General features: G+C 56.7%; 54 protein-coding genes, 2 pseudogenes and 1 riboswitch (2 of these 57 running past the window's edge). Of the genes and pseudogenes, 25 read left to right on the top strand and 31 right to left on the bottom strand.

The features are described 5' to 3' along the window. Nucleotides 1-33: riboswitch (yybP-ykoY riboswitch) on the top strand; it begins 123 nt to the left of the window's first position. Nucleotides 34-103: 70 nt separating this feature from the next. Further along, on the top strand, nt 104-670 hold the full coding sequence (gene mntP, locus CDA56_RS08970; protein WP_014229818.1) for a manganese efflux pump MntP: 567 nt from the start codon (nt 104-106) through the stop codon (nt 668-670). A gap of 3 nt (nt 671-673) precedes the next feature. Here mntP and rlmA read toward each other — a convergent pair whose 3' ends face one another. From rlmA to mgrB, 6 genes and pseudogenes are all read right to left on the bottom strand, one after another. After that, on the bottom strand, nt 674-1,468 hold the full coding sequence (rlmA, locus tag CDA56_RS08975; protein ID WP_102802996.1) for a 23S rRNA (guanine(745)-N(1))-methyltransferase: 795 nt from the start codon (nt 1,466-1,468) through the stop codon (nt 674-676). A gap of 60 nt (nt 1,469-1,528) precedes the next feature. Continuing rightward, nucleotides 1,529-3,274 carry a peptidoglycan glycosyltransferase FtsI gene (gene ftsI / locus CDA56_RS08980; RefSeq protein WP_102802997.1) on the bottom strand — a complete coding sequence of 582 codons (1,746 nt, stop codon included), beginning with the start codon at nt 3,272-3,274 and terminating at the stop codon, nt 1,529-1,531. A gap of 189 nt (nt 3,275-3,463) precedes the next feature. After that, the gene (cspE, locus tag CDA56_RS08985) at nt 3,464-3,673 is read right to left on the bottom strand and encodes a transcription antiterminator/RNA stability regulator CspE (protein ID WP_001062678.1); all 210 of its coding nucleotides are present in this window, start codon (nt 3,671-3,673) and stop codon (nt 3,464-3,466) included. A 12-nt stretch (nt 3,674-3,685) separates the two neighbouring features. After that, nucleotides 3,686-3,831: pseudogene (locus CDA56_RS08990) on the bottom strand (DUF2627 domain-containing protein). Nucleotides 3,832-4,441: 610 nt separating this feature from the next. After that, on the bottom strand, nt 4,442-4,732 hold the full coding sequence (locus CDA56_RS09000) for a YebO family protein (protein WP_004103312.1): 291 nt from the start codon (nt 4,730-4,732) through the stop codon (nt 4,442-4,444). A 74-nt stretch (nt 4,733-4,806) separates the two neighbouring features. Continuing rightward, nucleotides 4,807-4,950, bottom strand: coding sequence for a PhoP/PhoQ regulatory lipoprotein MgrB (gene mgrB, locus CDA56_RS09005; RefSeq protein ID WP_002911375.1), 144 nt, complete (start codon nt 4,948-4,950; stop codon nt 4,807-4,809). 159 nt (nt 4,951-5,109) lie between these two features. Here mgrB and CDA56_RS09010 point away from each other — a divergent pair, with 159 nt between their 5' ends. After that, a complete protein-coding gene (locus CDA56_RS09010) occupies nt 5,110-5,349 on the top strand; it encodes a YobH family protein (RefSeq protein WP_004122000.1) in 240 nt (79 codons plus the stop codon). Between the two features lie 44 nt (nt 5,350-5,393). Here the strand turns inward: CDA56_RS09010 and kdgR are convergent, their stop codons facing one another. After that, nucleotides 5,394-6,185: a DNA-binding transcriptional regulator KdgR gene (gene kdgR / locus CDA56_RS09015; RefSeq protein WP_004103314.1), complete on the bottom strand. Its 792-nt coding sequence runs from the start codon at nt 6,183-6,185 to the stop codon at nt 5,394-5,396. A gap of 177 nt (nt 6,186-6,362) precedes the next feature. Here kdgR and CDA56_RS09025 point away from each other — a divergent pair, with 177 nt between their 5' ends. Continuing rightward, nucleotides 6,363-7,736 carry an MFS transporter gene (locus tag CDA56_RS09025; RefSeq protein WP_048261011.1) on the top strand — a complete coding sequence of 458 codons (1,374 nt, stop codon included), beginning with the start codon at nt 6,363-6,365 and terminating at the stop codon, nt 7,734-7,736. Between the two features lie 72 nt (nt 7,737-7,808). On the opposite strand, the gene htpX is transcribed toward CDA56_RS09025, so the two are convergent. From htpX to CDA56_RS09045, 4 genes are all read right to left on the bottom strand, one after another. After that, a complete protein-coding gene (gene htpX, locus CDA56_RS09030) occupies nt 7,809-8,690 on the bottom strand; it encodes a protease HtpX (protein ID WP_014229823.1) in 882 nt (293 codons plus the stop codon). Between the two features lie 236 nt (nt 8,691-8,926). After that, the gene (gene prc / locus CDA56_RS09035; protein ID WP_047723566.1) at nt 8,927-10,975 is read right to left on the bottom strand and encodes a carboxy terminal-processing peptidase; all 2,049 of its coding nucleotides are present in this window, start codon (nt 10,973-10,975) and stop codon (nt 8,927-8,929) included. A 19-nt stretch (nt 10,976-10,994) separates the two neighbouring features. After that, a complete protein-coding gene (gene proQ, locus CDA56_RS09040) occupies nt 10,995-11,678 on the bottom strand; it encodes an RNA chaperone ProQ (RefSeq protein ID WP_004852059.1) in 684 nt (227 codons plus the stop codon). A 97-nt stretch (nt 11,679-11,775) separates the two neighbouring features. Further along, complete coding sequence (locus CDA56_RS09045) at nt 11,776-12,273, bottom strand: GAF domain-containing protein (RefSeq protein WP_014229825.1); 498 nt, start codon at nt 12,271-12,273, stop codon at nt 11,776-11,778. 132 nt (nt 12,274-12,405) lie between these two features. Between CDA56_RS09045 and yebS the strand changes: the two genes are divergently transcribed. The 5 genes from yebS to CDA56_RS09070 all read left to right on the top strand — a co-directional run bounded on the left by yebS (nt 12,406) and on the right by CDA56_RS09070 (nt 18,447). Beyond that, nucleotides 12,406-13,689 (top strand): membrane integrity lipid transport subunit YebS, encoded by a 1,284-nt coding sequence (gene yebS, locus CDA56_RS09050; protein WP_025106140.1) that lies wholly within the window; start codon nt 12,406-12,408, stop codon nt 13,687-13,689. Further along, nucleotides 13,658-16,291 carry a PqiB family protein gene (locus CDA56_RS09055; protein WP_025106139.1) on the top strand — a complete coding sequence of 878 codons (2,634 nt, stop codon included), beginning with the start codon at nt 13,658-13,660 and terminating at the stop codon, nt 16,289-16,291. The genes yebS and CDA56_RS09055 overlap by 32 nt, the downstream gene beginning before the upstream one ends. A 78-nt stretch (nt 16,292-16,369) precedes the next feature. After that, nucleotides 16,370-17,803 carry a 16S rRNA (cytosine(1407)-C(5))-methyltransferase RsmF gene (rsmF, locus tag CDA56_RS09060; RefSeq protein ID WP_042934115.1) on the top strand — a complete coding sequence of 478 codons (1,434 nt, stop codon included), beginning with the start codon at nt 16,370-16,372 and terminating at the stop codon, nt 17,801-17,803. A gap of 115 nt (nt 17,804-17,918) precedes the next feature. Next, nucleotides 17,919-18,158, top strand: a complete 240-nt coding sequence (locus CDA56_RS09065) for a YebV family protein (protein ID WP_004852069.1) — start codon at nt 17,919-17,921, stop codon at nt 18,156-18,158. Between the two features lie 97 nt (nt 18,159-18,255). Beyond that, nucleotides 18,256-18,447 (top strand): YdfD/YebW family protein, encoded by a 192-nt coding sequence (locus CDA56_RS09070; RefSeq protein WP_004122014.1) that lies wholly within the window; start codon nt 18,256-18,258, stop codon nt 18,445-18,447. Here CDA56_RS09070 and pphA read toward each other — a convergent pair. Beyond that, complete coding sequence (gene pphA, locus CDA56_RS09075) at nt 18,444-19,097, bottom strand: protein-serine/threonine phosphatase (protein WP_025106137.1); 654 nt, start codon at nt 19,095-19,097, stop codon at nt 18,444-18,446. The two genes, CDA56_RS09070 and pphA, sit on opposite strands and share 4 nt — an antisense overlap. Before the next feature lie 164 nt (nt 19,098-19,261). Here pphA and CDA56_RS09080 point away from each other — a divergent pair, with 164 nt between their 5' ends. From CDA56_RS09080 to CDA56_RS09105, 7 genes and pseudogenes are all read left to right on the top strand, one after another. Beyond that, on the top strand, nt 19,262-20,206 hold the full coding sequence (locus tag CDA56_RS09080) for a VirK/YbjX family protein (protein ID WP_004852075.1): 945 nt from the start codon (nt 19,262-19,264) through the stop codon (nt 20,204-20,206). A 111-nt stretch (nt 20,207-20,317) separates the two neighbouring features. Continuing rightward, the gene (locus tag CDA56_RS30880) at nt 20,318-20,461 is read left to right on the top strand and encodes an Ecr family regulatory small membrane protein (RefSeq protein WP_009651986.1); all 144 of its coding nucleotides are present in this window, start codon (nt 20,318-20,320) and stop codon (nt 20,459-20,461) included. A 579-nt stretch (nt 20,462-21,040) separates the two neighbouring features. Then, nucleotides 21,041-21,592: a Csu type fimbrial protein gene (locus tag CDA56_RS09085; RefSeq protein WP_046878047.1), complete on the top strand. Its 552-nt coding sequence runs from the start codon at nt 21,041-21,043 to the stop codon at nt 21,590-21,592. A gap of 22 nt (nt 21,593-21,614) precedes the next feature. Further along, on the top strand, nt 21,615-22,133 hold the full coding sequence (locus tag CDA56_RS09090; protein ID WP_004852079.1) for a Csu type fimbrial protein: 519 nt from the start codon (nt 21,615-21,617) through the stop codon (nt 22,131-22,133). A gap of 18 nt (nt 22,134-22,151) precedes the next feature. Beyond that, nucleotides 22,152-22,916 (top strand): fimbrial biogenesis chaperone, encoded by a 765-nt coding sequence (locus CDA56_RS09095; RefSeq protein ID WP_049102470.1) that lies wholly within the window; start codon nt 22,152-22,154, stop codon nt 22,914-22,916. Nucleotides 22,917-22,918: 2 nt separating this feature from the next. Further along, nucleotides 22,919-25,247: pseudogene (locus CDA56_RS09100) on the top strand (fimbria/pilus outer membrane usher protein). A 14-nt stretch (nt 25,248-25,261) separates the two neighbouring features. After that, the gene (locus CDA56_RS09105; protein WP_046878049.1) at nt 25,262-26,221 is read left to right on the top strand and encodes a Csu type fimbrial protein; all 960 of its coding nucleotides are present in this window, start codon (nt 25,262-25,264) and stop codon (nt 26,219-26,221) included. Nucleotides 26,222-26,605: 384 nt separating this feature from the next. On the opposite strand, the gene CDA56_RS09110 is transcribed toward CDA56_RS09105, so the two are convergent. From CDA56_RS09110 to yobA, 3 genes are read right to left on the bottom strand one after another with little or no spacing between them, the layout of a single operon-like run. Then, complete coding sequence (locus CDA56_RS09110; RefSeq protein ID WP_004103344.1) at nt 26,606-26,944, bottom strand: YebY family protein; 339 nt, start codon at nt 26,942-26,944, stop codon at nt 26,606-26,608. Nucleotides 26,945-26,960: 16 nt separating this feature from the next. Next, nucleotides 26,961-27,830, bottom strand: a complete 870-nt coding sequence (copD, locus tag CDA56_RS09115; protein WP_103814899.1) for a copper homeostasis membrane protein CopD — start codon at nt 27,828-27,830, stop codon at nt 26,961-26,963. A gap of 4 nt (nt 27,831-27,834) precedes the next feature. Further along, nucleotides 27,835-28,209 (bottom strand): CopC domain-containing protein YobA, encoded by a 375-nt coding sequence (gene yobA, locus CDA56_RS09120; protein ID WP_103814901.1) that lies wholly within the window; start codon nt 28,207-28,209, stop codon nt 27,835-27,837. A gap of 135 nt (nt 28,210-28,344) precedes the next feature. Between yobA and CDA56_RS09125 the strand changes: the two genes are divergently transcribed. Continuing rightward, complete coding sequence (locus CDA56_RS09125) at nt 28,345-28,575, top strand: DNA polymerase III subunit theta (RefSeq protein ID WP_004103351.1); 231 nt, start codon at nt 28,345-28,347, stop codon at nt 28,573-28,575. A gap of 78 nt (nt 28,576-28,653) precedes the next feature. Then, entirely contained in the window at nt 28,654-29,313 is a 660-nt protein-coding gene (gene exoX / locus CDA56_RS09130; RefSeq protein ID WP_014229839.1) for an exodeoxyribonuclease X, read from the top strand. Nucleotides 29,314-29,319: 6 nt separating this feature from the next. Here exoX and ptrB read toward each other — a convergent pair whose 3' ends face one another. The 3 genes from ptrB to CDA56_RS09145 form a co-directional block, all read right to left on the bottom strand. After that, a complete protein-coding gene (gene ptrB / locus CDA56_RS09135; RefSeq protein WP_033836507.1) occupies nt 29,320-31,380 on the bottom strand; it encodes an oligopeptidase B in 2,061 nt (686 codons plus the stop codon). Between the two features lie 133 nt (nt 31,381-31,513). Continuing rightward, nucleotides 31,514-32,194: a tellurite resistance TerB family protein gene (locus CDA56_RS09140; protein ID WP_025106128.1), complete on the bottom strand. Its 681-nt coding sequence runs from the start codon at nt 32,192-32,194 to the stop codon at nt 31,514-31,516. 144 nt (nt 32,195-32,338) lie between these two features. Further along, complete coding sequence (locus tag CDA56_RS09145; RefSeq protein ID WP_104011306.1) at nt 32,339-32,698, bottom strand: YebG family protein; 360 nt, start codon at nt 32,696-32,698, stop codon at nt 32,339-32,341. Between the two features lie 135 nt (nt 32,699-32,833). Here CDA56_RS09145 and purT point away from each other — a divergent pair, with 135 nt between their 5' ends. Continuing rightward, the gene (purT, locus tag CDA56_RS09150) at nt 32,834-34,012 is read left to right on the top strand and encodes a formate-dependent phosphoribosylglycinamide formyltransferase (RefSeq protein ID WP_004852102.1); all 1,179 of its coding nucleotides are present in this window, start codon (nt 32,834-32,836) and stop codon (nt 34,010-34,012) included. Nucleotides 34,013-34,057: 45 nt separating this feature from the next. Here purT and CDA56_RS09155 read toward each other — a convergent pair whose 3' ends face one another. The 3 genes from CDA56_RS09155 to zwf form a co-directional block, all read right to left on the bottom strand. Then, the gene (locus CDA56_RS09155; RefSeq protein WP_004103368.1) at nt 34,058-34,699 is read right to left on the bottom strand and encodes a bifunctional 4-hydroxy-2-oxoglutarate aldolase/2-dehydro-3-deoxy-phosphogluconate aldolase; all 642 of its coding nucleotides are present in this window, start codon (nt 34,697-34,699) and stop codon (nt 34,058-34,060) included. A gap of 37 nt (nt 34,700-34,736) precedes the next feature. Next, nucleotides 34,737-36,548 carry a phosphogluconate dehydratase gene (edd, locus tag CDA56_RS09160; RefSeq protein WP_025106126.1) on the bottom strand — a complete coding sequence of 604 codons (1,812 nt, stop codon included), beginning with the start codon at nt 36,546-36,548 and terminating at the stop codon, nt 34,737-34,739. 220 nt (nt 36,549-36,768) lie between these two features. Next, on the bottom strand, nt 36,769-38,244 hold the full coding sequence (gene zwf, locus CDA56_RS09165; protein WP_004122041.1) for a glucose-6-phosphate dehydrogenase: 1,476 nt from the start codon (nt 38,242-38,244) through the stop codon (nt 36,769-36,771). 325 nt (nt 38,245-38,569) lie between these two features. On the opposite strand from zwf, the gene CDA56_RS09170 reads away from it, so the two are divergent. Together CDA56_RS09170 and pyk are read left to right on the top strand one after the other, a co-directional pair. After that, nucleotides 38,570-39,475 carry a MurR/RpiR family transcriptional regulator gene (locus tag CDA56_RS09170; protein WP_161505349.1) on the top strand — a complete coding sequence of 302 codons (906 nt, stop codon included), beginning with the start codon at nt 38,570-38,572 and terminating at the stop codon, nt 39,473-39,475. A gap of 125 nt (nt 39,476-39,600) precedes the next feature. Beyond that, entirely contained in the window at nt 39,601-41,043 is a 1,443-nt protein-coding gene (gene pyk / locus CDA56_RS09175) for a pyruvate kinase (protein WP_004852109.1), read from the top strand. A 64-nt stretch (nt 41,044-41,107) separates the two neighbouring features. On the opposite strand, the gene CDA56_RS09180 is transcribed toward pyk, so the two are convergent. Continuing rightward, the gene (locus CDA56_RS09180) at nt 41,108-42,442 is read right to left on the bottom strand and encodes a 2-hydroxycarboxylate transporter family protein (protein ID WP_025106125.1); all 1,335 of its coding nucleotides are present in this window, start codon (nt 42,440-42,442) and stop codon (nt 41,108-41,110) included. A gap of 417 nt (nt 42,443-42,859) precedes the next feature. Here CDA56_RS09180 and CDA56_RS09185 point away from each other — a divergent pair, with 417 nt between their 5' ends. The 3 genes from CDA56_RS09185 (at nt 42,860) to dcuR (ending at nt 46,335) form a co-directional block, all read left to right on the top strand. Continuing rightward, complete coding sequence (locus CDA56_RS09185; RefSeq protein WP_025106124.1) at nt 42,860-43,807, top strand: AEC family transporter; 948 nt, start codon at nt 42,860-42,862, stop codon at nt 43,805-43,807. Between the two features lie 62 nt (nt 43,808-43,869). Then, nucleotides 43,870-45,555, top strand: coding sequence for an NAD-dependent malic enzyme (locus CDA56_RS09190; RefSeq protein WP_048260997.1), 1,686 nt, complete (start codon nt 43,870-43,872; stop codon nt 45,553-45,555). Nucleotides 45,556-45,618: 63 nt separating this feature from the next. After that, on the top strand, nt 45,619-46,335 hold the full coding sequence (dcuR, locus tag CDA56_RS09195) for a two-component system response regulator DcuR (protein WP_103814903.1): 717 nt from the start codon (nt 45,619-45,621) through the stop codon (nt 46,333-46,335). Between the two features lie 27 nt (nt 46,336-46,362). Here the strand turns inward: dcuR and lpxM are convergent, their stop codons facing one another. From lpxM to znuA, 3 genes are all read right to left on the bottom strand, one after another. Further along, on the bottom strand, nt 46,363-47,349 hold the full coding sequence (lpxM, locus tag CDA56_RS09200) for a lauroyl-Kdo(2)-lipid IV(A) myristoyltransferase (RefSeq protein ID WP_064375493.1): 987 nt from the start codon (nt 47,347-47,349) through the stop codon (nt 46,363-46,365). Nucleotides 47,350-47,466: 117 nt separating this feature from the next. After that, nucleotides 47,467-48,789 carry a murein DD-endopeptidase MepM gene (gene mepM / locus CDA56_RS09205; RefSeq protein WP_004852121.1) on the bottom strand — a complete coding sequence of 441 codons (1,323 nt, stop codon included), beginning with the start codon at nt 48,787-48,789 and terminating at the stop codon, nt 47,467-47,469. A 15-nt stretch (nt 48,790-48,804) separates the two neighbouring features. Next, on the bottom strand, nt 48,805-49,749 hold the full coding sequence (znuA, locus tag CDA56_RS09210) for a zinc ABC transporter substrate-binding protein ZnuA (protein ID WP_103814905.1): 945 nt from the start codon (nt 49,747-49,749) through the stop codon (nt 48,805-48,807). A 78-nt stretch (nt 49,750-49,827) separates the two neighbouring features. Here znuA and znuC point away from each other — a divergent pair, with 78 nt between their 5' ends. Beyond that, nucleotides 49,828-50,580 carry a zinc ABC transporter ATP-binding protein ZnuC gene (gene znuC / locus CDA56_RS09215; RefSeq protein WP_014229853.1) on the top strand — a complete coding sequence of 251 codons (753 nt, stop codon included), beginning with the start codon at nt 49,828-49,830 and terminating at the stop codon, nt 50,578-50,580. Further along, the gene (znuB, locus tag CDA56_RS09220) at nt 50,580-51,365 is read left to right on the top strand and encodes a zinc ABC transporter permease subunit ZnuB (RefSeq protein ID WP_014229854.1); all 786 of its coding nucleotides are present in this window, start codon (nt 50,580-50,582) and stop codon (nt 51,363-51,365) included. Before znuC ends, znuB begins: the two co-directional genes overlap by 1 nt. 182 nt (nt 51,366-51,547) lie before the next feature. Here the strand turns inward: znuB and ruvB are convergent, their stop codons facing one another. The 6 genes from ruvB to aspS all read right to left on the bottom strand — a co-directional run. Continuing rightward, nucleotides 51,548-52,558 carry a Holliday junction branch migration DNA helicase RuvB gene (ruvB, locus tag CDA56_RS09225; protein WP_004852130.1) on the bottom strand — a complete coding sequence of 337 codons (1,011 nt, stop codon included), beginning with the start codon at nt 52,556-52,558 and terminating at the stop codon, nt 51,548-51,550. A gap of 8 nt (nt 52,559-52,566) precedes the next feature. Next, complete coding sequence (ruvA, locus tag CDA56_RS09230) at nt 52,567-53,178, bottom strand: Holliday junction branch migration protein RuvA (RefSeq protein WP_004103390.1); 612 nt, start codon at nt 53,176-53,178, stop codon at nt 52,567-52,569. 81 nt (nt 53,179-53,259) lie between these two features. Then, nucleotides 53,260-53,781 carry a crossover junction endodeoxyribonuclease RuvC gene (gene ruvC / locus CDA56_RS09235; RefSeq protein WP_004852133.1) on the bottom strand — a complete coding sequence of 174 codons (522 nt, stop codon included), beginning with the start codon at nt 53,779-53,781 and terminating at the stop codon, nt 53,260-53,262. Nucleotides 53,782-53,935: 154 nt separating this feature from the next. Beyond that, nucleotides 53,936-54,676, bottom strand: a complete 741-nt coding sequence (locus tag CDA56_RS09240; RefSeq protein ID WP_004122063.1) for a YebC/PmpR family DNA-binding transcriptional regulator — start codon at nt 54,674-54,676, stop codon at nt 53,936-53,938. A gap of 30 nt (nt 54,677-54,706) precedes the next feature. Continuing rightward, a complete protein-coding gene (gene nudB / locus CDA56_RS09245) occupies nt 54,707-55,150 on the bottom strand; it encodes a dihydroneopterin triphosphate diphosphatase (protein WP_004852138.1) in 444 nt (147 codons plus the stop codon). A 1-nt stretch (nt 55,151) separates the two neighbouring features. Beyond that, a protein-coding gene (aspS, locus tag CDA56_RS09250; protein WP_103814907.1) for an aspartate--tRNA ligase crosses the window boundary here: on the bottom strand, nt 55,152-56,916 show its 3' portion. 23 nt of this gene lie beyond the right edge of the window; only the last 1,765 of its 1,788 coding nucleotides appear in the window; its start codon lies beyond the right edge, outside the window; the stop codon is at nt 55,152-55,154.

Below are 56,916 nucleotides of genomic sequence, written 5' to 3' on the forward strand. Positions count from 1 at the left end.
ACGCATCGCTGCTGTACGCGGCGCCTCATCTTCAGGATGGGCTGCGTATTTTTACTGGGGGCGGCGATGTGTCATATGGATTATCCCCGGTCAGGACGCTCTCATGAATGTATCCGCTACAATTCTTCTTGCCTTCGGCATGTCCATGGACGCCTTCGCGGCCTCTATTGGCAAAGGCGCCACTCTCCATAAACCTAAATTTTCTGAAGCCCTGCGCACGGGTCTTATCTTTGGCGCTATCGAAACGCTCACGCCGCTGGTCGGTTGGGGAATGGGGATGCTTGCCAGCCAGTTTGTTCTTGAGTGGAACCACTGGATTGCCTTTGTGCTGCTGGTGTTTCTCGGCGGTCGAATGGTTATCGAAGGGTTTCGCGGCGGCAACGACGACGACTGCGAAACTCCGCGACGCCACGGTTTCTGGCTGCTGGTGACCACCGCATTCGCTACCAGCCTTGACGCCATGGCCGTCGGCGTTGGCCTGGCGTTTCTGCAGGTCAACATTATCGCCACCGCGCTGGCTATCGGCTGCGCCACGCTGATAATGTCGACGCTCGGTATGATGGTGGGACGTTTTATCGGCCCGCTGCTCGGCAAACGGGCGGAAATCCTCGGCGGTATCGTGCTGATTGGCATCGGCGCCCAGATCCTCTGGAGCCATTTCGCCGGCTGATCCTCAGGCGTCGCGCTGCCAGCAGTGAATGGCAAAATCGGTCTGGCAGTCAAATCCCACCTGTTGACGCAGCGCTTCCCGAACCGGCGGCTTAGCCCGCCACGCAAACGGCGTCATTTGCAGTAAAGCTTCCGCCTCGCTGCCGTTAAGCTGCATCGGATAGGCCAGCTGCTGCTGGTGACGTAGCGTAAACCCTGCCATCTCTTCCGCGTTCTGCTCGTGCAAACGCACTTCGTCGTATATCAACCCTTTCAGCTCCATCAGGTGACGAGGCCCCGGCGTCGCGGTGATGACCCAGCCGCCGGGGCGGACAACGCGCGCCAGCTCAACGGCATTGCAGGGGGCGTAAATACGTACTATCGCATCCAGGCTTGCATCCTCAAACGGTAAACGCTGGCTGGAGGCGACGCAAAAGTTGACCTGCGGGTACCGTTTTGCCGCCGCGCGGATAGCGGATTTCGACACGTCCAGACCCCAGCTGCGGCTGGCGATGGCGGCAAAAGCGTGGGTGTAGTAGCCTTCCCCGCAGCCGATGTCCAGTAAATCGGTCGGAGCGAAAGTGTGCAGATAAGCGCAGATCGCGTCGCGAAGCGGCTGATAATGACCCGCATCGAGAAACGCCCGCCGGGCCTGCATCATTTCAGCGCTGTCGCCCGGATCGCGGGAGCGCTTAAACTGCACCGGCAGTAAATTGACGTACCCTTCATTCGCCAGATCGAACTGATGCCGCTGCGGGCAGATAAAGCTATTATCGCGGCGCTCAAGCGGCGCGTGGCAAAGTGGGCAACTGTAAGACATGGCAACTCCGGTGTGCTGAAAGGGCGAAAGTGTAGCGCTATTCGCCCCTCCAGGCCACCGTTACAGCGCAGGCGGCAGCACGCCGTCATGATGCATGACGATCAGGTTTTCAGAACCCTGCGGCATCCCATCTGGCATCACGTTTTCCAGGCGCAGGACATCGCCCATGATCTGGCTGAATACCGGCGCCGACACTGCCCCACCGTAATACGAACCGTTGCTGGGGTCGTTCATCACCACTACCAGCGCAAATTTTGGGTTACTGGCGGGCGCCACCCCTGCGGTGTAGGCCACGTATTTGTCGATATATTTCCCGTCAGGGCCAATTTTCTTGGCGGTACCGGTTTTTACCGCCACCCGATAGTCGCGCACCGCCGCTTTTGTGCCCCCGCCGCCCGGCAAGGCAACGCTCTCCATCATATGTTCGACTTCATGCACAATCTGCTCCGGCATCACTCGGGTGCCCATGACCGGCGGATCGATACGCGTGATCGATAGCGGACGCTCAATACCGTAGCTGCCAATAGTTGCGTAAACGTGCGCCAGCTGGAGCGGCGTAACCATCAGGCCGTAGCCGAAGGCGAATGTCGCCCGGTCCAGCTGTCCCCAGTAGCGACGCTGCGGCATCAGCCCGGCGCTTTCACCGGTTAATCCCAGACCGGTAGAGTCGCCGAAACCGAACGCTTTATAGGTATCGATAAGATGTTGAATCGGCATGGCCAGCGACAAATGTGAAACGCCGGTATCGCTGGATTTTTGCAGAATGCCGGTGAGGGACAGCTCAGAGTAGTAACCGACGTCGCGAATACGATGACCGTCGAGGGTAAACGGATGGGTATCCACCACGCTATCCGGCTGAACAATGCCCTGCTGGAGCGCGGTCATCAGCACCAGCGGCTTAACCGTCGACCCCGGCTCGAAAGTATCGCTAATCGCGCGATTGCGGAAATCATCCAGCTTCGCGTCATCGCGATTGTTAGGGTTGAAATCGGGGTAGCTGGCCATCGACAGGATTTCCCCGGTATCAATTTTAATTAATACCGCCGCCCCTGATTCCGCTTTGTTCCAGCGCACGGCGTTATCCAGCGCGTCCTCGGTCACCGTTTGCAGACGCTCATCGATACTGAGCTGCAAATTGTGGGCCGGGACCGCCGGGACTTCGGTGATATTTTCGATGACGTTGCCGTGCCGGTCTTTGCGCACCAGGCGACGCCCGGGCTGACCGGTTAGCTGGGCATTAAAGCTTTTCTCTACCCCCTCGATTCCTTGATTATCGATATTGGTAAAGCCCAGCAGATTAGCCGCAACGTGCCCCGCGGGATAAAAACGACGCGACTCATCGCGCAGATTAATCCCCGGCAGGTGCAGCTTGTCGATCCACTCCGCCTGCTCCGGGTTTATCTGGCGCGCCAGATAGAGAAAACGCGCATGAGGATGCGCCTGCACGCGATGGGCAAGCTCGCTAAGGTTGAGGTGTAAAGCTTGCGCCATCGCCTGCCAGCGCGGGCCATATCCGACGCCGCCTTTTGCGAGAGTTGTTTGCGGATCGATCCAGATGGCGCTCACCGGCACGCTAACCGCCAGCGGGCGGCCCTCGCGATCGCTAATCATGCCGCGCTGCACGTCGATAGGCTCTTCGCGCAAGGAGCGCATATCTTCTTGTTTAACCAAATTGTCGGGAGAGACAATTTGCAGCCAGCCTACCCGGGCCAGCAGCAGACCCATACAGCAAAGAATGGCCACGCATAACAACCCAAACCGCAGAGGGGTAAAGTTGGCGGCTGACTTAAGTTTGTTCTTTTGCACCTTAGCTCCATCATTATTTTGCAACCACCTGATTTAACAGATATATACAAAACAGGTTGCTAAACAGTGCTAATAAGGATGTTGTTTTGCAACAAAGCGCAACAGAGGGAGGAAAAATGACATGATTTGCAATAAAGACTAAAAAGCCCCGCGGCTGCGAGGCTTTCTTACAAGATTCAGTGGTCTAAATCAGATAGCAGTTACGTTAACTGCAGCTGGACCTTTCTGGCCGTCCTGAATTTCGAACTCAACGTTCTGGCCTTCAGCCAGAGTTTTGAAGCCGTTACCCTGGATAGCGGAGAAGTGTACGAACACATCTTTGCTGCCATCAGCCGGAGTAATGAAGCCAAAACCTTTAGACTCGTTGAACCACTTAACTTGACCTTTAATCTTTGCCATTTGCAAAATTCCTTAGACTGTTTTCTTCGCCCGTGGGGCACTTACATAGATAAAACTGACACATGACTGCATGAGGCACTAATATAAGGTTCGGCAGAGAAGCGGTATTCAACGACAACGTGTTTACTCAGGACTTCTTTACTGAAAATGCCACACATAAACAGAACTGTACCTCGTTTAACCCGAAACGTGTTATCACATACTACGTAAATAATGGCAAGCCATTTTTAGACGGCTCTCGATCGCTCGCACAAATTATAAGGGAATCATTTGATCACCTGCACATTTATGCGACTTTGCTTCCTCTGGCTTATCCTTCTCCCTCCGCGCTGGCGCCGCTGAGACGGCCCCCTGCCTGGGAGTTTATCCGCCATTGCTCAATGACTTCAGCTTGCCGGGCCCCGCGTAGAGCCAAGCTGCCAATTTTAGGGGGAGTCAGAAAGCATTGCATAAAGATGCATTTAAAAGCTCATATCGATAGTTGAAAAATTGCTTTACAGGCCCATGGCATAATATCGAAGCGCGTTAATTGAAGTACTTAAAATATTGTCTATACTTCATCGCAATAATGAACGCCTGATGACAGTCGGGTCTTTCCTGTTCTTTTATTTGATGAATTAAACAAACTAATTAAAGAGAGCATAAACGCGCCGCCTCCGCTTGCCGGTGGGCAGGTTTACGTTCGGAAGAGAATTTATCGATAAGGATACGTTATACACCGGGGGAGATACAGGCGCACACCGTCACGATGTACACCTGACAATCAGATTAGCGCTCTGCGACCAGACGAATGAAGTCGTCGTCGCCTTTCCCCTTCTCGGCGATGGAAGGTTCTGCGGCACTCTCCTTCTCTGGCTCATTGGCCTCGCAGAGACGGCGCAGCAGCGCGTTTTGCCGCTTTTGCTGATCCAGCAGCGCCTGCAGCAGCGCTATCTGCTCATTAGCGCGCGAGCTGGCGCGATTAACAAAAAACCATAACAACAGGCCGACAAGCAACAGCACAACTGAAAGCGCCACGGATGCCAGGCTTACAATCCCAGGATTTAGTAACTCACTCATTTCACCACCTCAAAGAGAAGGCGTTTATTCTACCACCCGCGCGGCAGAAGAAAATCAGTCATATTAAAAATGTCTTACCAGGGAATAAATTTATTGATAGTGCAGATGCCGCTGAAGAACTGTACATCCTGATCGCACATTACGTTAAGCATCTGAGTCCATAGCAGTAAACAACCTGCGATGATGACTATCAGCAAAACCCAGCGTAATTTTTTCACTCCACACTCCGCATCAGTACCAGATGTCGCCAGGATAACATGACCTTCTTAAACCGCGGCTAACTGTAATACGAAAGGCAAGTTTAGGAATCATAGACTTGTTTCAAACGATGTTCATGCCAGAATGGACGCAAGGATAATACAAATAATGAGGCAACAATGCGATTGATCATTCGTACCATTGTGGTGCTGGCTATCTTGTGGATTGGCGTATTATTAAGCGGCTACGGCGTATTAATGGGCAGCAGTGAGAATGCCGGGGGGCTGGGATTGCAGTGTAAATATCTCACGGCTCGCGGCATCAGTACCGCACAATATGTTCATTCCAGCAGCGGTATTATCGGCATTACCGATTGCCCTATCCTGCGAAAAAGCGCCACGGTTGTTGATAACGGCTAGTCACGATCGGGCTACAGACGCTGTAGCCCGATTTACGCACAAGGTCAGAACGGATAATCGTTGTAGCCCATCTGTTCTGAAATTTTACGCGCCGCCGTGTGCAGCATCGCCACGTACTCGTTCAGGCGCTCTTCCGAGAAACGCAGCGTCGGGAAAGAGATACTCAGGCCCGCGATAACCACGCCGAAGCGGTCGAAAACCGGAACCCCGATGCAGCGCAGTCCCTCTTCCTGCTCTTCGTTATCTTCGCCATACCCCTGCTCGCGGACCTTATCGAGAACCGCCAGCAGCTCTTCGGTGCTGGTGATAGTTCGGTCGGTGCTGCGTTTGTACTCCACCCCTTCCAGAATCTGCTCAACCTCGGCACGATCGCGCCAGGCCAGCAGCACTTTACCGATCGCGGTGCTGTACAGCGGGTTACGACGCCCGATGCGCGAATACATGCGCAAATTGTACATTGAGTCGATTTTGTGGATGTAAACAATGCTGTCTTCATCCAGGGCGCCCAGGTGGACGGTCTCTTTCGTCAGGCGTGAAAGCTCGCGCATCTGAATATCAGCGCTGCGCACCAAATCAACGTTCTGCAAAGCCCGCGCGCCAAGTTCGAAGAGTTTCAGGGTCAGAGAATATTTCTCGGACTCACCTTCCTGAGCTACGTATCCCAGCGATTTCATGGTCTGCAAAAAGCGATAAACGGTGCTTTTTGACATCATGACGCGCTGGGACAGTTCGGTAATGCCAATTTCACGCTCTTCGCCAAGCGCCTGCAGAATGCCAAAAACCTTCAATACCGAAGAGACAGAATCTGGCTGTTTATCCAAATCTGCAACTGCCATTTATCACCTCATCGCAACTGTTTTATAAAAATTAGAACCGGTTTTTATTATAAATTCGCATCCCGTTACCCGCAATCGTTCTTCTGCCGATTCGTTACAAATCTGCGACATGCCGCTGAATAATCAATGCTAAAATTATTAACCAGTTAATAGTTCCCGATAAGATACAGACTTCACATGGATAAAAACATCTCCGATGGGCTGCCTTTACCGCAGCGTTACGGCGCCATTCTGACCATTGTATTAGGCCTGGCGATGGCGGTGCTGGACGGCGCTATCGCCAACGTCGCCCTGCCGACCATCGCCAGCGATTTAAACGCATCCCCGGCCTCTTCAATCTGGATAGTTAATGCCTACCAAATTGCTATCGTTATCGCGCTGCTGCCGCTCTCTTTCCTCGGCGATATGGTCGGCTACCGGCGTATTTATAAAATCGGCCTGGTGCTTTTTACCTTCACGTCACTGGCCTGCGCGCTCTCCAGAAGCCTGGAAATGCTGACCCTGGCGCGCGTGGCGCAGGGGCTCGGCGGCGCGGCGCTGATGAGCGTTAACACCGCGCTGATTCGCCTGATTTATCCTCAGCGCTTTCTCGGCCGCGGGATGGGGATCAACTCTTTCGTGGTGGCCGTCTCCTCCGCGGCGGGGCCGACCATCGCCGCCGCGATTCTCTCAATGGCTTCATGGCAATGGCTGTTTCTGATTAACGTTCCGCTGGGGATTATTTCACTGCTTCTCGCGATGCGCTATCTGCCAGCTAACACCGGCCGCAGCAAGGTTACCCGCTTCGACCTGCCGAGCGCCATCATGAATGCCCTCACTTTTGGCTTACTGATTACCGCCCTCGGCGGGTTCGCTCAGGGCCAGTCAGGCGCGCTGGTTGCGGCGGAGGTTATGGCCATGCTGGTCGTCGGGTTCTTTTTTGTCCGCCGCCAGCTCAAAATGCCGGTCCCCCTGCTGCCGGTTGACCTGCTGCGCATTCCGCTATTCTCTCTGTCAATTTGTACGTCGATATGCTCTTTTTGCGCCCAGATGCTGGCGATGGTTTCGCTGCCGTTCTTCCTGCAGTCAATGATGGGGCGTAGCGAAGTGGAAACCGGTCTGCTCCTGACGCCGTGGCCGCTGGCCACTATGGTCATGGCGCCGCTGGCGGGATATTTGATTGAGAAAGTTCACGCCGGGCTGCTGGGCGCGATGGGTCTAATCATCATGGCCTGCGGCCTGTTCGGCCTGGCTTTACTGCCCTCCGCGCCGTCGGACCTGGATATTATCTGGCGAATGGCGCTCTGCGGCGCGGGCTTTGGCCTGTTCCAGTCCCCCAACAATCACACCATCGTCTCGTCAGCGCCGGCTCATCGCAGCGGCGGCGCAAGCGGCATGCTGGGGACCGCGCGCCTGCTTGGACAGAGCACTGGCGCCGCGCTGGTGGCGCTGCTGTTTAACCTGCTGGGCAATAGCGGAACCCACACCGCCCTTTTGCTGGCCGGAACGTTTGCCGTCGTCGCGGCCGCGGTCAGCGGGCTACGCGTCACGCAGCCGCGCGTCAGGCTGTAACGCAAAAACCGGCGTAAAAAAATCCGCAGCCCGAAGGTTGCGGATTTTTGTTTTCAGGGCCAGGCGCGACGGTTATTTCAGGTATTCGCCGCTGCGCAGGGCTTCAATACGTTTATCCAGCGGCGGGTGAGTCATAAACAGCTCGCTCATGGATTTCGCTTTGCCGTTAATGCAGAACGCCATCATGCTGCTGGCCTCCTGCGGCTCATAGCTGGTTTTCAGACGCTGCAGCGCGGCGATCATTTTCTCACGCCCTACCAGCTTCGCTGAACCGGCGTCCGCATGGAACTCGCGGTAGCGGGAGAACCACATGGTGATGATGCTGGCCAGAATACCAAATACCAGCTCCAGCACCGTGGCGACCGCAAAGTAGATCAGCGGGTTGCCGTTGCTGCTTTCACCTTCATCGCGGTTGCCGCCGAGGAAGCCCGCCGCAATCTGCGCGATAACGCGCGAGATAAAGATAACGAAGGTGTTCACTACCCCCTGGATCAGCGTCATGGTGACCATATCACCGTTGGCGATGTGGCTAATCTCATGGGCGATAACCGCTTCCGCTTCATCACGGCTCATGTTCTGCAGCAGCCCGGTACTGACCGCCACCAGCGACGCATCGCGGCGCGCGCCGGTCGCGAAGGCGTTAATATCCGGCGCATGGTAGATAGCGACCTGCGGCATAGCGATACCCGCCTGGCGCGCCTGCTGCGCGACGGTATTCATCAGCCAGCGCTCGGTTTCGTTACGCGGCTGCTCAATGACTTCCCCACCCACCGATTTCAGCGCCATCCATTTCGACATCAGCAGCGAAACGATTGAGCCGCCGAAACCAAACAACAGGGCCATGATCAGCAGCCCGGTCATGCTGCTTGACTGAATTCCCGTCAGGCTCAGCACCAGCCCGAACACCACCATCACTGCCAGGTTGGTCAGCAGGAAAAGCGCGATTCGCATCATAATTTTCTTTTAACCTCGATTTAACAAAACGCACTATGCGATTACCCACATGGTATGGGTAGAACACCAATTTTCAACCATCAGGCCCCGCTAAGTCACGAGAAAGACACAACTTTACATTTTGTAGCATATTGCTGACGCTGGGCAAAAGCGTTGACATTTTGTTGAAATCAGGCAATGAACGTTGGGAAAGGCGAGAAAGAAAACGGGCACAACTTAGTGTGCCCGTTGGGGGATTATTTACTGGCCGGAGGCTCGACCGCTGGCCGATCCTTTTCCTCATGGGCCAGGTCGAGCGCAATATGAACCGTTTCATCAAGATACGGGTCAGGCTCCTGGTAATCCTTCGGCAGATCTTCCAGCTTTTTCAGTAGCGGCTTGCCTTCGCGTTTCAGGCGATCGTTAACGCGGGCCAGACGAATTGCATCATCTTCTTCATTCTCCTTTTCACGCTGCGCGTAATTCAGGGAGACGATGTTGCGTTTGTCTTTCATCGCGTTATAGCGAGCAATGTCCTTCATGATGTACTGGAACTCAGGATCCTTGGCGATACGCGCATCGTGGCGCTTCAGCAGCTCGGCTCCGAACGGCGTCAGGTCACCATACTTCACGAAGGTTGCCGCATTGACGCTATCCCACGGCAGCGCGTTATCTTCATACTGCTCGCCGGTTTCACGCTCTTCGGTTCCGGTCGGCATCATGATGTCCGGCGTCACACCCTTGCGCTGAGTACTCCCGCCGTTAATACGGTAGAATTTCTGGATGGTGTACTGTACGGACCCCAGCGCCGGCCAGTCAGGGCGCAGCATCTGATCGTAAATGCGGTTCAGCGAACGATACTGCTGGACGGTCCCCTTGCCAAAGGTCGGCTCACCGACGATCAGTGCGCGGCCATAATCCTGCATCGCGGCGGCGAAAATTTCAGAAGCCGAGGCGCTGAAACGGTCGACCAGCACCACCAGCGGGCCTTTGTAGTACACCACGCCGTCGGTATCGCTGTCTTCACGCACCTTACCGTTATTATCGCGAACCTGGACAACCGGGCCGGATGGAATAAACAGGCCAGAAAGCGAAACCGCTTCGGTCAGCGCCCCGCCGCCGTTGCTGCGCAGATCGATAACGATGCTGCTAACGTTCTGTTTCTCCAGTTTCTGCAGCTGAACCTTGACGTCGTCCGTCAGGCCAACATAGAAACCCGGAATATCCAGCACGCCAACCTTCTCTTTGCCGACGGTTTTGACTGACATCTTAACCGCGCGGTCTTCAAGACGAATGCGTTCGCGCGTAAGGGTCACAATCCGCGTTTTCGCGCCTTTACCCGCCGGGAGAATTTCCAGACGAACCTTGCTGCCCTTGGGACCTTTGATCAGCGCCACGACATCATCAAGACGCCAGCCGATGACATCAACCATGCCTTTACCCGGCTGGCCAACGCCAACGATACGGTCGCCCACGCTGATGGATTTACTCTTCGCCGCAGGACCACCGGCCACAAGTGAGTTGATCACCGTGTAGTCGTCATCCATCTGCAGTACCGCGCCGATACCTTCGAGAGACAGGCTCATTTCGGTGTTGAACTGTTCGGTATTGCGCGGAGAGAGATAGTTCGTATGCGGGTCGATTTCACGCGCAAAGGCGGTCATCGCCAGCGAGAAAACGTCTTCGCTATTGGTTTGCGCCAGACGGCGAATGGCAAACTTGTAGCGACGGGTTAGGGTCTCGCGAATCTCTTTATCATCTTTGCCAGCCAGCTTGAGGCTGAGCTGATCAAACTTCACCTTGGCGTCCCACAGCGCATTCAGCTCGGCCTCATCTTTCGGCCAGGGAGACTTGCTGCGGTCAAGGTTGAAGTTGTCATTGCCGGTAAAGTCCATCGGACGTTCCAGCACTTTCAATGCATATTGATAACGCTCAAATCGACGCTTCTGCGCCAGGTTATACAGGTCGTAAAAAACGTCCAGCTTCCCGCTGCGCAGCTCATCGCCGATTTGATTCTTTTTCGCGGCAAACTGGGCCACGTCGCTGGCTAACAGCACGTTATGGCTGTAGTCGAGCAGGTTCAGGTAGCGATCGAAAATTTTTGCCGAAAAGGCATTATCAAGATCGAACTGCCGGTAGTGAGAGCGGGTAAAGCGCGATGTGACGCGCTCGCTCACCGTCGCGTGCTGCGGCTCTTCTTTCAGCACGGGGATTTGATCGATCCGGGTGATATCGTCCACGGCGAACGACTGGCCTGCGATTACCAGCAGGCCCGCCAACGCGGTGAGCTTAAAGAATTTGTTCATGCCTGGCCCGGCCTCCGTTTCAGAACACCAGGTGTTCTGCGCGTACAATCATTGACATACCAGAAGTCAGCTGTACACGAACGCCATCTTTGGTGATTTCCAGGACGGTGGCGTCCATTGCATTATTGCCTGCTTTCACCTTCAGTGCCTGGCCAACGGTCAATACAGACACATCTGATACAGGGGTATGACGCTCTTCGCGCGGCGCTTTGGCTGCTGCTGCCGGGCGAGGTTTACGCTGCTCAGCGCCGTCTTTACGACGCGCCTGAGGCTGAGGACGCGGTTTACGCTCGCGACGTGCCCCCTCTTCCGGCTGGCCTGCTGCGGCAGCGGCTTCGCGTTTTTTGGCCTGCTGCGCTTCGCGCTGCGCCTGGACGCGGGCTTTTGCTTCTTCAAGCTGCTGACGGGCATGAGCGACGTGCTGCTCTTCCAGTTCGCCGCACGGGTTGCCATCAAGGTCAACGCGGACTGCGCCAGGCTTAACGCCGTACAGGTAGCGCCAGCTCGAAGTATAAAGACGCAAAGCAGCGCGAAGTTGGGTTTTGCTGAGATTCATCTCTCCGCCAACGCGCTCAACGAGATCCTGAAAAATACCGACTTTCAGGGGGCGAGCTTCGCCTTCAGCGCTAAAACACTGAGGGAAACGTTCGGCCAGAAACGCAATGACTTCTTTACTGCTATTCAACTTAGGTTGATTTTCCATGAAATTTCCTGATTACAACGGACGTAGCCAACAAGCCGCAGGCATGAACAGGCGTCATTATAATGACGTCATCGGTAAATGCTACGTTATCCGTTGATTATCCTGCGACGCGGGTGAATATTTTTTGATAATCAGTCGCAGAAATGAGTTTTTCCAGATGCGCGACCAGTTCTGCCAGTCCCTGCTCATCTTCAGCGGTGAAGCGGGAATGCGCCGTGCTATCGATATCCAGGACGCCGATAGTTTGATTGTTCACCCGTAACGGGAAGACAATTTCCGAATTACTGGCGGCGTCACAGGCGATGTGCCCATCAAACGCGTGAACATCCTCTACCCGCTGCACGCGATTCTGCGCGACGGCAGTCCCGCATACGCCGCGTCCGACCGGAATCCGCACGCAGGCCAGCTTGCCCTGGAACGGGCCAAGCACCAGCGTGTCACCTTCCAGAAGATAGAAACCGGCCCAGTTCACGTCGGTCAGCCGCTCGAACAGCAGCGCGCTGGTATTTGAAATCATCGCCAGAAAACTGGTTTCGCCTGCCATTAACGCCTGAAAATCGCGGTTCAAATCCGCGTAGAATTCTGATTTGTTCATTATTTGGTCGCTTAGTTGTCTTACTACCTTACACTTACAGCCTAATAAAATAAGCTTTAAATGCATTCATGCTCAAGATGAATTCATTCCTGAGTTAAGATAGAGAGATACACTCATTTCTGTAAGCTATAAATGCCACTAAAAACACCCAGGATTACGCCAGCAAAAAAAATGGTCGTCTACTCGGTCAGCGCCCCCGTTGAGCACGCTCACTATCAGCGCTGTCCGCAGTGCGACCTGCTGTTTCGTTTACCGGTCCTTAAAAAGAATCAAAGCGCCTGGTGTCCCCGCTGCAACGCCAAAGTGCGCGATGGCCGCGACTGGTCGCTTACCCGGCTGGGCAGCATGGCAATCGCGATGCTGCTGCTGATGCCTTTTGCCTGGAGCGAACCGCTGCTGCGTTTACATCTGCTGGGCGTGCGTATCGACGCTAACGTCCTTCAGGGCATCTGGCAAATGACCGGCCAGGGCGATCCGCTCACGGCGGCGATGGTGCTGTTTTGCGCGGTCGTGGCGCCGGTGCTGCTGGTGGTCTCAATCGCCTATCTGTGGCTGGGCAACGTGCTGGGCATGAATCTGCGCCCGATACTGCTGATGCTGGAGCGGCTCAAGGAGTGGGTGATGCTGGATATTTACCTGGTCGGCATCGGCGTCGCCTCCATTAAGGTGCAGGATTACGCCTTCCTGCAGCCGGGCATCGGGCTTATCGCCTATATCTCCCTCACCCTGCTCAGTATCCTGACGCTTATCCATATGAACGTTGAGGAGCTCTGGGAGCGTTTTTACCCCCAGCGCCCGGCGCTGCGGCCGGATGAAAACCTGCAGGTTTGCCTCGGCTGCCATTATACCGGCCATCGCGATTCGCGCGGCCGCTGCCGTCGCTGCCACACTCCCCTGCGCCACAGACGCCGCCAGAGCCTGCAAAAGAGCTGGGCTGCGCTGATTGCGTCAATGGTTTTCCTGCTGCCTGCCAACCTGCTGCCGATCTCGATTATCTACGTCAACGGCGCGCGTCAGGATGACACCATCCTTTCCGGCATTATGTCGCTGGCCAGCAGCAACGTCGCTATCGCCGGCGTCGTGTTCATCGCCAGTATTCTGGTCCCATTCACCAAAGTAATTGTATTGTTTACGCTGCTGGTCAGCATACAATTCAAGTGTGAACAGGGATTACGTACCCGCATCCTGCTACTGCGGCTGATTACCTGGATCGGCCGCTGGTCTATGTTGGATCTTTTTGTCATCGCATTAACCATGTCGCTGATCAACCGCGATCAGCTCCTCGCGTTTACGATGGGGCCCGCCGCGGTCTATTTTGGCGCCGCGGTAATATTAACTATCCTTGCTGTTGAATGGCTGGACAGCCGCTTACTTTGGGACGCACATGAGTCAGGAAACGCCCGCTTCGCCGACTGAAGCCAAAATTAAAACTAAACGCCGTATCTCGCCATTTTGGCTGCTGCCGGTCATCGCGCTGCTGATTGCCGGCTGGCTGATATGGACCAGCTACCAGGATCGCGGTACGACGATCGTTATCGACTTCCAGTCCGCTAACGGTATCGTTCCTGGCCGCACACCTATCCGCTATCAGGGGGTAGAAGTCGGTACGGTGGAGAACATCTCGCTGAGTAAAGATCTGAGCAAAATTGAGGTTTCCGCCAGCGTCAAGGGCGATATGAAAGATGCGCTGCGCAAGGAGACGCAGTTCTGGCTGGTGACGCCGAAAGCCTCGCTTGCTGGCGTGTCCGGCCTGGATGCGCTGGTGGGCGGTAACTATATCGGCATGATGCCCGGCCAGGGCGAGCCCGAGGATCACTTTGTCGCCCTCGATACCCAGCCGAAGTACCACATCAATAACGGCGAGCTGATGATTCATCTCAAGTCAGCGGATTTGGGTTCGTTAACCAGCGGCTCGCTGGTCTACTTCCGTAAGATTCCGGTCGGCCGGGTATATGACTACGCCATTAATCCGAACAATCAGGGCGTCACCATTGATGTGCTGATCGAGCGGCGTTTCACCAACCTGGTGAAAAAAGAGAGCCGTTTCTGGAACGTATCCGGCGTGAAGGCGGACGTCAGCCTGAGCGGAGCGAAAGTCCAGCTGGACAGCCTCTCGGCGCTGGTGAACGGCGCTATCGCCTTTGATTCCCCGGATGATTCTCCACAGGCTCAGCAAAACACGGACTATCACTTATACGAAGACCTGGCGCACAGCCAGCGCGGCGTGGTGGTTAAACTGGATCTCCCGGATGGCGCAGGCTTAAAAGCGGGCTCTACGCCGCTGATGTACCAGGGCCTGGAGGTCGGCCAGCTCAGTAAGCTGAATCTCAATGGCGACGGGAAAGTGACCGGCGAAATGACCGTCGACCCGAGCGTCGTCAGCCTGCTGCGCGAGAAGACGCTGATTCAGATGAAGAAGCCAAAAATCTCGCTGGATAACCCCAGCGTCAGCGCCCTGCTGACCGGCACCACCTTCGAGCTGGTCCCCGGCGAGGGTGAACCCCGCAACCAGTTTGCGGTGCTGCCTGCCGATAAATCCATTCTGGAAGAACCGGATGTCGCGACCGTCACGCTCACCGCGCCGGAAAGCTACGGCATCGACGCCGGGCAGCCGCTGATTCTGCACGGCGTGCAGATTGGCCAGGTTCTGGAGCGCAAGCTGAACGCCGATGGCGTCACGTTCCAGGTGGCGGTGATGCCGGAGTACCGTTCTCTGGTACGCGGCGATAGCAAATTCGTGGTCAACAGCCGCATCGACGTTAAAGTCGGCATCGATGGCGTGGAGTTCCTCGGGGCCAGCGCCAGCGAATGGGTCAGCGGCGGGATCCGCGTTATCCCGGGCGACAAAGGGGCGATGCAAAGCCGCTATCCGCTGTACGCGAACCAGGAAAAGGCGCTGGAAAACAGTATGAGCGATCTGCCGACCACCACGCTTACGCTCTCAGCCGAGACGCTGCCGGACGTGCAGGCAGGCTCCGTGGTGCTGTACCGTAAATTTGCGGTCGGGGAAATCATCACCGTGCAGCCGCGCAAGAACGCCTTTGAGATCAATATCCATATCAAGCCGGAATATCGCCATCTGCTGACCAGCAACAGCGTGTTCTGGGCCGAAGGCGGCGCGAAAGTGCAGCTTAACGGCAGCGGCCTGACGGTGCAGGCATCCCCGCTCTCCCGCGCGCTGAAGGGCGCGATTAGCTTTGATAACCTCAGCGGCGCCAGCGCCAGCGCGCGGATCGATAACAAACGCGTGCTGTATGCGTCAGAAACCGCCGCCCGCGCGGTGGGTGGGCAGATAACCCTGCACGCCTTCGACGCCGGTAAAATCGCCGAAGGGATGCCAATTCGCTACCTGGGGATTGATATTGGCCAGATCCAGTCGCTGAATTTAATTACCGCGAAAAACGAAGTGCAGGCGAAAGCGGTTCTCTACCCGGAATACGTCAATACCTTTGCCCGCGCCGGGACGCGTTTCTCGGTGATTACGCCGCAGATATCTGCGGCGGGCGTTGAACATCTGGATACCCTTTTCCAGGCCTATATCAACGTCGAGCCGGGACGCGGTGCGCCGCGCCGTGATTTCGAAATACAGGAAACCACGATCAGCGATTCACGTTATATCGACGGCCTGAGCATTATCGTCGAAGTACCGGAAGCGGGTTCGCTGGGTATCGGCACGCCGGTGCTGTTCCGCGGGCTCGAAGTCGGCACGGTGACCGGTCTGATGCTCGGTTCGATGTCGGATCGCGTGATGGTACAGCTGCGTATCAGCAAGCGTTATCAGTATCTGGTGCGCAACAACTCGGTGTTCTGGCTGGCTTCCGGCTATAGCCTCGACTTTGGCCTGATTGGCGGGGTGGTGAAAACCGGTACCTTTAATCAGTTCATTCGCGGCGGCATCGCGTTTGCGACGCCTCCGGGTACGCCGCTGGCGCCGAAAGCGCAGGATGGCAAACACTTCCTGCTGCTGGAGAGCGAACCGAAAGAGTGGCGTGAATGGGGCACCGCCCTGCCGCGCTAAGCATAACAGGCTCCGGTGTCCGCCGCCGGAGCCTTTATGGTAAACTACGCCCCCTTTTTTCGTTGTGGTGCGCTCCCCGTGGCTCAAAACGCTGTCTATCTTCCTGAAGAATTCCTCGCTCAAATGCGTGCGGCAATGCCGACGCATCTCTCTTTTGACGACTTTATCGCCGCCTGCCAGCGCCCGCTGCGGCGAAGCATTCGCGTCAATACGCTGAAAATCACGGTGGCTGATTTTTTGCAGCTGGTCGCCCCCTACCGCTGGCAGCTCACGCCGGTTCCGTGGTGCGAAGAGGGTTTCTGGATCGAGCGTGAAGATGAAGACGACCTGCCGCTGGGCAGCACGGCCGAGCACCTTAGCGGGCTGTTTTACATTCAGGAAGCCAGCTCCATGCTGCCGGTCGCCGCGCTGTTTGCCGACGGACAGATGCCGAAGCGGGTGATGGACGTCGCCGCCGCGCCGGGTTCTAAAACCACGCAAATCGCCGCCCGCATGGGTAACGAAGGCGGCATTCTGGCCAATGAATATTCCGCCAGCCGGGTTAAAGTCCTGCACGCCAACATCAGCCGCTGTGGAATCAGCAACGTGGCGCTGACCCATTTCGATGGTCGGGTATTCGGCGCCGCGCTGCCGGAATGCTTTGACGCGATCCTGCTCGACGCCCCCTGCTCCGGCGAAGGGGTAGTACGTAAAGATCCCGATGCGCTGAAAAACTGGTCGCCGGAAAGCAACGCGGAAATTGCGGTGACCCAGCGCGAGCTGATTGACAGCGCGTTTCACGCCCTTCGCCCCGGCGGGACGCTGGTTTACTCCACCTGTACCCTGAACCGGCAAGAAAACGAAGAGGTGGTCAACGGGCTGCTGGCGCGCTATCCGCAGGCGGTAGAAGTCGTGCCGCTCGGCTCACTGTTCCCGCAGGCCAGCGAAGCCCTCACCGAGGAGGGCTTTCTGCACGTCTTCCCGCAAATTTTTGACTGCGAAGGGTTCTTCGTCGCCCGTTTACGTAAAACCGCGGCCATCGACCCGCTCCCGGCGCCGGGTTATAAAGTGGGGAAATTCCCCTTCACGCCGCTTAAAACCCGCGAATCCGCCGCCGTGATTGCCGCCGCCGCCGCCGTCGGTTTGCAGTGGACCGCCGACCATACGCTCTGGCAGCGCGATAAAGAAATCTGGTTATTCCCACAGGCGCTCGAAGCGTTATTCGGCAAAGTGCGCTTTTCCCGCATCGGCATCCGGCTCGCCGAAACCCATAACAAAGGCTACCGCTGGCAGCACGAAGCGGTGATTGCGCTTGCTGCGCCGGCCGCTCCCCTGGCGCTGACGGAGGCCGAAGCGGAAGAGTGGTATCGCGGTCGCGATATCTATCCTGAAACGCTCCCGCAGAAGGATGATGCGATTGTCACCTATCAGGGCGCGCCGATCGGGCTGGCGAAAAAAGTCGGGTCGCGTTTAAAAAATAGCTATCCCCGCGAACTGGTGCGTGACGGTAAGCTTTTTAGCAAAAAAGCGTGATGGCGCGTCGAAAAACAGCATTTTTTCACTGGCGCTTTACGCCCGTTTGTCTACGCTGAAAAATGGCGGCCTTAACTGGTCGTACCACAACTCAGCAGACAAACGGGGTGAATTTATGGCCAAAACTAACGTACGTATCGGCGCGTTTGAGATAGACGACGCCGAACTGCACGGCGAACAGCAGGGAGAGCGAACGTTAAGCATCCCCTGTAAATCCGATCCGGATTTATGCATGCAGCTTGATGCATGGGACGCGGATACCAGCGTACCCGCCATACTTGATGGTGAACATTCCGTCCTCTACCGTAAGCACTACGATCGCCAGTCCGATGCCTGGGTCATGCGCCTCGCCTGACTCAATTGAACCCGTCGCCTGAGACGGGTTATTTATTTCCCCGCTTCTCCGTCATCTCCTACACTTAACGCTATGTTTTTCAGGATATGAGGCTCGGATGTTTGCCTTAGTGCTGTTTATTTGTTACCTGGACGGCGGCTGTGAAGATATCGTTGTCGATGTTTACGATAACGAGCGGCAGTGCACAACGGCCATGGACGATCAGCGGATACGCCACGGCGGCTGCTTTCCGGTAGAAGATTTTATCGATAGTTTCTGGCTTCCCGCCCGAGAATACAGCGATTTTTAGCCTGCCAGCTGTAGCGCCACCAGGGTTAGCTCTCCACCAAACACGGCCCCCGTATCGATATAGTGCTGGTTATCGCTGTCGTAGCGTCGTTTCAGCGGCGTATGGCCGAACCAGAAATGGTCAGCGCCGGCAATCGCCCCGTGACGCCCGGCGAGATGGTCAGTGAGACGCTGCCGACGCCACAGCACCTGGTGCTCATCAACAACGCGCTGCCAGCGATAAACCGCGGCGGGGTAATCAGCGTGGGCAATCACGTGCACCTGCTCACCGCTGTGGAGTTCAATAATCAGCGGCAGTCGGCGGCAGCGGGCAATAAGCGCCGTAAGGCGTTGCTTTTGGCTCGCCGCACGCTGCGTATACCAGTCGCCTCCGTTCATCTCCCAGAGCCTCATATCGCCGTCGGCAAGCGCCTCCAGCGCCATCTGTTCATGGTTTCCACGCACCGCGTAAACCCAGCGATAGCGCAGTAAATCGAGACACTCCGCGCTTTGTGGCCCACGATCGATCAGATCGCCCACCGAAAGAAGCAGATCCTGGTAAGGGTCAAACTTGCGCTCACGAAGGGCCGCCATCAGGCGTGCGAAACAGCCGTGCAGGTCGCCCACCAGCCAGATATTACGCCAGTCGCAACCGTAAATACGCTGATACATATTTCGTCCTCCTCGCATAATTATAGGAAAACCCTGCGGCTTCACCGCCCGTAAATTGGCACCTCAATCGATTTTAAACGAAAGCCAAATATAGTCCGGCCGGGCATTAAGCTCCCCACGATATATCCATAGAATAGAGGCTAAATAACACCGAGGTATTCATCGTGACGGATAACAGCCTGCATTCAGCCAGCGTAGTTGAGCGACGCCCAAATCTCATTGCCGATCTGGTGATGGGCCGGATCACCCCCGCCCCCATCTGGCAACAACGTCATTACCGGCTTAAGTTTTTACTGCGCACGGCATTATTTTATGCGCCAACGCGCAGCATGCTGGAGAGCCTGTCGGCGCGTGCGGATTTCAATCAGCTGCTCGCCGCTCAGGTGACGCTGCCGGGCAAAGTCCATCGCCAGTATTTAACCCGCGGGTTAAACGCCAGCCAGCGCGCTCAGGCCATTATCAGCCACTATCAGTTCGTTGATTCCCTGGGCGCCTCGCGCCTCGCCGGGGCCATGACCGCCGCGAAAGATGTGCCGCTGCTTGAGCTGACAGGCAAAGACGACAGCCGGTTTACGCTCTCCGCGTCCTCGGCGGGCAAAGCCGAACGCGAGGGCGAAACGACGCTGTGGCTGCGCGATAGCGATGAGATTGTGCTTGCCAGCGCGACCTTTAGCGTCACCCGCCAGCAGGAGCAATGGCAGTTGACTATCGGCGGCCTGCAGGGGCCGCGCAGCACCGTTCCGCACGAAGTGATTAAACGGGCGACCCGCGCCTGTTACGGCCTGTTCCCGAAACGCCTGCTGATGGAATTTATCTGGTTAATGGCGGCGCGTTGCAACATTCATCACATTTACGGGGTCAGCGACAGCGGCCACGTCTTCCGCGCGCTGCGCTATCGGCTGAGTAAAGGGCGCCATTTTCACGCCAGCTATAACGAGTTCTGGCACTCTATCGATGGGGTCGCCGACGGCGCCTGGCGCTGGCGCCTGCCGCTGCAGCTGGAAAGAAAGACGCTTGAGAGCATCGCCAGTAAGAAACGCGCCGAATATCGTCGCCGCTTCCAGCTGCTGGATGATATGGCCGCTCAGATGGCGATACTCATGGATTAGCTCTCCCGCCGCTTCGCCAACGCCGTTTAGCACAACGGCGTTTGCATCTTCAACGGCGCTTTAGTTACTATCATAACTTCGTTGTACTCCTTGCGGACGGCTAGTGAAGTTATGAGCAAAACAGAATTACTCCTGCTGGCTATCCTGTTGATTATTTTGACCGCTGCTCTGTGGTTTATTTTTAGCGGACAAATATGGTTTCTGGTGAGCTTTCTGGAAACATGGCTGTACCCCTCTTTTGTGGCGCCAGAATAAATCGTTGCCCATTATTTTCACGCCCTCGTTCGCCCCCTTCGCCTCCCTGACAATAACCCATAGCGCGGTCAGAAGAATAACCGCCAAAAAAGTGAAAAACCGTCTCTTATCTATTATTTCATTTGTCATACAAATGTGTATACTGGGTCACTTCCGATGTTGGCCCGTAAAGTTCACCTGCACTATGGGCCTGATTTTGTGCAGGTGTTTTCTCCTCGCCCTTGCTCAACGGCGCCTCCAGTGTCTATACCCGCCTTTTTGTCCAGATTTTTTGTTGCAAACTTTGCGCCAGATTGTGATTTAAGAAAAAATCGCCCTATTTTCACGCCCCTTCAAAACACAATTAAAAAACATAACACCAACAATTAATTAACAAAAAGAGTTTGCATCCACATAAAAGGCATAAATACAGAACAACAATCCAATAAAAAACACATAACCAGCCATAAATACAAAATTACACATATCTTGCAGGAGTAGTTATACGTTAACCAACAAAACCGCAGCACTTAATCGGTGACCAACGTCTATCGCTACATTGTTGTTTTTCTTCAGCGGCTTTCCACTAAGAGGTTCTCTATGAACGTCACAACGATCTCGCGCAGTCTCCTGGGCGGCTTACTGAGCGCCATAGTTATTCTTCAACCGGCTTCTGCAGCGGGAACCTTAAGCGGCCAGATTGGCGTCCAGGTGACGCTCGGCAGCGGATGCAGCGTATCGAATGTCCGCAATGGCGAAAACAACCGCTGGGGCAACATTAATTTCGGCTCCTATGGCGATTTAGCCAACTCCATTGATGCGGAGATCACCGGCAGCGGCGGCGGAAGCGCCCTAACCGTGACCTGCACCGAGGATCTTGCCTCGACCCTGACGCTTGACGGCGGCCAGTCTGGCGATGCTGCGCTGCGCTATATGAAAAACGCCGGTGGCACCCAGCAGATTGCCTATCGGCTCTATTCGGATGCCGCCCGCAATAACGAAATCCTGCCTGGCGGCACGATACCTATCGTTGGCACAGGGAATCCACAGGCGATTCCTGTTTTTGCCCGCATTCGCCCCGAAGACCAGAGCGTCAACGCGCCGACAGCCGATGTGTATGACGACATTGTCACCGCGACCTTAGCCTGGTAACCGCATAAGGAAAATGGGCTTCATGCTTCGACCAGAGTGGCTTACATTACTTCTGCTTTTTACCTCGGGCGCCCATGCCGCCGTTGCCCAAAAGACGTTCAAAGTCTCCGCGCAGATAACCGCAGGCTGCGCGCTGGGCGCCGGGGACGGCTCCCAAACGACGGACTTCGGCACGCTGAATTTTGGCACCCTGTCATCGCTTTACAGCAACGTGGATGTCGCGAGTACCGCCGGCGCAGGTTCCATCATCGTGACCTGCACGCCCGGCACCGCTATTTCAATCGCCCTCGACTATGGCGTCAACGGCGGCTCAGCCACTCAGCGCTACATGTCGAACGGCAACAGCAGCACGCTGGCGTACCAGCTTTATCAGGACGCCAACCGCGCTAACGTTTGGGGCAGCAGTACGCTGGCCCTGAGCGTCGCATCCTTTCCGAGCACCACGCAAACCTACACGGTTTATGGCCGCCTTTTTGCCACGAATGGCTTCCCGGCGGTGGGCTCCTATACCGACACGGTCACCGTCACGCTGACCTATTAGATAATTCACAGGTTAACTATGATTCGCTGTAGATTTGCGCCGTTTATATTCGCTTTATTGCTTCCCTCATCCGTGCTGGCCGCCAGCTCCGTTCTGGTATGGCCGATATTTCAAACGATCGAAAGCCACGAAACAGGGTCTGAACTGTGGCTGGAGAATCGCGGCAGCGCGCCGGTTAATTTGCAGCTGCGCGTGTTTGCCTGGGATCAAAAAGCGTCAGCGGACGTCTACGCCGATCAGCGGGATGTTGTCGCCAGCCCGCCTTTTACCACGGTAGCGCCGGGGCAGCGCCAGCTGGTGCGGCTCATGCGCGTCGCCCCCATCGCAAACGGCAAAGAGCAGTCCTATCGCATTGTTATCGATGAGATCCCTGCCGCGCAACCCGCGGCGCAGACGGAACAGAACGCCGCCGGGCTGAAAATGCGCATGCGCTATGTCCTGCCGCTGTTTACCTATGGGCAGGGCGTCACGCCGCTAAAGAACGCGGGTTCAGTCGAACCGGTAAGGGCCACGCTGCGCTGGTCGCTCTCGCAGCAAAATAACCGCCAGACGCTGTGCATCGAAAACAGAGGCAATCAGCACGCGCGCCTCAGCGCGGTTTACTGGGCGAACGCGAGCGGCAAGGGGCGCATTCCCCAGGCTAATGGTCTTCTCGGCTACGTTCTGGCGCAGAAAAAGAGCTGTTTCCCGAGCGCCGGAAACGCTTCCGTGCCGTCAGGAATGCATCTGTTCGCGAAATTAACGGATAACGGTCAGGCGGTGGAAATTCCGGCGAATCGTTAAAAATGAGAGATCTGAAAAGGACGGCGTCCGGGGGGCTGCTGGCGATGGCGTCGGTAACGGCCTGCGCCGCGACCTATGATTCCCTGCCTGCACCTGCGGCATCCTACGGCGAAAAGCAGGAGTACGAGCTGTACCTCAGCGTATCGGTCAACGGCAATATTCTTGCCGGCGCCGTTCCGGTAAAGGTCAACGCTGGCCACTACTGGATCGCGGCCAGCGTGTTGCAGCAAGCGCATATTCCCCTGCAGACCGGCGACGCGCTGGTTGATGTGACGACGCTCCCCTCGGTGAAAGTGGAATATGACCAGCCGGATCAGATCCTCAAGCTCCAGGTTCCGGACAAATGGCTCCCCGAGCAGCACATCGGGGGACCACGGAACAACCTGGCCAGACCGCGATAAGCAGCCCGGGAATTTTATTTAACTACGACGCTTACAGCCTCTTTTCATCCGGCGGTTCGCAAACCACCAGCACCTTCACCGAAACGCGCCTTTTCGGCCCGCCGGGCGTCCTTTCCAATAACGCCGTGATTCGGCAAAACTGGTCTTCGACGGGCTACGAGCAGCAGGGCTATATGCGCTACGACACCCTGTGGAAGTACAGCGATAGCGACCAAATGATTAGCTACCAGGCCGGGGACGTGGTCAGTAACGCCCTGACGTGGAGCAGTTCCGTGCGCATGGGGGGCTACGCCTGAGCCGCAACTTCAGCGTTCGCCCGGATCTGGTGACATATCCGCTGCTTAACTTATCCGGCAGCGCGGCGGTTCCTTCAAGCGTCGATCTGTTTATTAACGGCTATAAGAGCAGCTCTGCGCAAATCAATGGCGGCCCCTATACGCTGACCAACGTTCCCTGGATCAGCGGCGCCGGCGAAGCCACCGTGGTGACCACCGACGCTCTGGGTCGCCAGGTCTCCACCAGCATCCCTTTTTATGTCTCCAATACCCTGCTGCGGGAAGGACTGAGCGATTTTGATTTCACCCTCGGCGCCCTGCGCAACAACTACGGTATCAGGAGTGCCGATTATGGCGCCGGCGCGGTAAGCGCTATTTATCGCTACGGATTCAACAACTGGCTCACGCTTTCGACGCATACCGAAGACCGCGAAGGGTTAACCAATGCCGGCATTGGCAGCGATATCGGCGTGGGGAATCTGGGCACCCTCAGCCTGTCGGGCAGCGCCAGCCGTGGCGAGGGAGACGGAAACCAGTTCACCTCGGGTTACTCTTACTATGGCAGTAGCTGGGGAGTGAGCTATCAACATATCCGCCGCAGCGCCGGCTACGACAACCTCAGCACCTATGGGTCTACCGCCACGCTCAGCCGTCAGTCAGACCAGGCCACGCTGAGCCTGAGTCCGTGGGGACGAACCCTCGGTTCTTTTAGCATTGGCTACTTTGATATCAAAGCCGAGGATAATTCGCGCACCCGGCTGCTGAACCTCTCCTGGAGCCGCGGCCTGTGGCTCAGCAGCAGCCTCAGCCTGAGCGTCAACCGCGATCTGCAGGAAGGTAGCTACGCCAGCATGCTGCAGGTCATCATCCCTTTCGATTCGCAAACCTCTGTCCAGCTAAGCGGCCAGCGCGCCAGCGCCGGACAATGGGGAGAAAATATCAGCGTCAGCCGCTCTGCTCCGGCAGAAGGCGGGCTGGGCTGGAACCTCGCCCATTCGATCGGCGGCGATAACTATAGTCAGGCGGATCTGACCTGGATCAACCGCGTGTCAACGCTGAGCGGAGGCTACTACGGGTCGCGCGACGATCGTCACAGCTGGTTTGAGGCCGCGGGCTCGGTGGTGCTGATGGATAACAGTCTGTTTTTCGCCCGGCAAATTAACGACGCCTTTATCGTCGTCTCCACCGGCAACTACCCGAATATTGCGGTGAATTATGAAAATCGCAAAGTCGGCGTGACCGATAAAAATGGTCATCTGCTGATCCCGTGGGCGACGGCGTGGTATCCGGGGAAAGTCACCCTCGATACGCTACCGCTGCCAACGGACACCGAAGCTCTGATGGTGGAGAAACGCATCGCCGTGCGCGAAGGCAGCGGAGCGCTGGTCGATTTCCCGGTGAACCGCGTGCGCTCGGCAACCCTCGTCTTCGTCGATGCCAGGGGGCAACCGCTGCCGGTCGGTACGCCGGTCGAGGAGGTTAACAGCAAGCAGCGCGGCCTGGTGGGCTATGACGGCGTGGTCTGGTTCTCGCACCTTGGACGCCACAACGAAGTCAAAATAAACGCCGGAGAGCTTCGATGCAGCGTCCAGTTCGAACTTCCGTCCTCAACGCCGGTTCCGCAGCGGATAGGTCCAGTCAGCTGCCCCTCTTAACAACGGAGATAACGTTGAAAAGTATTATCCTCGTATTCGCGATGCTCTTAGCGCTCGGGCAAGCCAGCACCGCGCTGGCCGCCTGCAGTATCAAAACCAGTGCGCCAGCGATCGGCCCGGTCGATTCCTTTGCGCTCAACAGCGCGCCTCAGGGCGTGATGGCCGGCGCGGGGTTTTACTGCACCCCGGAACTGGTGGCGCTGAACTCAACCAATACGTTAAGCGCCACTCTGGCGTCGGCCAACAAGAGCAACGGCGTTCCGCGGCTGCTTAATGGCGCGGGCGATGCCATCCCTTATAGCGTCTGTTCTGACGCCTCGTGCTCGCCGGCCTATCAGGACGGCGGCGTGATTAGCTGGTCCAGAACAACGCTGCTCGAACTGCTGGGTTTATTTAACTCAAGCGATGGCACCATGCCGCTTTACTTCAGAACCACGCCGGGAGCCAACGTCCCCGCCGGTACCTATACCGATGTGTTAACCATCACCTGGGTGTACCGATTCTGCTACGTCGGGCTCGATCTGCTGGGCATTAAGATATGTATTCCGAATAACGGAACCCTGACCTCGACGGTCAACGTGTCGGTGAAGGTGACCAATGTTTGCTATATCGACAGCGCGCCGGACGTCGAATTTGCCTCTGCCGCCCTTCCGTCCGGTTTTAGCCAGTACAGCGGCCAGCTTGCCATCCGCTGCACTAAAAACGCGGCCTACACCGTCAACCTCGCCAGCACTAACGCCAGCGTCGGCGACTGGCGGCAGATGAGCCAGCCCATTGCGAACCAACCAACCGCCTGGCTGCAGTATCAGTTTTACCAGCCCAACGGCAGCGCCTGGACGGAAAGCAACAATCTCAGCGTAACCGGCTCCGGCGCCGCGCAGTCCGCGAACTACACCCTCAAGATTAACCCGACCCAGAGCAACCAGCCTGCGGGAACCTACAGCGATACCGTACTGGTGACCGTGAGCTACTAAAACGTTAGCAGACGATTTTTTGTAAAAGAAATGTTTAGGAAATTATTGTTGTGGTATAAGAAAAAAGCCCCGAAAAAAGCGACTGGGGTTTTGCACTGGAATCTGCGGTTTGTGAAAAACAGATAAAAAGAGACCGAACACGATTCCTGTATTCGGTCCAGGGAAATGGCTCTTGGGAGAGAGCCGTGCGCTAAAAGTTGGCATTAATGCAGGCTAAGTCGCCTTGCCTTATAAGAATAGTTTACCGTGTCAGGTTTTCCAGTCCGCGACAAAAGTGGACGAATAATTCGTATCAAAATTGCTGATGCCAACAAAAAACCGCCACGCCCGGTATCGGGGGATGGCGGTTTTTTTCATGTAAATACAGCGGGATGCAGGCGGCGATCAGCAGAGCTTCTGCGCGCGCTCAATAAAGGGCGCCAGGCTCATTTTTTGTCCCGGCTGCTGCGGATCGTCAATCTGGATCACAGAAATCGGCTGCGCGTTGGTTTTACCGTCTTTCATCTGCTGTTCGGCGATGTCGTTTAGCGGGTACTGCACCAGGGTACTGGGATTGATGGCGAACAGCGCGTTGCCCGGACGGCAGGTCAGCATCACCTCTTCGCGGTTAAACGCCCAGCTCTCCTTACCCACCTCAAAGCGGCTTACGGTAATCACCTGCGGTGCCGCCAGCGCAGCGCCAGAACTTGCCAGTAACAACATTGTCAGAACGATTTTTTTCATGATTTAACCAGTTTATTCAGAAAGGTTCCCAGGTGGCAAACAGGCTGACGGCAAATAGCGCCAGCGCCCCCAGCGCAATTTCTATCTGCGTGGTGCGCACGATGAGCTGCTCCGCTCGCGTTCCGCCTGCCGACATGCGTGGCACCAGAACATACCGGTTCACCAGCGCAATTGCCACCATTGCCGCCACCAGCGCACATTTGAACAACAGCATACGCCCCCAGGGCGAGGTGCTGCTAAGTCCACCCTGGATCAGCAGCGCATTTACCACGCCGCTGGCGATGGCGCCGGCAACCGCCAGATGCCCGTAGCGCGAAAAACGCATCATGGTGCAGATGGCCGCCTGCCGCCAGCGACCGTGCGCCAGGCGAAGACAGTAGATAAACGGCAGCAGACCGCCAAACCAGCTGGCCACGCAAAACAGATGAAGCGCATGGTTGGTTCGCTGCACTATCCCCAGCCAGCCATCGTTCATTGCGGCATGCCCGACGCCGGCCAGCAGCAGCAGCTGAGCGCAAAACAGCACCAGCAGCAAACGTCCCGGTCGCCGGGGCTTCAGCCAGACCACCGCCAGCGCCACAAAGGCGAGTAAAATTTGCCATACCCACACGCCGCCAAACTGCGTCCCGGCCACCGCCTGCCAGATAGCCGGCTGCCAGACGTCCGGCCAGCCGTTGCCCATCAAGCCGCCCTGCGCCATCAGCATCAGCAGCGCCGACAGCGCGCTTGCGGATAATAAATAGCGCATCAGCGGATAGAAGCGCTGCATCATCAAACGACGTAAGGGCACCGGCGCCCACCATGCGCCGTAGAGGACGCAGCCGAAAGCGACGATCAGCGAAATGAAATGGATAAAGCGTAAGCTGACATAGACTCCACTCAGCATCGGCTTACTTCACGATAAAGGTGTATTGCCCTTTCGTCTTGTGGCCATCTACGGAGACCACGTGCCAGTTAACGGTATATTCGCCCGGCGTCAACGCCTGCTCAACCGGTACCGTCAGCTGGGCCTTATTGCTGTCGCTGCGAACGGGTTTACCGAGGGTGATGGTCTTCTGCTGCGGCCCGGTGAGGGTTACGCCGCTAAACTGCGTTTCGATGCCTTCGGAGAAGTTCAGGGTCAGCGCCTGCGGTGAAGCGTTCACCACGGTATTGGCCGCCGGAAGCTGTTGTTGTAGATGGGCGTGGGCCGATGCGCCTGCTGCGGTCAGGCAACCGGCGAGAAACAGAGACAGACGCAGCGCGCGCCCGGCGATGATTGGCATAGTTGTCATTCCTTTTTGTTATGTATGTAGCACAGAGAATAACCCTGTATAATGGCGCAGTCGAGCTAAGCGTCTGAGACTTGCCTTTTTGCCGCGTGCTTAGTACTTTTTGCGGCGTTATCAGAGGAGAAACCGATGGAAAAGAACCTGGCTAAACTATCCCAGGAGGAGATGGACAAAGTGAATGTCGATCTCGCCGCGGCGGGCGTCGCGTTTAAAGAACGCTACAATATGCCGGTGGTGGCTGATTTAGTCGAAAGAGAACAGCCCGAGCATCTGCGCGGCTGGTTTCGCGAACGTCTGATCGCCCATCGACTGGCCTCCGTTTCGCTCTCTCGCCTGCCCTATGAACCGAAACAGAAATAATTCCCGTCCCCTGCGGACATCCACGTTGGCAAGACCCGCGCATTCTATTACGCTGGTTTCTTTGGCCTGGAGCGAGCCATGCTGCGCGTAATCGATACAGAAACCTGCGGATTGCAGGGAGGCATTGTTGAAATCGCCTCGGTAGATATTGTCGACGGACACATCACCAATCCCATGAGCCACCTGGTTCGCCCCGACCGGCCTATCAGCCCGCAGGCGATGGCGATTCACCATATCACCGAAGAGATGGTCGCCGATAAGCCGTGGATCGAGGAGATTGTGCCGCTGTATATGGGCAGTCCGTGGTATGTCGCCCATAACGCCAGCTTTGACCGCCGGGTGTTGCCGGAAATGCAGGGCGAGTGGATCTGCACGATGAAGCTGGCGCGCCGCCTGTGGCCAGGCATCAAGTACAGCAATATGGGGCTGTATAAATCGCGCAAGCTCAGCGTCGCGACGCCACCGGGACTGCATCATCACCGGGCGCTGTACGATTGCTATATCACCGCGGCCCTGCTGCTCGATATCATCAACACCTCCGGCTGGACGCCTGAGGAGATGGCGACCATTACCGGCCGCCCGGCGCTGCTCTCCACCTTTACCTTCGGCAAATACCGCGGCAAGCCGGTCTCGGAAGTGGCGGAAAACGATCCTGGCTATTTACGCTGGCTGTTTAATAACCTGGATCGCATGAGCCCCGAGCTGCGCCTGACGCTGAAGCATTATCTCGGGGAGTAATCGGCGCTATACCTCCGCCTGGCCCGGCAGCGTCCCCTGCGCCAGGCCAATCAGAAACGCATACTCCAGCGCCACGCCTTCATAGCTTTTGAAGCGGCCGGATTTACCGCCGTGGCCGGAATCCATATCGGTACACAGCAGCAGCAGGTTATCGTCGGTTTTCAGCTCGCGCAGTTTTGCCACCCATTTTGCCGGCTCCCAGTATTGTACCTGCGAATCATGCAGGCCCGTGGTGACCAGCAAATGCGGATACGCCTGAGCCTGCACGCCGTCGTACGGGCTGTAGCTTTTCATATAGCGGTAATAGGCTTCATCCTGCGGATTCCCCCACTCTTCAAACTCGCCGGTGGTCAGCGGAATCGACTCATCGAGCATGGTGGTGAGGACATCGACAAAGGGAACCTGGGCCACCACGCCGTGGAAGAGCTCCGGCCGCTGGTTCACTGCAACGCCCATCAGCATACCGCCGGCGCTGCCGCCCATGCCGTAGCAAAAACGCGGATCGCCGTAGCCCTGCGCCAGCAGCGCATCGCAGACGTCGAGATAATCGTTGAAGGTATTTTTCTTGCACAAAAACTTACCGTCTTCGTACCACTGCTGTCCCAGCTCGCCGCCGCCGCGAATATGGGCGATAGCGAACACAAAGCCGCGGTCGAGCAGGCTCAGGCGGCTGGCGCTGAAATCCGCATCCATGCTTGCGCCGTAGGAGCCGTAGCCGTACACCAGCAGAGGGCTGGCGCCCTTGCGGAAATGTTCATGACGGTAGACCAGCGAGACCGGGACTTCGACGCCGTCGCGGGCGTTGATCCACAGATGCTCGCTGCGGTAGTGGCTGGCATCGAACCCTTTGACTTCCTGCTGTTTCAGCACCCGCCGCTCGCCGGTATTCATATCCAGCTCAAACAGCGTATCCGGCGTCGTCATGGAGGAGTAGCCGTAGCGCAGGCGGGCGGTTTCCGGCTCCGGATTATAGGCAAGCCAGGTCACATAGGCCGGATCGTCAAAGGCAATGCCCTGGGACTCTCTTGTCTTACGATTGATCTGACGCAGGCTGGTCAGCCCGCGCTGGCGCTCTTCCACAACCAGCCAGTCGGTAAACAGGGTAAATCCTTCCAGCATGACTTCGTGACGCGGCGCGATCAGGGTCTCCCACTGCTGCTCATCGCGCAGGGTAGTACGATAAAGGCCGAAGTTCTTACCCTCACGGTTAGAGCGCAGATAGAAAGCGTGCTGATAGTGATCGAGGCTATATTCATGATCTTTACGCCGCGGTAGAAAACAGACCGGCTCGGCGTCGGTCATTTCCGCATTGAGCAGCAGCACTTCGCTGGTGGTCGCGCTGGCCAGATAGATCACCACAAACTGCTGGGAAGTCGTCTTGTGTACGCTGACGTAAAAAGTATCGTCCTGCTCTTCATACACCAGAACATCCGCACTGGCCGGCGTCCCCAGACGGTGGCGCCAGACCTGATACGGCAGCAGCGTGGTGGGATGTTTACGCACGTACCACAGGGTCTGCGAATCGTTACTCCAGGCAAAATCAGGCGAGACGTTCTCCAGCACTTCCGCAAATTGCCGGTCGTCGTTTAAGGGAAAGAAGCGCAGGCTATACTGGCGTCGGGAGAGATAGTCTTCCGCCACCGCCATCAGGCTGTTGTCGGGCGAAACGCCTAATCCGCCGAGGGTATAGAATTCGCTGCCGGCCGCACGCTGGTTGCCGTCAAGCAGGACGTCCCATTCATCCCACTCCTCTTTGACTACCGGCTGGCGTTGATAAATCGCGTACTCGCAGCCCGGCTCGTAGACCTGACGGTAACGATAGCCATTTTTGCTGTAGGGGGCTGACACTTCGCGCTGCGGAATACGGTCGATAATCTCCTTGAGTACCCTGTCCTGCAGGCTACTTTGCGAAGACATCACTTTTTTGCCGTACTCATTTTCCTGGCGCAGATAATCCAGCACTTCCGCCTGCGAGCGATCGTCATCGCGCAGCCAGTAGTAATTATCGATTCGCGTGTCGCCATGTAATGTCATGGCATGGGGGATCCGTTTCGCTTTTGGTGGCATCTGCTTATTCTTCTGCGGCTTGTATTGAGTACTAAAATTTTCAGGCTGCTTCAAAGCAGCCTGAAGGGTGACGTGACTACACAATATATAAGGGTGGCAAAAGTCGCCAGCGATGCAAGCGAAACGTGCGGATTTAGAGCGTTACGGCCTGTTTTTGCGCCTGAATATCCCGTTCGATATCCTCACGCACTTCCTGCGGGAGCTTCAGCGCTTCGCCGAGGGCGTTCAGATAGCTGCGTTCCATAAAGTGGTCAATATCAATGACCGCGCAGCTGATATAGTAAACTTCAAGCGCCTCTTGCTCGCTGCAGATGCCCTGCGCCAGGCTCTGCGGGTCGAGGGGCTGCGCCAGCGCCCGGTCAATTAACACCCGGCCCTGGACGTCGACGTTTGCCGCACGCAGCTGCTCTTCGATATTTGCCCGCTCGCGTTCGTCAATATGTCCATCGCTTTTAGCGGCGAAGACCAGCGCCATAATCAGCCGTTCGCTGCGGGCGTCGAGTTCGGCCGGTGCGGGAGATGGCGCCTGTGCGGGCGCGACATCAGCCGATGCCTGCTGCGCGCTGGCGCGCATCTTCTGCTGATATTTATTCCATAAAACGCTGCCCGCAACCGCGCCGCCGCCGACCAGCAGCGCGCCGGTGCCGTATTTGGCTAACAGCTTGCGCGATGATTTGCTGGCGACCAGCAGCCCGGCCAGCCCGCCAAGCGCGCCCGGCAGGAGTAAATTTTTGCCGCTTGATTGATCGTCAGATGAAGAAGACCGCCCCTGCTGACCCAGCAGAGACTGCAGTTGATTAAGCCAGTTAGCCATACATTTCCTCGTTGCGCGATAAGCGATACCACCAGCCTAAACGACGCGACGTCAGGAAACGTTATCGGCAGCTAAAGATGAGCAAATGTCGCGCCGGGAAGCGCGGGAGCCTGCCGCCAGAAGCGCTGGCGGCGGCAGCGTAGCTCAGGCCGCTTTCGCTTTGCGCGGCTTCGCCGGCGCCGGGGCTTCAGATTCGACGACGTCGTCGGTCTTGTCGCCCTCTTCTGCTTCTGCGCGATCGGCTGGCGCCTCGGCGGCGCCCTCGGCTTCCGGCAGCTTACCGGAGCGCAAAATATGGTTGAGGGTGTCTTTACGTTCGGCCAGCCACATCGCCAAGCTATCGCGCTGCTCTTCATCGAGCGTTAGCGGGCATTCAACCAGCCAGTCGTTCAGTACTTCCGCCAGATCGAGCATTTTGTCATAAGCATCGGCCTCTTTTTTGCTGGCAAAAGACATTTTTTCCTCACCTTCGCGAATCACTACATATTTAATTTCAACCGCCATGATGCAGCCTCTCAGTACTGTATTTTTATACAGTATATCAAATTTCTTCCCCGAACTCAAATGACGCGCATAAAGACATGCGCAAACGTTTTCGTTTATAATGCGGCGCATGTTTTTTTACTGCGGAAGAGAGTTATGACTGTATTAGGTACGGCGCTGCGCCCTGCGGCAACAAAGGTAATGCTGTTAGGTTCCGGTGAACTGGGTAAAGAAGTGGCCATTGAATGCCAGCGCCTGGGAATTGAGACCATCGCCGTCGATCGTTACCCTGACGCTCCGGCCATGCAGGTCGCACACCGTTCGCACGTCATCAATATGCTGCACGGCGAAACGTTGCAGGCGCTGATTGAGCAGGAAAAGCCTGACTTTATCGTGCCGGAAATCGAGGCCATCGCCACCGATACACTGGTCGCGCTGGAGCAGGCCGGGCAGAAAGTCGTCCCCACCGCGCGCGCGGCAAAGCTCACCATGAATCGCGAAGGGATCCGCCGCCTGGCCGCTGAAGAGCTGAAGCTGCCGACCTCCGCCTACCGTTTTGCCGACAGCGAACCCGCCTTCCGCGAAGCCGTCGCCGGGATAGGCCTGCCGTGCATCGTCAAGCCGGTAATGAGCTCATCGGGTAAAGGCCAGAGCTTTATTCGTTCCAGCGAACAGCTGGCTGACGCCTGGCAGTATGCGCAGCAGGGCGGCCGCGCCGGAGCCGGACGCGTTATCGTTGAAGGCGTGGTGAATTTTGATTTCGAGATTACCCTTCTCACCGTCAGCGCCGCGGATGGCGTACACTTCTGCGCGCCGGTCGGTCATCGCCAGGAAGATGGCGACTATCGTGAATCCTGGCAGCCGCAGCAGATGAGCGCGCTGGCGCTGGAACGCGCGCAGGAAATCGCCCGTCAAGTGGTGCTGGCGCTGGGCGGCTACGGCCTGTTCGGCGTCGAACTGTTCGTCTGCGGTGATGAGGTGATTTTTAGCGAAGTCTCGCCGCGCCCGCACGACACCGGTATGGTCACGCTGATTTCACAGGACTTATCCGAGTTCGCCCTGCACGTTCGCGCCTTCCTCGGCCTGCCGATTGGCGCGATTCGCCAGTACGGCCCGGCGGCCTCGGCGGTGATCCTGCCGCAGCTAACCAGCCAGAACGTCACTTTCAGCAATATTCAGGCCGCGGTCGGCGCGGGACTGCAGCTGCGTCTGTTCGGCAAGCCGGAAATTGACGGTTCGCGTCGTCTGGGCGTGACGCTGGCGATAGCCGATAACGTTGAGGAAGCTGTTGCGCGCGCCAAAGCGGCGGCGTCAGCGGTCGTGGTCGCAGGATAAAAAAAAGCCCGGTCGCAGACCGGGCCTCTGGTGAGTGCGCGAAGATTACTTCGCGCCTTCTACCGCCTCACGAGCCAGTTTGGTGATACGGTCGTAATCACCGGCTTCCAGCGCATCCGCCGGCACCAGCCAGGAGCCGCCGATGCACAGTACGCTGTTCAGCGCCAGATAGTCGCGATAGTTCGCCGGAGAGATGCCGCCAGTCGGGCAGAAGCGAATGTGCGCGAACGGGCCGCCAATCGCCTGCAGCGCTTTCACGCCGCCGTTTGCTTCCGCCGGGAAGAATTTGAACTCTTTCAGGCCATACTGCATACCCAGCATCAGCTCGGATACGGTGCTGATCCCCGGGATCAGCGGAATGGTGCCTTCGCCGGTCGCCGCTTTCAGCAGGGATTCGGTCAGGCCAGGGCTGATAGCAAACTGCGCGCCCGCTTCGGTCACTTCTTTCAGCTGCTCAACGTTAGTGACGGTACCGGCACCGACAATCGCTTCCGGGACTTCTTTGGCGATCGCGCGGATAGCGTCCATCGCGCACTCGGTACGCAGGGTCACTTCCAGTACGCGTACGCCGCCTGCAACCAGCGCTTTCGCCATTGGCACAGCGTGTTCCAGCTTTTTCACCACGATTACCGGTACTACCGGACCGGAGGTGAGGATTGCTTCTGCAGTTGTTTTCCAGTTTTTCATCAGATTTTCTCTCGCCAGATCTATAAATCGAATCGTCTTAAAAATTGATGCAGGTTGCGCCCTGTTCTGCTCCGGAGAGTTTCTCACGCAGCGCACCGAACATTTCCCGGCCGGTTCCCACGCGCGAACCGCTCAGGTCAGGAATATGCGCCTGACGCGCGGCCAGCTCTGCGTCATCGACCAGCAGCGTTAGCTCGCCCGTCTGGCCGTTGACGCGGATGATATCGCCATCGCGTACCTTCGCCAGCAGGCCCCCATCGTACGCTTCTGGCGTCACGTGGATCGCCGATGGCACTTTGCCTGATGCGCCGGAGAGACGACCATCGGTTACCAGCGCAATTTTGAAACGGCGGTCCAATAATACACCAAGTGGCGGCATAAGTTTATGTAATTCTGGCATGCCGTTCGCTTTTGGCCCCTGATGACGGACGACAACCACGCAATCTTTGTCGAGCAGCCCCGCTTCAAAGGCGGGCAGTACGTCATGCTGGCTCTCGAAAACCACCGCAGGAGCTTCAATAATCTGGTTTTCAACCGGCACGGCGGAGGTTTTCATGACCGCGCGTCCGAGGTTACCGCTCAGCACTTTGGTGCCGCCGTGGCGAGAGAACGGTTTGTCAAACGTGGCGATAACCTGTTCGTCCAGCGGCGCGGTCGCCCCTTCGCGCCAGTCAAGTTCGCCGTTATTAAGCCAGGGTTCCATGGTGTAGCGAGAGAGGCCGAAGCCGGCCACGGTGTGAACATCTTCATGCAGCAGGCCGCCTTTCAGCAGCTCGCGCACCAGCACCGGCACGCCGCCAGCCGCCTGGAAGTGGTTAATATCCGCCGGGCCGTTCGGGTAGAGGCGCGCCAGCAGCGGCACCACGTCAGAGAGATCGGAGAAATCATCCCAGTTAATGATAATCCCTGCCGCCCGCGCCATAGCCACCAGGTGCATGGTGTGGTTGGTAGAGCCGCCGGTTGCCAGCAGCGCGACAATCCCGTTGACCACCACTTTTTCATCAAACATTTTGCCCAGCGGCATCCACTCGTTACCGTTGCCGGTCAGGCGGGTCACCTGGCGGGCGGCGGCGGCGGTCAGCGCTTCGCGCAGCGGCGCATCCGGATGCACGAATGACGATCCGGGCAGCTGCATCCCCATAAACTCAACCACCATCTGGTTGGTATTGGCGGTACCGTAGAAGGTACAGGTGCCAGGCGCATGGTAAGACGCGGCTTCGGACTCCAGCAGCGCCATACGATCCACTTTGCCTTCCGCATAGAGCTGACGAATGCGCACTTTTTCTTTATTCGCCAGGCCGCTGGCCATCGGCCCGGAAGGGATAAAGATGGACGGCAGGTGGCCGAACGACAGCGCAGCCATCGCCAGGCCGGGGACAATTTTATCGCAGACGCCGAGGTAGAGCGCGCCGTCAAACATGTTGTGCGACAGGCCAATCGCGGCGGACATGGCAATCACTTCGCGGCTGAGCAGCGACAGCTCCATCCCGTCCTGCCCCTGCGTCACGCCATCGCACATCGCCGGAACGCCGCCGGCGACCTGGCCTACCGCGTTCGCGGAGTGCAGCGCTTTGCGGATAATGTCCGGATAGCGCTCATAGGGCTGGTGGGCGGACAGCATATCGTTGTAGGAGGTAATAATGGCGATGTTATTGCGCAGCATGCTTTTCAGCGAGGCTTTGTCATCCGCCTGGCAGGCGGCGAAGCCGTGGGCCAGGTTACCGCATGCCAGCTGGGCGCGATGAACGGTGTCGGTTTTGGCCTGGTTAATCCGGGCGAGGTAGGCTTCGCGGGTATCGCGCGAGCGTTCGATGATGCGATTTGTTACCCGTAACATTTCAGAATTCATAAAGGCTCCTCAAATTTCATCTGTCCGGCCGCAGCGCTTTAGCGGTACTTTTAGGGGCTTAGGGCACCAGTACTGGGGCTCAGGGGCAAAATATCTGCAGGCAGTGTAATAAAAAAAGCCCCGGGGGTGAATCCTCCGGGGCTTAAAAGATTAAAAATTACGCGACTTGCTGCGTCAGATCATGTTACCGGTAAAATAACCCTGACGGAGGAGCTGGCGATTACTCAAACTCGTTCCACGAACGACCATCGCGGGTGATCATCGCCACGGAGGCAACCGGCCCCCAGGTACCCGCCTGATACGGTTTCGGCGAATCGCGATCGGCAGCCCAGGCTTCAGTGATGGAGTCGACCCACTTCCACGCCTCTTCCACTTCATCACGACGGACGAACAGCGCCTGGATACCGCGCATCGTTTCCAGCAGCAGGCGCTCGTAGGCATCCGCCAGGTGGGTTTGATTAAAGGTTTCCGAGTAGCTCAGATCCAGCTTGGTGATCTGCAGGTTATGCTTGTGGTCAAGTCCGGGTACTTTGTTCAGCACCTGGATATCCACCCCTTCATCCGGCTGCAGACGAATGGTCAGCTTATTCTGCGGCAGCTCTTGCCAGGTCTCTTTGAACAGGTTCAGTTCCGGCGTTTTGAAGTAAACCACGACTTCGGAACACTTGGTCGGCAGACGTTTACCGGTACGCAGGTAGAACGGTACGCCCGCCCAGCGCCAGTTGTCGATATCCACGCGGATCGCCACGAAGGTTTCTGTATGGCTGGACTTGTTGGCCCCCTCTTCCTCGAGGTAGCCCGGCACTTTTTTGCCCTGGGCAAAACCGGCGGTGTACTGGCCGCGCACCGTTTTTTCACGCACGTTGGTGCGGTCAATGCGGCGCAGCGATTTCAGCACCTTCACTTTTTCATCGCGGATGCTATCGGCAGTCAAATCTGACGGCGGGGACATGGCAATCATGCACAGAATTTGCAGCAGGTGGTTCTGGATCATGTCGCGCATCTGCCCGGCCTGATCGAAGTAGCCCCAGCGGCCCTCAATGCCCACCTCTTCCGCCACGGTGATCTCGACGTGATCGATGGTGCGGCTGTCCCAGTTATTGACGAACAGCGAGTTGGCAAAGCGCAGCGCCAGCAGGTTCAGCACCGTCTCTTTACCCAGATAGTGGTCGATACGGTAGACCTGGCACTCTTCAAAGAACTCACCCACCCGATCGTTGATCTCGCGGGAGGTTTCCAGGGAGGTACCCAGCGGTTTCTCCATCACCACGCGGGCCGGCTTGGCGTTCAGCTTCGCTTCACCCAGACCTTTGCAAATCGCGCCAAAGGTGCTCGGCGGCATGGCGAAATAGTTAATGGTCACCCGCTCTTTCTGATCGAGCATTTTGCCCAGGCGGGTAAACGCTTTGGTATCGTTGACATCAAGGTTACAAAAATCCAGACGCCCGCTCAGGGTCTCCCACAAACCTTCATCGATTTTCTCCTTCATGAAGGTTTCCATCGCTTCACGGACTACCTTGGTGTAAGCGTCTTTGTCCCAGTCGGCGCGACCGACGCCGATGATGCGGGTGTCAGGGTGGATCTGGCCCGCTTTTTCAAGCTGATACAGGGAAGGCAGCAATTTACGTCGCGCCAGGTCACCCTTCGCGCCGAAAATGACCAGATCGCATGCCTGGGCCGTTTGCGTTACCGCCATGTCATTCTCCTTAGTTGATAGCCCGGTGCTTATGCCAGACTATAGTTGTATTTGTAATTTTCTTTCACTGCATCGTACTGTGTTTACGAATTTCCCGAAACCCTCAGCGGCCGTTCCCGCTGCTAAATCGCACAGGGTGGAAAATAGAGGCTGAGATTTTGGGCATGCGGCTAATATTGTTCGTTGTTTCGACCGATTATCAGTTAGTAAAATACGACTCTGATCATGTAATGAAAAAAAACAACATATTTTCAGGTCATTCCTCACCGTTTCCGACTACGGAGGGGTATATTCTTGCTAAAACGCCTGATGATTTCACCCATTAATGAAATCGCTTCCATTGATGAGCGCCCGATTACCCATGAATATGCTGGAAAAAATCCAGTCCCGGCTGGAACACCTTAGCAAATCTGAACGCAAAGTGGCGGAAGTCATCCTTGCTACCCCCGCGCAGGCCATTCATTCAAGTATTGCCGCCCTGGCGCTGGAAGCCGGCGTCAGCGAGCCCACGGTTAACCGTTTCTGCCGCAGCCTGGAAACGCGCGGTTTCCCGGATTTCAAACTGCATCTTGCACAAAGCCTGGCGCACGGTACGCTCTATGTTAACCGCAACGTCGATGAAGACGACAGCGTTGAGTCCTATACGGGAAAGATATTTGAGTCAGCCATGGCCAGTTTAGATCAGGTCCATCATTCTCTCGACATGTCGGCGATCAATCGCGCGGTTGACCTGCTCACGCAGGCGAAGAAAATCGCCTTTTTTGGCCTGGGCTCTTCGGCCGCCGTCGCCCACGACGCGATGAACAAGTTTTTCCGTTTTAACGTGCCGGTGATCTATTCCGACGACATCGTCCTGCAACGCATGAGCTGTATGAACTGTAATGACGATGATGTGGTGGTGATCATCTCGCATACCGGCAGGACTAAAAGCCTGGTGGAGCTGGCTCAGCTGGCCCGCGAAAACGATGCGATGGTGATCGCGATTACCTCCCCCGGCACGCCGCTTTCCCGGGAATCAACGCTGGCGATTACCCTGGACGTACCGGAAGATACCGATATCTATATGCCGATGGTCTCCCGCTTAGCGCAGCTGACGGTGATTGATGTCCTGGCGACCGGCTTCACCCTGCGGCGGGGAGCAAAATTCAGAGATAACTTGAAGAGGGTCAAGGAAGCGCTCAAGGAATCGCGCTTTGATAAAGAGCTCAGCGTACACAGCAATGACCAATAAAAGTAGAAACAAAGCACTATCCTATTACACCGTCGGTAACGTTCCGGTATAGCGACTTTGCTCGTCGGCGCTACCGAATCCATGTTCACGCAACACCAAAGTTGTTTCAGTCAACGGAGTATTACATGTCCAGAAGGCTTCGCAGAACCAAAATCGTGACTACCTTAGGCCCGGCTACCGACCGCGATAACAACCTTGAGAAGGTTATTGCCGCAGGCGCTAACGTGGTACGTATGAACTTCTCTCACGGCACCGCGGAGGATCATCAGATCCGTGCGGATAAAGTCCGTGAGATTGCGGCGAAACTGGGCCGTCATGTCGCGATTCTCGGTGACCTACAGGGGCCGAAAATCCGCGTTTCCACCTTCAAAGAAGGCAAAATTTTCCTCAATATCGGCGATAAATTCCTCCTCGACGCAAACCTGGGTAAAGGCGAAGGCGACAAAGAGAAAGTCGGCATCGACTATAAAGGGCTCCCGGCTGACGTGGTTCCGGGCGACATTCTGCTGCTGGACGACGGCCGCGTACAGCTGAAGGTCCTGGAAGTTCAGGGCATGAAGGTATTCACCGAAGTCACCGTCGGCGGACCGTTGTCCAACAATAAGGGTATTAACAAGCTGGGCGGCGGCCTCTCGGCAGAAGCGCTGACGGAGAAAGACAAAGCGGACATCATCACCGCCGCCAAAATTGGCGTCGATTACCTGGCCGTCTCCTTCCCGCGCTGCGGCGAAGACCTGAACTACGCTCGTCGCCTGGCGCGCGATGCCGGCTGCGATGCCAAAATCGTCGCCAAAGTCGAGCGCGCGGAAGCGGTATGCGATCAGGACGCGATGGATGACGTGATCCTCGCCTCCGACGTTGTCATGGTGGCACGCGGCGACCTCGGCGTGGAAATCGGCGATCCGGAGCTGGTCGGCATCCAGAAGGCGCTGATCCGCCGCGCCCGTCAGCTGAACCGCTCGGTCATTACCGCGACGCAGATGATGGAGTCGATGATCACCAACCCGATGCCAACCCGCGCCGAAGTCATGGACGTGGCGAACGCCGTGCTGGACGGCACCGACGCCGTGATGCTGTCGGCAGAAACCGCCGCGGGCCAGTATCCGTCTGAGACCGTTGCCGCGATGGCGCGCGTCTGCCTCGGCGCGGAAAAAATCCCCAGCCTCAACGTCTCCAAGCACCGCCTGGACATTCAGTTCGATAACGTGGAAGAAGCCATTGCGATGTCCGCCATGTACGCGGCGAACCACCTCAAGGGCGTCACCGCTATCATTACCATGACGGAATCCGGTCGGACCGCGCTGATGACTTCCCGCATCAGCTCCGGCCTGCCGATTTTCGCGCTGTCTCGCCACGAGCGCACGCTGAACCTGACCGCGCTGTATCGCGGCGTGACCCCGGTGCATTTCGATAGCGTCAATGAAGGCGTAGCCGCTGCGCACGACGCGGTAACGCTGCTGCGTGATAAAGGCTATCTGGTGACCGGCGACCTGGTTATCGTCACTCAGGGTGACGTGATGAGCACCATCGGTAGCACCAACACCACCCGCATTCTGACCGTCGAGTAAGCCTCTCCACCTACCTGCCAGCGCCGCAGCTGGCAGGTATTTTTTTGCCCCCTCGCCCGCTAAACTACGCAAGCCAGCTCAACAATAGCGTGGCGGTAATCACCGTCGACGCGCCGCCGATACGGGTGGCTATCTGGGCAAAAGGCATTAATCCCATTCGGTTTGATGCCGAGAGAATGGCAACGTCTCCCGTCCCCCCAAGCCCGCTGTGGCAGCTGGTGACGATGGCCGCTTCGACCGGGTACATATTCAAACGAGAAGCGATAAGAAAGCCGCTTAGCGCCATCGCAATGACGATTGAGCCACAAACCACCACGTAGCCAACCGAGAAGACCGCGACCACGCTTTCCAGAGGAACATACAGCATTCCCAGGCCTATCATCAGCGGCCAAACCAGCGCGGCGGAGACGAACTTGTAGCAGCTGTGCGCCCCCAGTTCCATCGCCGCCGGGATAACTTTCGCGTATTTGCAAAATACCGCGGCCAGAATCATCAGCACCGGCCCCGGAATATGCACCACCTTTTCCAGCAGACCGCCGACGATAAAAAACGCGCAAATCATTAATAATCCGGCCCCCATCAGCTGGAAATCCGTGGGCTGCGCGCGCTGATTTTGCGCAAAGACGCTGTTATCTTCATGGCTGCGGATCAGCATTCCGCTGCCGGAGAGCGAAGGACGTCGCGTCCCCATGCGCGCCAGAAAACCGGCGCAGATGATGGCGAAAATGTTGCCCACCACGGCAGCCGGCGCCAGCTGCGCCACGTAAACGTCGGGCGTTTGCCCGAGAATAGCTGAATAGGCCAGCGACAGGGGCAGGATCCCTTCACCGATACCGCCGCCGATGATCGGCACGATAATAAAGAAAAAGGTGTGGTAGAAACTGTAGCCAAACAGGCTGCCCACCAGCAGGCCGGTTAAGATCGCCGCCCCGGTCCCCACCACCAGCGGGACAAACATACGTACCATTCCCTGAATCAGGATGGTTCTGTTCATGCCCAGAATGCTGCCGACGACCAGGCAGGCGATGACGAAATAGAGGAGGTTGGCCTCTTTCATCAGCAAGTGCACGGTATCGAGGGTATGCGCTTCGAACATGCCGAAATAGACCAGCACCGACGGCGTCATCAGGCACAAAATGGCCGGGCCGCCAACCTCCTTGAGGATTGGCACCATTCGGCCAATTTTAGCCAGCGCGAACCCCAGGGTCATGATTACCGCCAGACCGCCAATCATGTTCTTCGGCAGCAGGCCTGCGGTCGCGGAGATGGCAACAATTGCCGCTATCCCGATAAAGAGCACCAACGGCACGGCGCCGACCTCAATATTGGATAAAAGTCGTGGCGCCTGCCCGCTCGGCAGCGTTTTATCTATCGGGTGGTTGAGTGAGTTATTTTCCATATTTTTACCTGAATAATGATGTCACGTAGGGTATCGACGCAATATTAAAAGCGCGCAATCAAATAAATAAAAAAATGCCAGGCAAAATACCAATGAAACAAAAAAAACGTTAGCACAGGACGTTAACATTAAAAAATAAAATCCAGGTTTTACTGTCGTGCTTTGTGACTAAAGCATAATATTTATTTTAAGTAATTTAATTTATTACCCTGAAACTAAAGTTACTGGCATCGGTATAACTGAATAGCAGAGAGATAAAGTGATGACTCTGTCCTTTTTTCTCTATTTGTAAGTAAAGTATTTAAGACGAAATTATTTAAACCCCAGCGACTGTGATGACTATCACCTTTTAAATATTATGGGATCGCTAGATTAAAAAAACACAACGTAGCCGATAATATATTTTCAGGACATCTTATGCCTTCACTGCTCTTAGAATCCCTTTTTCCCCTGGTGTTTATCATGCTGCTCGGATGGCTAAGCGGTAAGCTGGGCTATACCCGCCGCGAGGATGCGTCCGTACTGGCCACGGTGGTCATTCGTTTCGCGCTTCCCTTCCATCTTTTTATCGGCGCACTGAATACTCATCCCGATAAGATGAAAAACTTCACCTTTATGGCGGTGTTAGTCATCGGTCTGATGGGGTCATATATCCTCACGCTCCTGATCTCACGCTATGTTTTTCGTCATGATATTAAAACCAGCGCGATTCAGTCCCTGGTGTGCGCGTTCCCCGACATGGCCTACTTTGGCGCTCCCGTGCTTGCGGTGCTGATTGGTCCGGAGGGTTTTCTCGGCGTGCTTATCGGTAACCTGGTGACCAGCGTATTGATGATCCCCCTGACCATCATCCTGATTCGCATGGGTGACAAGCGCGGCCGCGCTGACGCGGAACAGCCTAATCCGCTGCGGCTTATCCTGCAAAACCTGTTTAAAGCCGTCCGAAACCCGATCGTCTGGATACCGATTTCCGGGGTACTGCTCAGCCTTGCCGGAGTACAGCTGCCGCACATGCTGAGCATGCCCATTGAGATGGTGGGAAAAGTGGCGGGCGGCCTCTCCCTGTTCGCCCTTGGGCTGCTATTTTACGGCGAACGTCCTACGGTCAATATTCAAACCTGTACCAATATCAGCATCAAGAATCTGCTCCAGCCGGCCATGATGGCCGTAGCCGGCCTCGCCTTCGGGCTCAGCCATAGCCTGATGCAGCAGGTCATTATCATCGGCGCGACGCCTTCCGCCATTGCGGCAGGGATGTTTGCCCTGCGCAGCGATACCTATATCGAGCCCGCCTCATCCTCTATTTTGCTCGGTACCGCAGTGGGCGTCGTCACTGAAGGATTCATGATTTATTTAATCTCTTAATCACTGAAATAAAGCCCGAAGAATTCCGGAAATTATTTATTATGATATTCAGGAGTCATCAAATGTTAGCCACAGAAACCTTATATACGCCCTATAACGGCGCCGTGCTGCTGGAAAACCCGTTATTAAATAAAGGTCTCGCGTTTACTGAAGGTGAACGGACCGCGTTTAATCTTCAGGGTCTGCTGCCGCATAATGTCGAAACGATTGAAGAGCAAACCGCGCGCGCGTGGGGGCAGTTTTGCCAGTTTAAACGGGATATTTCGCGCCATATCTACCTGCGAAATATTCAGGATACTAACGAGACCCTATTCTATAATCTGCTGCGCAGCCATATGAAAGAAACGCTGCCGATCATCTATACCCCAACGGTAGGTGAAGCATGTGAACACTTCTCTGAAATTTATCGCCGGGGACGCGGTCTGTTTATTTCATGGCCTAACCGTCACAACATTGATGAGATGCTGCAGGGCTTTTCCCGCAATGATATCAACGTTATTGTGGTGACCGACGGCGAGCGCATTCTTGGCCTCGGCGACCAGGGGATTGGCGGCATGGGGATCCCGATTGGTAAACTCTCGTTATATACAGCCTGCGGGGGTATACACCCGGCATCAACGCTCCCCATTATGCTGGACGTGGGCACCAACAACGCCCAGCATCTTGAGGACCCGCTGTATATGGGCTGGCGTCATCCGCGTATAAGCGACGAGCAGTACATGGAATTTATGGACATGTTTGTCCATGCCATCACGCAGCGCTGGCCCAATGTGCTACTACAGTTCGAAGATTTTGCGCAAAAAAACGCCACCCGGCTTCTTAACCGCTATCGTCACCAGCTGTGCTGTTTCAACGATGATATTCAGGGCACGGCAGCCGTGACCTCAGGTACGCTGATCGCTGCCGCCGCTGCTGCCGGTACGCGGATCCGCGATCAGCGCGTGGTGTTTCTCGGCAGCGGATCGGCCGGATGCGGGATAGCGGAAAAAATCATTGCGCTGATGGTTGATGACGGGCTCTCAGAGCAGGAAGCGCGCAATCGCATCTTTATGGTCGACCGCCCTGGCCTGTTGACCGATGAGATGCCGGATTTGCTGGACTTCCAGCAGGGCCACGTCACGCCGCGGAAAAATCTTACCCGCTGGGATACCAGTGCGGCCCACCTGTCGCTGATGGATGTTGTACGCAACGTCCATCCCACCGTACTGATTGGCGTATCCGGCCAGCCGGGACTGTTCAGCGAAGAGATTATCAAAGAGATGCACCGGCACTGCCCGCGTCCGATTATTATGCCGCTGTCCAACCCGACCTCCCGCGCCGAAGCCCAGCCGAAGGATCTGCTGGAATGGACCCGGGGGAATGCGCTAATTGCCACCGGCAGCCCGTTCGCGCCCGTATTCTATGACGGTAAGACCTACGATATCGCACAGTGCAACAATGCCTATGTTTTCCCCGGTCTGGGGCTGGGGATTCTGGCCAGCAAAGCGGCGCGCGTGACCGAAGGGATGCTTATCGCCTGCAGTAAAACCCTGGCCGCCCACTCGCCTTTGGCCACCCGCGACGCCGGCGGATTACTGCCGCCGGTCGACGAGATTGAGATGATTTCCCGGGCAATTGCCGCAGAGGTCGCACGCGCGGCTCAGCAGGATGGCGTCGCGCCGCAGATTGACGAGGCTCAGCTGGCCGCGAATATCGATAAAATGTTCTGGCGAGCGCGCTACACCGCGTATAAACGATCGCCATTTTGATCGCCATCCCAGACACATATTACGGGAAGCGCGCCGGCTTCCCGCCGCACCGGGAAACCCCGCATGATTAATGTGCTGATTGTCGATGATGATTCCATGGTGGCCGAGCTGAACCGGCTGTTTCTCAGCCGGGTGGCGGATTTCCACTGCTGCGGCGTGGCCCCCACGGTCCGCGAAGCCAGGGAGATGCTTAGCCATTTGGCGCAGGTCGATCTGGTGCTGCTGGATGTCTACATGCAGCAAGAGAACGGGCTGGATCTGCTGCCCGCGCTACGCGCCGATTCGCGAAATATTGATGTCATTATGATTACCTCCGCTGCCGATAGGTGCACGGTTCAGACGGCGCTGCATTATGGCGTGGTCGATTACCTGATTAAACCGTTTCAGTTTCCGCGCTTTGAGGAGGCGCTGTTGTCATGGCGTAAAAAGCGCGATCTGAAGAATGCGAAATCCAGCTACGCCCAGGCCGATGTGGACAGCCTGCTGCGCAGCGGGGTTCAGCAGCAGGAAAGCGCACGCCGCTTGCCGAAAGGGCTTACGCCGCAGACGCTTCGTCTGGTGTGCCAGTGGATTGACGCCTGGCAGGAACGTGACTTTTCGACCAATGAACTGGCCGTGGCGCTACAGATATCCCGGGTCTCATGCCGCAAATATCTGATTTGGCTGGAGCAGAGAAATATCCTCTACACCACCAACCATTACGGCATCACCGGTCGTCCGGAATATCGTTACCGGCTCGTTGCCGATCATTTGGCGCTACTCAAACAATACGGCCAATGAACCCGGTGAGGCCATTGGCTGCGATTTTCACCCCTGATGCGGCTTCTTCCTGGGGTACAGCTCTTTACGCTTGTAGGGCTCGATTTCACCCGGCTTGCGCGTTTTCAGCAGCTTGAGGATCCAGGTGTACTGCTCGGTATGCGGCTTCACGAACACTTCCACCTCTTCGTTCATCCGCCGGGCGATAGTGTTATCGTCCGCTTCCAGCAGATCGTCCATCGGCGGGCGCACCAGCACCGTCAGACGATGCGTTTTACCATCATAGACCGGGAACAGCGGTACGACGCGGGCGCGGCAGACTTTCATTAAACGGCCGATCGCCGGGAGCGTCGCTTTATAGGTGGCAAAGAAATCAACAAACTCGCTGTGCTCGGCGCCGTGATCCTGATCCGGCAGATAGTAGCCCCAGTACCCCTGACGCACCGACTGAATAAACGGTTTGATCCCGTCGTTGCGCGCGTGCATACGTCCACCGAAACGACGGCGCACGGTATTCCAGACGTAATCAAATACCGGATTGCCCTGATTATGGAACATCGCCGCCATTTTTTGCCCGCCGGAAGCCATCAGCATCGCAGGAATATCCACGCCCCAGGCATGGGGAACCAGAAAGATCACTTTCTCGTTGTTTCTCTGCATCTCCTCGATGATCTCTTTGCCCTGCCAGTCGACGCGAGAAAGAATGCGCTGCGGGTCGCGCAGGCCTAACTCCGCCATCATGACCATCGCCTGCGGCGCGGAGGCATACATTGCATCAATAATGGCTTCTCGTTCCTGCTCACTCTTTTCCGGGAAACAGTACAGCAGGTTAATCTGCGCCCGACGGCGCGAACTCTTTGCCAGGCGCCCCACAAAGCGCCCCATTTTGCCGAGAATCGGATCGCGGAAAGAGGCCGGCGTCAGAGCGATACCGGCGAAGGCAAAAACCCCTAACCACGCGCCCCAGTAGCGCGGTAGCAAAAAGGATTTTTCAAATTTTGGAATAAATTCAATATTATTTTTTTTCGTTTCCATGCCCAATCCGCAGAATTTCCGCTCAATAAAGATAATGGGTTAGTTTAGCGATACGTTGAGTAACGTACAAAAGAAAAAGCCGGCGCACAGCGTGCACCGGCTTTAACTGACGGAAGGTTAGTCAAACCGCAGCTGCGGAATCACCTGTTTTGCCTGCGCCAGATAATCGGTACGGTCGGAACCGCTGAGCCCTTCCGTACGCGGCAGTTTCGCCGTTAGCGGGTTGACCGCCTGCTGGTTGATCCACACTTCATAATGCAGATGCGGACCGGTAGAACGCCCGGTGTTGCCCGACAGCGCAATACGATCGCCACGTTTCACCTTCTGCCCGGGTTTGACCAGCAGCTTACGCAGGTGCATATAGCGGGTGGTATAGGTGCGACCATGACGGACGGCGACGTAATAACCTGCCGCACCGCTACGTTTAGCCACCACCACTTCGCCATCCCCTACCGACAGCACCGGCGTGCCCTGCGGCATCGCAAAATCGACGCCACGATGCGGCGCGACGCGGCCGGTCACCGGGTTCAGACGACGCGGGTTAAAGTTCGAAGAGACGCGGAACTGACGTGCGGTCGGGAAGCGCAGGAACCCCTTCGCCAGGCCGGTACCGTTGCGGTCGTAGAATTTGCCATCCTCAGCGCGGATCGCGTAATAGTCTTTACCCTCCGAGCGCAGGCGCACACCAAGCAGCTGGCTTTGCTCGCGCTTACCGTCGAGCATTTCACGCGACATCAGCACGGAGAATTCATCGCCTTTTTTCAGCTTACGGAAGTCCATCTGCCACTGCATGGCTTTGATCACCGCGCTGATTTCGGTACTGGTCAGGCCGGCATCGCGAGCGCTGGCGACGAAGCTGCCGCCTACGGTGCCTTTCAGTACGCTATTGACCCAGTCGCCTTTTTGCAGCTCGCTGCTCATTTTGAAACCGTTTGCAACCCGATCGTAGGTGCGGGTTTCGCGGCGCGACATCTCCCAGGTCAGGCTTTGCAGGTCGCCGTCCGCCGTCAGGGTCCAGGAGAGCTGTTGACCAATTTTCAGATTACGCAGCTCTTTATCCACCGAGGAGAGCCGGGCGATATCGCCCATATCAATGCCGTACTGATTAAGAATGCTGCTAAGCGTATCGCCGGTCGAGACCACATATTCGTGGCCACCGGAATCGCTATCCGCCTTGTCATCCAGCTCATCCTGAGGGATAGCCTCTTCTTCCTGAGGCGCCTGATCGATGGGTTCCGAAGCTTCTGGCAGCAGCGAACGAATTTCGCTTTGTTCCAGCTCGATGGTTCTGGTGATGGGGGTGGATTCAGGATGGTGGTAAATGTAAGGCCGCCAGACGGCGACCGCTAATGTAAGAACGCTAAGCGACCCCAGCATAACGCGGTGAGGTCGTGGCAGATTGTTAAATGCCTGAGTGACAGCGCGGGCTATCTGTTGCACGTATTCACTTCCTCGTTATTCTCCTTTCAGGCAGCTTGAATACTGATTCGCCATCTGGCTCAGGAATTGCGAGTAACTCTCTTTACCCAGCTTAATTCCGATTCCAAGTGGATCCAGGGTTCCCATGCGCACGGACGTTCCCCTGGCAACAGCTTCGATGACCGCTGGCCTGAACTGTGGCTCAGCAAAAACGCAAGTTGCTTTTTGCTCAACCAGCTGTGTTCTGATTTCGTGTAAACGCTGCGCACCAGGCTGGATTTCAGGGTTGACAGTAAAATGGCCCAGTGGGGTCAAACCGTAATGTTTTTCAAAGTAGCCGTAGGCGTCATGAAAAACGAAATATCCCTTCCCTTTCAGCGGTGCCAGCTCGGTCCCAACCTGCTTGTCGGTTGCGGCTAATTTTGCCTCAAAATCCTTCAGGTTGGCGTCAAGTTTGGCTCGACTCTGCGGCATAAGTTCCAATAATTTATCGTGGATTGCAACCGCCGAAAGGCGCGCTATCTCTGGGGAAAGCCACAGATGCATGTTATAGATGCCGTGATGGTGATCGTCGTCACTATTTTCCCCGGCGCCATGGTCATGACCGTGATGGTCGTCGTCGTCGTCGGTGCCTTTCATGAGTAACGGTTTCACGCCGTCAAGCTCGGCAATCGTCACCTTTTTGTTCGGCGCAATGCTTTGCGTTGACTTATCCATAAACGCCTCCATCTCTGGACCAATCCAGACCACTAAGTCTGCGTTCTGTAAGCGTTTTGCATCCGATGGCCGCAGCGAATAGTCATGCTCCGAGGCCCCGTCCGGCAGCAGTACCTGCGTCTGTGTCACCCCATCCGCGATAGCGGAAGCGATAAAACCCAGTGGCTTAAGGGAAGTGACAACCGCGGCGCTGGCCAACGGCGCATGGGCGAACAAAAAAGCGGCGCTAAGTCCAGCGCAAAGAAGCGTATTTTTATGTAACATAATGCGTCTAATCATCGTATAGAATGAGAGAGATGTGATATTATAACATTCACTGGCTTGTGCAACCTCTAATTTGATATGACAAATCTTGTAACTCTGGAAAACGTCGCGGTCGTTTATGGCCAAAGGCGCGTGCTGTCTGACATTTCGCTAACGCTAAAGCCGGGCAAAATTTTAACCTTACTGGGGCCGAACGGCGCCGGTAAATCGACCCTCGTGAGAGTGGTTCTGGGGCTGGTAGCACCCTCTGAAGGGATTATCAAACGCGACGGGCATCTGCGGATCGGCTATGTGCCGCAAAAGTTGCACCTTGATGCTACCCTGCCGCTGACCGTCAGCCGCTTTATGCTTTTACGTCCGGGAACGCACAAACGCGACATTCTGCCAGCGCTTAAGCGCGTGCAGGCCGGGCATCTGATCGACGCCCCTATGCAGAAGCTTTCCGGCGGAGAAACCCAGCGGGTACTGCTGGCGCGGGCGCTGCTCAATCAGCCGCAGCTGCTGGTGCTCGACGAGCCGACGCAGGGCGTTGACGTCAACGGCCAGGTGGCGCTTTACGATCTGATTAACCAGCTGCGCCAGGAGCTTGATTGCGCCGTACTGATGGTTTCTCATGACCTGCATCTGGTGATGGCCAAAACCGACGAAGTGCTGTGCCTGAATCAGCATATTTGCTGCTCCGGCGCGCCGGAAGTGGTCTCTATGCACCCGGAATTTATCTCGATGTTCGGCCAGCGCGGCGCGGAACAGCTAGGGATCTATCGCCATCATCATAACCACCGCCACGACCTGCAGGGGCGGATTGTACTGCGTCGGGGAAATGACCGTTAATGATTGAATTACTGCTCCCCGGCTGGCTGGCCGGAATGATGCTCGCCTGTGCGGCGGGTCCGCTGGGATCGTTCGTCGTCTGGCGCCGGATGTCCTACTTCGGTGATACCCTGGCCCACGCCTCTCTGCTCGGCGTGGCTTTTGGTTTACTGCTCAACGTCAATCCGTTCTATGCGGTCATCGCGGTGACGCTGCTGCTGGCGGGTGGCCTGGTGTGGCTGGAGAAACGCCCCCACCTGGCGGTAGACACGCTACTCGGCATCATGGCGCACAGCGCGCTGTCGCTGGGCCTGGTGGTGGTCAGCCTGATGTCAAACGTGCGCGTCGATCTGATGGCCTATCTGTTCGGCGATCTGCTGGCGGTGACGCCGGAAGATTTGATCTCCATTGCGATTGGCGTGGTTATCGTGCTGGCGATCCTGCTCTGGCAATGGCGCAACCTGCTGTCGATGACCATTAGCCCGGACCTGGCGTTTGTTGATGGCGTTAAGCTTCAGCGGGTCAAGCTGCTATTGATGCTGGTGACCGCGCTGACCATTGGCGTGGCGATGAAGTTCGTCGGGGCGCTGATTATCACGTCGCTGTTGATTATTCCCGCCGCAACGGCCCGCCGCTTTGCCCGTACGCCGGAGCAAATGGCGGGAGTGGCGGTTGGCGTGGGAATGATTGCGGTTACCGGAGGATTGACCTTCTCGGCGTTCTACGACACGCCGGCGGGGCCTTCCGTGGTGCTGTGCGCCGCGCTGCTGTTTATCTTCAGCATGAGCAAGAAACCGGCCGCCTGACGCTTATGCGCCCGCCGCCATTGGGCTCACGGCCGTCTGCGGACGTTGTAGCCCGGCTAAGCGGAGCGCAAGCCGGGGAAATAGCTGAAGCGGTATTGCGGTTTGATGTCCCGGCTTGCGGCGTGAACGCCTTAGCCGGGCTACTGGCCTCTGCAGTCTGCCGTTTTATAGCCGGACAACGATTACGGCATTTCCGGCGGCGTAATGCCGAAGTGGGTCCAGGCCCGTACCGTCGCCATTCGCCCGCGCGGCGTACGCTGTAAAAAGCCCTGCTGGATCAGATACGGCTCCAGCACGTCTTCAATGGTTTCCCGCTCTTCACCGATGGCCGCCGCCAGGTTATCCAGGCCGACCGGCCCGCCAAAGAATTTATCGATGACCGCCAGCAGCAGCTTACGGTCCATATAATCAAAGCCTTCCGCATCCACGTTGAGCATATCCAGCGCCTGAGCGGCAATCTCCTCAGAGATACGCCCGTCGTAGCGAACCTCGGCAAAGTCACGCACCCTGCGCAGCAGGCGGTTGGCGATTCGCGGCGTACCGCGCGCGCGGCGCGCGACCTCCAGAGCCCCCTCTTCGCTCATCTCCAGTCCCATATAGCGGGCGCTGCGGCTGACAATATGCTGCAGGTCCGGGATCTGGTAGAACTCCAGGCGCTGAACGATACCAAAACGGTCGCGCAGCGGTGATGTCAGCGAGCCGGCGCGAGTCGTCGCGCCAATCAGGGTAAACGGCGGCAGATCGATTTTTATCGAACGCGCCGCGGGCCCTTCGCCAATCATGATATCCAGCTGATAATCTTCCATTGCCGGATACAGGACTTCTTCGACCACCGGCGACAGGCGGTGGATCTCGTCGATAAACAGAACGTCGTGGGGCTCAAGATTGGTCAGCATCGCCGCCAGATCGCCCGCCTTCTCTAGCACCGGGCCGGAGGTGGTGCGCAGGTTAACGCCCATCTCGTTAGCGACGATGTTTGCCAGGGTGGTTTTCCCCAGCCCCGGCGGGCCAAAAATCAGCAGGTGATCGAGCGCGTCGCCGCGCAGCTTCGCCGCCTGGATAAAGATCTCCATTTGCGAACGGACGTGCGGCTGGCCCACGTACTCTTGCAGCAATTTAGGACGAATTGCGCGATCGGCCGCCTCTTCAAAACCGCTGCTGTCCGCCGATACCAGCCTGTCTGCTTCAATCATCCCTTACCTCACAACGCGGCGCGGAGCGCTTCGCGAATTAGCGTTTCACTGTTGGCATCCGGGCGTACGATTTTGCTGACCATCCGGCTGGCCTCCTGAGGTTTATAGCCCAGCGCCACCAGCGCGGCAACCGCTTCCTGTTCAGCATCATCGTCAGACGGGCCGGCCGGCGACGTCAGGACCAGATCCGCTGCCGGCGTAAACAGATCGCCGTGCAGTCCTTTGAAGCGGTCTTTCATTTCGACAATCAGACGTTCCGCGGTTTTCTTGCCGATACCCGGCAGCTTCACCAGCGCCGCCAGCTCCTCGCGCTCAACGGCATTGACAAACTGCTGCGCCGACATGCCGGAAAGGATCGCCAGCGCCAGCTTCGGACCGACGCCGTTGGTTTTAATCAGCTCTTTAAACAGCGTGCGCTCCTGCTTGTTGTTAAAGCCATACAGCAGCTGTGCATCTTCACGGACGATAAAGTGGGTGAAAATGATCGCCTCTTTACCCACGTCCGGCAGCTCATAGAAGCAGGTCATCGGCAGATGAACCTCATAGCCTACGCCTCCCGTTTCAAGTAAAACCAGCGGGGGTTGTTTTTCGAGAATGATGCCTCTGAGTCTGCCTATCACATGGAGCTCCTGGATTAAGGGCCGAAAGTCTAATGCGGTATCATAAAAAAAGGCTGGATAGATATCCAGCCTGATTTCAGGTCATCGTAAGCGTCCTCGCGCCAGGCTCAGGCGGCTTTCGCCGATCTGAGCCGCGTTCTGGCTGACGTGGCAATGGGTGATGGCGATGGCTAAAGCATCCGCCGCATCCGCCTGCGGGTTAGCCGGCAGCTTGAGCAACGTGCGCACCATGTGCTGCACCTGGCTCTTTTCCGCGCTGCCGATGCCGACAACGGTCTGCTTTACCTGCCTGGCGGCGTACTCAAAGACCGGTAGGTCCTGATTCGTCGCCGCGACAATCGCCACGCCGCGCGCCTGGCCAAGCTTCAGCGCCGAGTCGGCGTTCTTTGCCATAAACACTTGTTCGATGGCGAAATAGTCCGGCTGGAACTGGGTGATAATTTCCGTCACGCCCGCATAGATAAGCTTCAGGCGAGACGGTAAATCATCCACTTTCGTGCGAATACAGCCGCTGCCCAGGTAGCTCAGCTGGCGTCCAACCTGGCGGATGACGCCATAACCAGTGACGCGCGACCCCGGGTCAATGCCGAGAATAATGGCCATCACGCGCCTCCGGTCATAACTAACCCGTGAGACCCTAAAGATTTCAGTTCACAGCCAGGCGGCCACGCAGCGCATCCCCGGGAGCGTAGATTCACTACGTGACCGGGGTAAGCGAGGAGAGCCAACACCGCTGTGGGCTGAAAGATTACGGGTATCACAGGGTTGCGGCGACCTCATCAGAGATCTCGCCGTTGTGATAAACTTCCTGCACGTCGTCGCAATCTTCCAGCATATCGATCAGACGCAGCAGTTTCGGCGCAGTTTCCGCGTCCATATCCGCTTTGGTTGACGGGATCATCGAGACTTCAGCGGCGTCCGCTTTCAGGCCGGCGGCTTCCAGCGCATCGCGTACCGCGCCCATCTCTTCCCAGGCGGTATAAACGTCAATCGCGCCGTCGTCATAGGTCACAACGTCTTCCGCGCCCGCTTCCAGCGCCGCTTCCATGATCGCATCTTCGTCGCCTTTCTCGAAGGAGATAACGCCTTTTTTGCTGAACAGGTAGGAAACGGAACCGTCGGTCCCCAGGTTACCGCCGGTTTTGGTGAAGGCATGACGTACTTCCGCCACGGTACGGTTGCGGTTGTCGGACAGACATTCAACCATTACCGCCGTGCCGCCAGGACCGTAACCTTCATAGATGATGGTTTCCATGTTCGCATCATCATCGCCGCCGACGCCGCGCGCGATAGCGCGGTTCAGGGTGTCGCGGGTCATGTTGTTGCTCAGCGCTTTGTCGATTGCCGCGCGCAGACGCGGGTTAGAGCCCGCATCGCCGCCGCCCAGACGCGCGGCGGTGACCAGCTCGCGAATAATTTTCGTAAAGATCTTACCGCGCTTGGCATCCTGTGCCGCTTTGCGGTGCTTGGTGTTGGCCCATTTACTATGACCTGCCATAAAAAACTCTCCAAAAAAAAGCGCGCCCTTTCAGGCGGCGTTAATTACAAATTCTTCAATCGCCTGCCGGTTGCTCCAGGACTTGGTCAACGTGGCGGCTTCCGCCGCGTCAACCCAGCGATAGTCCAGATGTTCCGTAAAGACAATCTGGCGTTCATGGGGGAGCGCAAGACGGAACCAAAACTCCGTATTGCGCTCAACGCCCGGCGCATAGCGATGACGTAAATGAGAAAATATCTCGAATTCTACCGTACGCTGACAATCAACCAAAGCCAGCTGCTCGCAGGCAACATCGATGGCGACCTCTTCCATAACTTCACGCGCGGCAGCCTGCGGCGCGGTTTCTCCCTCTTCCAGGCTGCCGGTAACCGACTGCCAGAACGCGGGATCGTCGCGCCGCTGCAACATCAGCACCCGCTTCGTATCTTCGGCGTAAATCACCACCAGTACGGAAACGGGGAGCTTGAATGACATCTTACTTATTCTCCAGAGACTCTTTTGCCTCTTTCGCCACCACCTGAATACCGAGTTCGCTCAGCGATGCCGGGTTAGCGAAGCTTGGCGCTTCGGTCATCAGGCAAGCGGCTGCGGTCGTTTTCGGGAAGGCGATAACGTCACGGATATTATCGGTACCGGTCAGCAGCATGGTCAAACGGTCGAGGCCAAAAGCCAGGCCCGCGTGCGGCGGGGTGCCGTATTTCAGCGCGTCCAGCAGGAAGCCAAACTTCTCGCGCTGCTCCTGCTCGTTAATGCCCAGGATGCCGAACACGGTCTGCTGCATCTCACCGCTGTGAATACGCACGGAACCGCCGCCCACTTCATAGCCGTTGATGACCATATCGTAGGCGTTGGCCACCGCGTCTTCCGGCGCGGTTTTCAGCTCGGCGGCGGACATGTCTTTCGGCGAGGTGAACGGATGGTGCATCGCGGTCAGGCCGCCTTCGCCGTCGTCTTCAAACATCGGGAAGTCGATAACCCACAGCGGCGCCCATTTGTCTTCGTCGGTCAGGTTCAGGTCTTTGCCCAGCTTCAGACGCAGCGCGCCCAGCGCGTCGGCGACCACTTTTTTGTTATCCGCGCCGAAGAAGATCATATCGCCATCCTGCGCGCCGGTGCGCTCAAGGATCGCTTCAACGATCTCGGCGTTGAGGAATTTAGCCACCGGGCTGTTGATGCCTTCAAGGCCTTTCGCCCGCTCGGTTACTTTAATATAGGCCAGCCCTTTCGCGCCGTAGATCTGGACAAACTTACCGTATTCGTCGATTTGCTTACGGGTCAGCGCAGCGCCGCCCGGTACGCGCAGCGCGGCAACGCGCCCTTTGGCGTCGTTAGCCGGGCCGGCGAAGACGGCGAATTCCACCGCTTTCACCAGATCGGCGACGTCCACCAGCTCCATCGGGTTACGCAGGTCTGGTTTGTCAGAACCGTAGCGGCGCTCGGCTTCGGCGAAGGTCATGATCGGGAAATCGCCCAGATCCACGCCCTTCACTTCCTGCCACAGGTTACGCACCAGCGCTTCCATGACTTCACGCACCTGCCCGGCGGTCATGAAGGAGGTTTCCACATCGATCTGGGTAAATTCCGGCTGACGGTCGGCACGCAGGTCTTCGTCGCGGAAGCATTTAACGATCTGATAGTAGCGGTCAAAACCGGACATCATCAGCAGCTGCTTGAACAGCTGTGGAGACTGCGGCAGCGCGTAGAATTTCCCTTTATGCACGCGGGATGGAACCAGGTAGTCGCGCGCGCCTTCCGGCGTGGCTTTGGTCAGCATCGGCGTTTCGATGTCGAGGAAACCGTGGTAATCCATAAAGCGGCGCACCAGGCTGGTGATTTTCGCACGGGTCTTCAGGCGCTGCGCCATTTCCGGACGACGCAGGTCCAGGTAGCGATATTTCAGACGCGCTTCTTCGGTATTGACGTGGTTAGAGTCCAGCGGCAGCGCTTCAGCGCGGTTGATAATCGTCAGATCCGATGCCAGCACTTCGATGGCGCCGGTGGCCATATCGCTATTGATGTTTTTTTCGTCACGCGCGCGCACGGTACCGGTGACCTGGATGCAGAACTCATTACGCAGTTCAGAGGCCAGCTTTAATGCGTCGGCACGATCCGGATCGAAAAACACCTGTACGATGCCTTCGCGGTCACGCATATCGATAAAGATAAGGCTACCGAGATCACGACGACGGTTGACCCAACCACACAGAGTCACTTGCTGCCCTACGTGGGACAGACGAAGC

The organism is Klebsiella michiganensis (assembly GCF_002925905.1).
GTDB lineage: Bacteria > Pseudomonadota > Gammaproteobacteria > Enterobacterales > Enterobacteriaceae > Klebsiella > Klebsiella michiganensis.

Coding starts and splice junctions, on each gene's coding strand:
- CDA56_RS09010 (WP_004122000.1), top strand. CDS start 5,110: ATGCGATTGATCATTCGTACCATTGTGGTGCTGGCTATCTTGTGGATT.
- CDA56_RS09125 (WP_004103351.1), top strand. CDS start 28,345: ATGGAAAAGAACCTGGCTAAACTATCCCAGGAGGAGATGGACAAAGTG.
- htpX (WP_014229823.1), bottom strand. CDS start 8,690: ATGATGCGAATCGCGCTTTTCCTGCTGACCAACCTGGCAGTGATGGTG.
- rlmA (WP_102802996.1), bottom strand. CDS start 1,468: ATGTCTTACAGTTGCCCACTTTGCCACGCGCCGCTTGAGCGCCGCGAT.
- CDA56_RS09140 (WP_025106128.1), bottom strand. CDS start 32,194: ATGGCTAACTGGCTTAATCAACTGCAGTCTCTGCTGGGTCAGCAGGGG.
- pphA (WP_025106137.1), bottom strand. CDS start 19,097: ATGTATCAGCGTATTTACGGTTGCGACTGGCGTAATATCTGGCTGGTG.
- CDA56_RS09085 (WP_046878047.1), top strand. CDS start 21,041: ATGAACGTCACAACGATCTCGCGCAGTCTCCTGGGCGGCTTACTGAGC.
- copD (WP_103814899.1), bottom strand. CDS start 27,830: ATGCTGAGTGGAGTCTATGTCAGCTTACGCTTTATCCATTTCATTTCG.
- CDA56_RS09240 (WP_004122063.1), bottom strand. CDS start 54,676: ATGGCAGGTCATAGTAAATGGGCCAACACCAAGCACCGCAAAGCGGCA.
- dcuR (WP_103814903.1), top strand. CDS start 45,619: ATGATTAATGTGCTGATTGTCGATGATGATTCCATGGTGGCCGAGCTG.
- znuC (WP_014229853.1), top strand. CDS start 49,828: ATGACAAATCTTGTAACTCTGGAAAACGTCGCGGTCGTTTATGGCCAA.
- CDA56_RS09110 (WP_004103344.1), bottom strand. CDS start 26,944: ATGAAAAAAATCGTTCTGACAATGTTGTTACTGGCAAGTTCTGGCGCT.
- proQ (WP_004852059.1), bottom strand. CDS start 11,678: ATGGAAAATCAACCTAAGTTGAATAGCAGTAAAGAAGTCATTGCGTTT.
- edd (WP_025106126.1), bottom strand. CDS start 36,548: ATGAATTCTGAAATGTTACGGGTAACAAATCGCATCATCGAACGCTCG.
- mntP (WP_014229818.1), top strand. CDS start 104: ATGAATGTATCCGCTACAATTCTTCTTGCCTTCGGCATGTCCATGGAC.
- nudB (WP_004852138.1), bottom strand. CDS start 55,150: ATGTCATTCAAGCTCCCCGTTTCCGTACTGGTGGTGATTTACGCCGAA.
- CDA56_RS09145 (WP_104011306.1), bottom strand. CDS start 32,698: ATGGCGGTTGAAATTAAATATGTAGTGATTCGCGAAGGTGAGGAAAAA.
- purT (WP_004852102.1), top strand. CDS start 32,834: ATGACTGTATTAGGTACGGCGCTGCGCCCTGCGGCAACAAAGGTAATG.
- cspE (WP_001062678.1), bottom strand. CDS start 3,673: ATGGCAAAGATTAAAGGTCAAGTTAAGTGGTTCAACGAGTCTAAAGGT.
- CDA56_RS09090 (WP_004852079.1), top strand. CDS start 21,615: ATGCTTCGACCAGAGTGGCTTACATTACTTCTGCTTTTTACCTCGGGC.
- yebS (WP_025106140.1), top strand. CDS start 12,406: ATGCCACTAAAAACACCCAGGATTACGCCAGCAAAAAAAATGGTCGTC.
- CDA56_RS09155 (WP_004103368.1), bottom strand. CDS start 34,699: ATGAAAAACTGGAAAACAACTGCAGAAGCAATCCTCACCTCCGGTCCG.
- exoX (WP_014229839.1), top strand. CDS start 28,654: ATGCTGCGCGTAATCGATACAGAAACCTGCGGATTGCAGGGAGGCATT.
- CDA56_RS09180 (WP_025106125.1), bottom strand. CDS start 42,442: ATGGAAAATAACTCACTCAACCACCCGATAGATAAAACGCTGCCGAGC.
- ruvC (WP_004852133.1), bottom strand. CDS start 53,781: ATGGCCATTATTCTCGGCATTGACCCGGGGTCGCGCGTCACTGGTTAT.
- znuA (WP_103814905.1), bottom strand. CDS start 49,749: ATGTTACATAAAAATACGCTTCTTTGCGCTGGACTTAGCGCCGCTTTT.
- yobA (WP_103814901.1), bottom strand. CDS start 28,209: ATGCCAATCATCGCCGGGCGCGCGCTGCGTCTGTCTCTGTTTCTCGCC.
- CDA56_RS09185 (WP_025106124.1), top strand. CDS start 42,860: ATGCCTTCACTGCTCTTAGAATCCCTTTTTCCCCTGGTGTTTATCATG.
- CDA56_RS09170 (WP_161505349.1), top strand. CDS start 38,570: ATGAAATCGCTTCCATTGATGAGCGCCCGATTACCCATGAATATGCTG.
- CDA56_RS09025 (WP_048261011.1), top strand. CDS start 6,363: ATGGATAAAAACATCTCCGATGGGCTGCCTTTACCGCAGCGTTACGGC.
- CDA56_RS09190 (WP_048260997.1), top strand. CDS start 43,870: ATGTTAGCCACAGAAACCTTATATACGCCCTATAACGGCGCCGTGCTG.
- zwf (WP_004122041.1), bottom strand. CDS start 38,244: ATGGCGGTAACGCAAACGGCCCAGGCATGCGATCTGGTCATTTTCGGC.
- lpxM (WP_064375493.1), bottom strand. CDS start 47,349: ATGGAAACGAAAAAAAATAATATTGAATTTATTCCAAAATTTGAAAAA.
- kdgR (WP_004103314.1), bottom strand. CDS start 6,185: ATGGCAGTTGCAGATTTGGATAAACAGCCAGATTCTGTCTCTTCGGTA.
- znuB (WP_014229854.1), top strand. CDS start 50,580: ATGATTGAATTACTGCTCCCCGGCTGGCTGGCCGGAATGATGCTCGCC.
- ptrB (WP_033836507.1), bottom strand. CDS start 31,380: ATGCCACCAAAAGCGAAACGGATCCCCCATGCCATGACATTACATGGC.
- pyk (WP_004852109.1), top strand. CDS start 39,601: ATGTCCAGAAGGCTTCGCAGAACCAAAATCGTGACTACCTTAGGCCCG.
- CDA56_RS09095 (WP_049102470.1), top strand. CDS start 22,152: ATGATTCGCTGTAGATTTGCGCCGTTTATATTCGCTTTATTGCTTCCC.
- CDA56_RS09045 (WP_014229825.1), bottom strand. CDS start 12,273: ATGAACAAATCAGAATTCTACGCGGATTTGAACCGCGATTTTCAGGCG.
- CDA56_RS09070 (WP_004122014.1), top strand. CDS start 18,256: ATGTTTGCCTTAGTGCTGTTTATTTGTTACCTGGACGGCGGCTGTGAA.
- prc (WP_047723566.1), bottom strand. CDS start 10,975: ATGAACAAATTCTTTAAGCTCACCGCGTTGGCGGGCCTGCTGGTAATC.
- CDA56_RS09055 (WP_025106139.1), top strand. CDS start 13,658: ATGAGTCAGGAAACGCCCGCTTCGCCGACTGAAGCCAAAATTAAAACT.
- CDA56_RS09065 (WP_004852069.1), top strand. CDS start 17,919: ATGGCCAAAACTAACGTACGTATCGGCGCGTTTGAGATAGACGACGCC.
- CDA56_RS30880 (WP_009651986.1), top strand. CDS start 20,318: ATGAGCAAAACAGAATTACTCCTGCTGGCTATCCTGTTGATTATTTTG.
- ruvB (WP_004852130.1), bottom strand. CDS start 52,558: ATGATTGAAGCAGACAGGCTGGTATCGGCGGACAGCAGCGGTTTTGAA.
- CDA56_RS09000 (WP_004103312.1), bottom strand. CDS start 4,732: ATGAGTGAGTTACTAAATCCTGGGATTGTAAGCCTGGCATCCGTGGCG.